This is a genomic window from Polaromonas sp. CT11-55 (genome assembly GCF_047303325.1).
Classification (GTDB): domain Bacteria; phylum Pseudomonadota; class Gammaproteobacteria; order Burkholderiales; family Burkholderiaceae_C; genus Polaromonas.
On sequence record NZ_JBKBEX010000013.1, the window covers coordinates 1 to 57,199 of the forward strand.

The following is a 57,199-nucleotide window of genomic DNA, read 5'->3' on the forward strand; positions in this document are numbered from 1 at the left end:
GGGGTGAGGGTGGGGGAGGGTGCAAGAGCCATGGCTCCATTTTGGCTGTATTCGGGAATCCCCGGATGCTGCCGGTCAGTTATGCTTCAAGTTCGTCGTTCCCGGGGGTGTCCCGGTGTGTTACCCCTCTTCCCGATGCCCTCTTCCTCTTCTTTCCCGCTGGCCCTGATCCGTCTCATGCGGCCGCACCAGTGGCTGAAAAACGTTTTTGTGTTCGCCGGCCTGGTGTTCAGCCAGAACTGGCAGGACATGGCGCTGGACTGGCGCGTTTTCCATGCCTTTGCCGCTTTTTGCTGCCTCTCCAGCATGGTCTACATCATCAACGACTGGCATGACCGCGCCAGCGACGCACTGCACCCCACCAAACGCCACCGGCCACTGGCCAGCGCCGCGGTGGCGGTGCCGGTGGCGCTGGTGCTGGCCGGCCTGCTGCTGGTGGCCGGCCTGCTGCTGGCGGCGGGCAACCGCACCTTGCTGGCTTTGCTGGCGGCCTATGTGCTGCTCAACCTGGCGTATTCGTGGCGGCTCAAGCAGGTGCCGGTGGTCGACGTCTCCATCATCGCCTCGGGTTTCATGCTGCGCCTCCTGGCCGGCACCGTGGCCGTCGGCATCCCGCCCTCGCGCTGGCTGCTGCTGACCGGCATTTTTGTGGCCCTGTTCCTCGGTTTTGCCAAGCGCAAGGCCGAAAGTTTCCATGAAGAGGCCAGCCAGCGCGCGGTGATGGCCCACTACCCCTCGGCCCTGCTGGACACCTTCATGGCCGTGACCATGACCGCCACGCTGACCACCTATAGCCTGTTTGCCACCAGCCCCGAGGCGCAGCTGCAGCACGGCGAGCGCCTGCTCTACACCGTGCCGGTGGTGATTTTCGGCATGCTGCGCTACACCTACCAGGTGCACCGCGGCCACGGCGAAGACGTGGCGCGCGACATGCTGCGCGACCCCTGGATACTGGGGGCCGGCGCGCTCTGGCTGGCCATTTTCCTGAGCCGCTGGCTGTGAAGCCCGCGCCCGCCTCATCCGCGCCGGTTGCGGCGGGCCTTCCCTTCAAGCGCCTGCTGCTGGTGCTGGGCGTGGTGGCCACGGCCTACGCGGCCGCGCTGCTAGTCTGGGGCGACAGCCCCAAAACCTCGCTGGCCCTGCTTTGGTCCTGGACGGGCGCGCAGGCCGCGGGGCTGTGCCTGCTCAACTACCTGCTGCGCGGCCTGCGCTGGCGGCTCTGGATGGCGCACTACGGGCGGCATTTCGGATGGGCGCAGGGGCTGCGCCTGTATCTGGCGGGCTATGCCTTCACCCCCACGCCCGGCAATGTCGGCGAGGCGGCGCGCGGCCTGATGCTGGCGCGCCAGCCCCTGGGCGCCGGGCAAAGCCTGGCCATCTTCGGCGCTGAGCGGCTGGCCGACCTGCTGTGCCTGCTGCTGCTGTGCCTGCCGGCCGCCGGCTGGGTGCTGCGGCATCCCGCAGTGCAGGCCGCATCCACGCTGCTGGGGGGCCTGCTGGTGGCGGCGGCGCTGCTGCTGCTGGCCGTACTGGGCCTGCTCTTCAAACACCGCGCCCGGCTGTTTGAGCGCCTGCCCTGGCTGCGGGAGGCCTGGCACTGCCTGGCGCTGCGTCCCTGGCTCTGGCTGGGGCTGACCCTGGCGGCCTGGGCGGCGCACGGTGTCGCGGTCTGGCTGGTCTGCCGCGGCATGGGTGTGGGGCTTGATGTGCTGACGGCCACGGGCTTTTATGCCGTCGCCATGGTGGCCGGTGCCCTGTCCGCGTTGCCCGCCGGCCTGGGCGGCACCGAGGCCGTGCTGACGGGCCTGCTGGTGGCGCATGGCGCGACGCCTGCGGCGGCGCTGGCCGTCACCGTGCTGGCGCGGCTGCTGACGCTGTGGCTGGCCGTGGCCCTAGGCGTGCTGGCCTTGCTTTATAGTGCGGCCATCCGCAAGGAAATCAGCTTTCGCTAGCCTCTCCAGCCTTGCCGCGGCCGCGTTGCCGCCGGCGCCGCTCTCCTTTTTGAGCCTTCATGTCCCAGAACCACGATTCCGCCGCCTCCGCCGCCTCTGCCGCATTTCCCGTCACGCTGAGCCGCTGGCTGCTCGCCGCCGGCCTGCTCTCGCTGCTGCTGCGCTTGTGGATTTCCGTGAGCTTCCCGGTCACCGGCGACGAGGCTTTTTTCTACTGGTGGGGTGTGTACCCCGACTGGGGCTATTCGGACCACCCGCCCATGGTGGGCTGGCTGATCGCGCTGATGCGCGCCACGCTGGGCGACAGCCTCTGGTCCATACGCCTGCCCATCGTGCTGCTGCCGCTGGCGCTGGGCGCGGCACTGTGGTGGGCGCTCAAAGGCGCGGACCGGGTGCGCGCCGCCTGGGCCGTGCTGTTTTTCTGGCTGGCGCCGCTGAACTGGCTCAACACCCTGATCACCACCGACACGCCGCTGATCTTCTGGTCGGTACTGTCGGTCGCCGCGCTGATGCGCGCCGAGCGCCGCGCCCTGATGGACCGCGCCGCCTGGGGTCTGTATGCGCTGTCCGGCGTTTTCCTGGGTTGCGCCTTTCTGTCCAAGTATTTCTCGGTGGTGCTGGGATTGAGCTATCTCGTCTACTTCGTGCTGTACCGCCGCGAGCGCCTCGCCGGTTTGGCCCTGCTGGTGCTGTGCGCCTTGCCCGGGCCGGCGATCAACATCGCCTACAACATGTCGCACGGCTGGTCCAACATCATGTTCAATGTGTACAACCGCAATGAAGATGCCAATTTTGAGTGGCGCAAGCCGCTGACCTATATCGGCATGATGGCCTACCTGGTCACGCCGGCCGCGCTGTGGATGGCGGTGCGCTACCGCCAGGTGCTACTGGCCGCGGCGCGCTCGCAGCGCCTGCTGGCCTGTCTGGTGGTGGTGCCGCTGCTGTTCTTTGCGCTGCTGTCGGCCAAGAAAATCATTGGCCTGCACTGGGTGCTGTCGTTTTACCCCTTTGGGTTTGCCTTTCTGGCCTTTGCGCTGCCGGCCGACAAGCTCAAGGCCTGCGCCAAAGGCCTGGCCGTGTTCGCCGGCCTGCATGTGCTGGTGGTGGCGGGGCTTTACATGACAACACTGGACACATGGCGCACGACAAAGCTTTACCCCCAGATCATCCGCAGCTACAAGACCGCCGAAATGCTCAAACAGGTCACGGCGCCCGGCGTGGTCCTCATGGGCGAGGCCTACACGCCGGCTTCGATCTTCGGTTTTGAACGCCGCCAGTACATGCCGGTCTTCGGCGTCGGCAAGTTCCATGCGCGCCAGGACGACATGCTGGTCGATTTTTCGCTTTACCAGGGCAAGACAATCCGCGTCATCCTCGCCGACAAGCCGCGCCTGGAGGAGTTTGAGCCTTATTTCGCCTCGGTGCGTGTGCTCAACTTCGAGCAAGACGGCGTGCCTTTTTACGCCCTTGAAGGCACGGGCTTTAACTACCAGGCGTATCGCGAAGGCGTGCTGGGCACGGTCTTCAAGCGCTACTTCAATATTCCCAAATGGCTGCCCATGACGGGCTGCCCTTTCTGCGAACGCTATTGCGGCCAGGTGCGATGCCCGAGCTAAGCGCCCAGGCCGGCCCGGTTGTCGCCGCCTTTGATTTCGACGGCACGCTGACCCGGCGCGACACCTTCACGGTCTTCCTGGCGCGCGGCCTGGGCTGGCCGCGCTTTGTTTGGGCCCTGCTGCGCTGCTCACCCTGGCTGGCCGGCTATGCGCTGCGCATCGTGCCCAACAACGTCGCCAAAGGCAAGCTGATGCAGGCCACGCTGACAGGCCGCAGCCTTGCCGAGATCGATGGCTGGACCGCGCAGTGGCTGGCAAAAGACTTCCCCGGCCAGTTGCGCGAGGATGCGATGGCACATCTGGCCCGGCACCGCGAGGCCGGCCACTGCTGCGTGATGGTGAGCGCCTCGCCCGACATCTACCTGAAGCAAGTAGCGCGGCAGCTGGGCTTTGACGCGCTGCTCTGCACCGAAATGGAAACGGCGGGCGAGGGTGAGGCCCGCCGCCTCACGGGGCGTATGCGGACGCCCAACTGCCATGGGGAGCAGAAGGTTGCCAGGCTCCGTGCCTGGGCGCTTGGGCGGTTTGGCGCCGCCGGGCTGGAGGGGGTGACTTTGTATGCCTATGGGGATACTTCCGGCGACAAGCCTATGCTTCGGTTGGCTCGGTATGCTTGGTACCGGGGGGAGCCTTGGACCGGGTGAGCGGTCCCGCGCAGGTTTGTGCTTTTTGCTGAGAGCTGCTGGCCGGGTCTCGCCCCGGCGGGCGAGGCACTTTTCTTTGCTTCGCCAAAGAAAAGTACCCAAAAGAAAGGCGACCCGCAGTCTGGGTCCCTGCGCTTCGCTACGGGCAACCTGCGGTGCTCGAGCCAAGCGGGGTCAAAAACAACTCGCTTCGCTCAAACAAGTTTTTGCCCTGATCCGCTTGTCTCTGCGCTCCTCGGCCCAGCCAGGACGGGGCAATCGGGAGCGGGGACAGGAGACAAATACCAAAGAACAAACCAAGACAAACAAGGACTCGCCTTGGCGAGTCCTTGTGGTTTTCGGCTGTTTGGTATTTCTGTCCCCACCCCTTGTGGATGCGCCGAGGAGCGCAGGGCCAGACTGATCAGGGATCGCGTTGTTTGAGCGAAGCGAGTTTAGCGAGACCCCGTCTGGACCGAGCACCGCAGGTTGCCCGCAGCGAAGCGGAGGGACGCAGCAACCAGGGGCGCCTTTCTTTTGCTTACTTTTCTTTGGCGAAGCAAAGAAAAGTGAGTTGCCGCCGGGCAACCCCGGCCAGCAAGCCTATGCAGAGGAAGCGGTCCAAGCCGGAGCAAGACCGGCTTAGTCTTCGAGCTCCGCCTTAGCCATCTCCACATCCAACCGTTCCGTCGCATCCAGCGGCTTGCTGGCCGCCGCCTGTTCATAAAGCCTGGTGGCTTCCTTCATCTTCTTGTCGCCTTCAAGCATGACCATGCCGTTGGCGTACTCGATCATGCCGATGGCCGAGCCGGGGTGCAGTTTCAGGGCGTCCTTGTAGAGCGACAGGCCCACGTCCTTCTTGGCGCCGTAGGTCATGCCGCCTATCAGCGAGCCGACCTTGTCGATGACCTCGGCGTGGAAGGCGGCCAGCGCGATGTGGGCGTCGGCATGTTTGGGCGAGAGCTTGATGGCCTGCTCCAGCGCGTTCTTCACCTTGGTGCCCAGGCCTTGCGCCAGGGCCTTGGCCACGCTGATGCCCTGGCTGTAGCGGCCCAGCGCATAAGCCTGCCAGTACCAGGCGTTGGCGTTTTTCGGGTCGTCCTTTTGCTGGGCCTCGGCGCGGGCGGCGACTTCCATGAAGAGATCCAGCTTGGCTTTTTCCTTGGTTTCCAGGTAGGTGGCATACATGCTGGCAGCCTTGTTGGCCACAGTGATGCCGTCGCCGCCGGCTTTCAGGCCGGCGTCAGACGCCTTCTGGAATTCACCGTTGTGGAACAGCACCCAGGCCTGCAGCACATCGGCGTCCTTGGGCAGGGGTTCGCAGTCGCCCAGGTGCAGGCGGGCCCAGCTCTTTTTCAGGCTGGCGGCATCGAATGCGTAGTCGCCGGCATGGGGAAAGGCAGTCCATTTGGCCATGTGTCTTGTCTCCTTGGTAAAAATTGTTGTGTTCTGGATGAGGGCGATTTGAGGGAACTCAAGCCGGGTTGCTATACGCGCCGACCAGGGCCTGCAGGTGCGCGCGCTGGCTTTGCTCGAGGTAGGGAATCAGCAAATTGAGCACGTGGTGCGCGCCGCGCAGCAGCGCGGCCTGGGCGTTGCCGGGCTCCAGCGCATTGCGCGGGTCGCGCACGTACTCGAAGCTGAGCCAGTAGGTGAGCACCACCACCATGCTGGTGGCCGTGGCCTCGACCTCGCGCGAATCGATGGTCATGGCGCCGGCGCGGCTCATGCCGTCGAGCAGGCCCTTGACGGCGCGTGTCTTGTTCTTGAGCACCCACTGAAAGTGGGTTTCCAGCCGGCGGTTCTTGCTGAGCAGGTCGTTGAGGTCGCGGTACAGGAAGCGGTACTGCCAGATCAGCTCGAACAGCGTGTGCATGAAGAACCAGGCGTCCTCCACGTCGCGCACGCCGTCGCTGGCGTTGAGCAGCTCGCTCAGGGATTTTTCGTAGCGGTCGAACAGCGAGTTGATGAGCTCGTCTTTGGCGGGGTAGTGGTAGTAGAGGTTGCCGGGGCTGATGTTGAGCTCGGCGGAGATCAGCGTGGTCGACACATTGGGCTCGCCAAAGCGGTTGAAGAGGTCCAGGGTGACCTCCAGGATCCGCTCTGCTGTACGGCGCGGCGCTTTTTTCGCCATAAGTTGTCTACCTCGTATTGTTCTTTAACTCTAACCCAGCGCCTGCCGGCGCGAAACTAGGGAAGTCCACAAAACCTTGGTCCGCTCATAGAGAACCTTTGGGTTACGTCGCCGGCGCCGTGCGGGAGGGCGATCGCAGCGCATGGCTTAAATCCTCCATCACCTCCTCCAGCGAGGCGATGGCACGGCCCACGCGGGTGGCGGCCGGCCTTGGGGCGACCAGGTGGCGCTTGGGGTCCTCCAGGATGTCCAGGTTCAGGCTCACGCCGTGCCGCCCAAGCTTGGCCGACAGCGTGGTCTTGCGCGAGCGCAGCATCTGCCGGGTCTTCTGGTAGGCGTGCTCGGCCAGTTCGCGGCGCTGCCGGTAGCTGAAGGTATTGGCCAGGAACATCTCGGCATCGCGGTGGTCGGGCTCCAGCAGCACGATGTCCGTGTCGGGGTAAGCGTGCTCGTAGTGCTTCATGCCCAGCTCCAGCCGCGAATGGATCATGGAACGGAAAGTTTGGCTCATGACCGCGGGCAGGCCGCCGCTGACGATGCGCGGGATGGCCTGTTTTTCGGGCGGCAGGCCGCGGCGCATGACGCGCTGGTCCATGGCCAGCCGGGGGGCGCGCGTGGAGTTGAAGGGCACCAGCGGGTTCAGGCAGAACATCAGGTCCACGCCCTCGTCCATGGCCACGCCGGCGTGCATGGTCTTCTTGAGGGCGCCGTCCACGTAGTAGTGGTTGTCGATCTCCACCGGCGGGAACAGGCCGGGCAGGGCCGAACTGGCCTGCACAGCCCTGGAAATCGGCACGTGGTCCCAGCCGGGGCGGCCAAAGGGTGCGGCATCGCCGCTGTCCAGATTGGTCGCCACCAGCGTCAGGCGGGTGCGGAGCTCGCGAAAGTCATTGGTGCGACCGGGCTTGGAAAACAGTTTTTCGAGCTGCGTGTCGACTTCGTCGTTGGCAAAAATGCCGGTGGGCAAGGCAGGCCCCAGCGCCTCCAGCGCATGGACAAAAGACTTGCGCCCGAAGGTGGCGCGCCATGCGGCTGACGCGGCCAGGCCGGGCAGCGTGATGCCGCGCCGCAGGAATTCGCCGTAGGCCGGCACCATCAGCCAGGCCGGGTCGAAGACCTCTGAGGCCTTGTCGTCGTTTTCGATGAAGGCCGCGCAGAGTTCGCGCGGCGTCATGCCGTTGGCCAGGCCCGCCGCGATAAAGCCACCGGCCGAGACGCCGACGTAGTGGTGCAGCTCGGTGAAGGAGATGCCCTGCAGGGATTCATCGAGAGCGCAGAGCGCGCCGATCTCGTAGATGGCTCCCAGGGGACCTCCACCGGCGAGGGCCAAGGCAATGCGTGGCTTATCGGATGAAGATTTGCTTCTTGAACGCTTGGCTGAAGTCATGAGAAGAAAGTGTAGACGGCGGCCCCAGGAATATTTGCTGCTTTGCAGCAAAGCGCGCAGGCGAAAAAAAAGGGACGGTGTGTCCCTTTTTGATGAAGCTCGCCGTGCTTATGCCGACTTGCGCGCGGCCGGGCGCTTGGCGGCCGGGGCTTTTTTCGCGGCAGGCTTTGCGGCGGTCTTGGCGGCAGGAGCCTTGCCGCTGAGTTTTTGCACATTGCGGTTGAGTTCGTCAATGCGCGCGATCAGTGCGTCCACATCCTTGGCCGAAGGCACGCCGAGCTTGTTCAGGGCCTTGGCGACGCGGTCTTCGAAAATGTTTTCCAGCTTGTCCCACTGGTGGCCGGCTTTGGATTGGATGTCGGTGGCCATGGTGGCCATCTTGTTGGTGGCTTCGGAGATCTTTTCTTCGGCGACGGCCTGGGTCTTGCGCTGGATGGACAGGCCTTCCTTGACCAGGGTCTCAAAGACCTTGCCGCCTTCTTCCTGCGCCTTGGAGAATGCGCCCAGGCCGGCTAGCCAGATTTGCTGTGCGGACTCTTTGACGGCGCCCGAAAGCTGGGGGCCGGATTTTTTGTCGGCGCTCATTTTTTGCAGTTTCTTGACCATGATGGACTCCAGACAGTGAGGGTTGTGGATTTGCGCGGACAGTATGCCGCATAGACTGGAAAATATAAGCCTTCCCCGCGGCGGTGTTTAGGTGCCCCGCTCTATGGAAAAGCAGGCTCCGCGCCGCTGAGCGCGGGTTTCTGCTGAATAGGGAGTCATGCGGTTTAAGCAAGAATCAGTTTTTTGATCGACAGTTCAGCGGAGAAAACACAACATGCATTATTTCGTCACGGGGGCCACAGGCTTCATCGGCAAACGCCTGGTCAAAAAACTTCTGGAACGAAAAGGCACGACCGTTCATTTCCTGATCCGCCAGGAAAGCGCCGGCAAGGTCGCGGCGCTGAGGGAGTACTGGGGCGTGAGCGCCGCGCGGGCTGTCGCCATCCACGGCGACCTGACGAGCAAGAAGCTGGGCGTCAGCAGCGAGGACATCAAAAAGCTCAAGGGCCAGGTCGGGCATTTTTACCACCTGGCCGCCGTCTATGACCTGGGCGCCGACGAGCAAAGCCAGATCGCCGTCAACATCGAAGGCACGCGCAGCGCGGTGGAGTTCGCCAAGGCCATAGACGCCGGTCATTTCCACCATGTGAGCTCCATCGCAGCAGCCGGCCTCTATGAAGGCGTGTTCCGCGAGGACATGTTCGAGGAGGCCGAGAACTACGACCATCCCTACTTCATGACCAAGCATGAGAGCGAAAAAATCGTGCGCAAGGAATGCAAAGTGCCCTGGACGGTGTTTCGCCCCGCCATGGTGGTCGGCGACAGCACCACCGGCGAGATGGACAAGATCGACGGCCCTTACTACTTCTTCAAGCTGATCCAGCGCATGCGCCAGCTGCTGCCGCCCTGGATGCCGGCCGTGGGGCTGGAAGGCGGGCGCATCAACATCGTGCCTGTCGATTTTGTCGTCGACGCGCTGGACCACATCAGCCACAAGACCGGCATCGCCAAGAAGTGCTTCCACCTGGTGGACCCGGTGGGCTACCGCGTCGGCGACGTGCTGGACATCTTCAGCCGCGCGGCCCATGCGCCCAAGATGAACCTGTTCATCAACGCCGCCCTGCTGGGTTTCATCCCGCGCGGCGTCAAGAAGAGCCTGATGGCGCTGGCGCCGGTGCGGCGCGTGCGCAACGCGGTCATGGCCGACCTGGGACTGCCCGAGGACATGCTGACTTTCGTCAACTACCCGACGCGCTTTGACTGCCGCGAAACCATGGCCGCGCTCAAGGGCGCCGGCATTGAATGCCCCAACCTCAAGGACTACGCCTGGCGCCTGTGGGACTACTGGGAGCGCCACCTGGACCCCGACCTGCACATAGACCGCTCGTTGCGCGGCACGGTGGGTGGCAAGGTGGTGTTGGTCACCGGCGGCTCCTCCGGCATAGGCCTGGCTGCGGCGCACAAGTTCGCCGAAGCCGGCGCGACCACCATCATCTGTGGGCGCGACCAGGACAAGCTCGACGAGGCCTGCAAGGAAGCAAAGGCCAAGGGCTATCAGTTCGTGGCCTACCCGGCCGACATCGCCGACATGGCCGACTGCGACCGTTTCCTCAAGCTGCTGGTCGCCGACCATGGCGGCGTTGATTTCCTGATCAACAACGCCGGCCGCTCCATACGCCGCGCGATCGAAGCCAGCTACGACCGCTTCCACGACTTCGAGCGCACCATGCAGCTCAATTACTTCGGTTGCCTGCGCGTGACCATGGGGTTGCTGCCCGGCATGGCGGCCAAACGCAAGGGCCATGTGGTCAACATCAGTTCCATCGGCGTGCTGACCAACGCGCCGCGCTTTTCGGCCTATGTGGCCTCGAAGGCCGCGCTGGATGCCTGGACGCGCTGCGCCTCCAGCGAATTCGCCGACGTCGGCATCAGCTTCACCACCATCAACATGCCGCTGGTGCGCACGCCCATGATCGCGCCGACCAACCTGTACAACAACGTGCCGACGCTGTCCCCCGAAGAAGCCGCCGACATGATTGCACAGGCCTGCATCTTCAAGCCGGTGCGCGTGGCCACGCGCCTGGGCATCACCGGCCAGCTGCTGCACGCGCTGGTGCCGCGCATCGCGCAGATCGCCATGAACACCAGCTTCCGCATGTTCCCCGACTCCTCGGCCGCCAAGGGCGAGAAGGGCGCCAAGCCGCAGTTGTCCGCCGAGGCCGTGGCCATGCAGCAGATGATGCGCGGCATCCATTTCTAGCCGGGGCCGCGGCGGCGGCGGCCCGCAGGGCAGGGGCATAATGTGTGCCGGTGCCGCACTGCAGCGGCGCATGGAAGGGCGAGTTCATGATTTTGGTTACAGGGGGAGCCGGGTTTATCGGCGCCAATTTTGTTCTTGACTGGCTGGCGGGCAGCGACGAGCCGGTCGTCAACCTGGACAAGCTCACCTACGCCGGCAATATGGAAACCCTGGCGTCCTTGAAGGGCGACCCGCGGCATATTTTTGTGCGAGGCGACATCGGCGACAGTGCCCTGGTCGCGGACCTGCTGGCCAGGCACAAGCCGCGCGCCGTCGTTCATTTCGCGGCCGAGTCGCACGTGGACCGGTCCATCTCGGACCCGGAAGCCTTCATACAGACCAACATCGTCGGCACTTTTCGCCTGCTGGAGGCCGCGCGCCGCTACTGGTCGGACCTGCCGGCCGGTGAGAAAGCCGCCTTTCGCTTTCTGCAGGTGTCCACGGACGAGGTGTACGGGTCGCTGCAGCCGGCGGACCCCGCCTTCAGCGAGACCAACCGCTATGAGCCGAACAGCCCCTATTCGGCCAGCAAGGCGGCGAGCGACCACCTGACCCGGGCCTACCACCACACCTACGGCTTGCCGGTGCTCACCACCAACTGCTCCAACAATTACGGCCCCTACCATTTCCCCGAAAAACTGATCCCGCTCATGATCGTCAACGCCCTGGCCGGCAAGCCCCTGCCGGTTTACGGCGACGGCCAGCAGGTGCGTGACTGGCTGTACGTCAAGGACCACTGCAGCGGCATACGCCGTGTGCTCGAAGCCGGCAAACCCGGCGAGACCTACAACATAGGCGGCAACAACGAGAAGCCGAATATCGACATCGTCCACGCGGTGTGCGCCCTGCTTGACGAGTTGCGCCCGCGCGCCGGCGGCAGCTACCGCGAACAGGTGGCCTTCATCAAGGACAGGCCCGGCCATGACCGCCGCTACGCGATCGATGCGAGCAAGATGATGCGGGAGCTGGGCTGGAAGCCCGCCGACACGTTTGAAACCGGCATTCGCAAGACCGTGCAGTGGTACCTGGACAACCCCGAGTGGGTCACGCATGTGCAAAGCGGCGCCTACCGCGACTGGGTTGAGGCCCAGTACGCGATGGCCGCGGCCTGAGCGTGCGCATGAAGGTACTGCTCTTCGGCAAGAACGGCCAGGTCGGCTGGGAATTACAGCGCAGCCTGGCGCCGCTCGGTGAACTGGTTGCGCTGGACCGCCACAGCACGGATTTCTGCGGCGACCTCGCCAATCTGGACGGCATTCGCGAGACGGTGCAAAAAGTCCGGCCCCAGGTCATCGTCAATGCCGCCGCCTACACTGCGGTCGACAAGGCTGAAAGCGATACCGCCACAGCGCATGCGGTCAATGCCGAAGCCCCGGGCGTGCTGGCCGAGGCCGCCAGCGCTGCCGGTGCATGGCTGCTGCACTACTCGACCGACTATGTGTTTGACGGCAGCGGCGATAAGCCCTGGGAGGAGACCGACCCGACCGGCCCGCTCAGCGTGTACGGCCGCACCAAGCTCGAAGGCGAGCAGCGCATCGCGGCCCGGTGTGCCCAACACATGATTCTGCGCACCAGCTGGGTCTATGCGGCGCGGGGCGGCAATTTCGCCAAAACCATGCTGCGCCTGGCCGCCGAGCGTGATCGCCTGACGGTCGTGAGCGACCAGTTCGGCGCGCCTACGGGGGCCGACCTGCTGGCCGACGTCACGGCCCACATGCTGCGCAGTGCGCTGGCGGGGTCCGCGGCAGGGTTTGCGGGCACCTACCACGTGGCGGCCGCGGGCGAAACTTCATGGCATGGTTATGCGCGCTTTGTCCTCGAATGCGCCGCGAAGGGCGGCAAGGCGCTCAGGGCGTCGCCGGACGCCGTGGACCCCGTCGCCACATCGGCTTTCCCGACGCCGGCCGTACGCCCGCATAATTCGCGTTTGAACACCAGCAAACTCCGCGGTGCCTTTGGCCTGCGGCTACCGGCATGGCAGCAGGGCGTGGCCCGCATGCTGGCGGAAATTACCTGATTACACCCACATGACTCAACGCAAAGGCATCATCCTGGCCGGCGGCTCCGGCACCCGCCTGCATCCGGCCACACTGGCCATCAGCAAGCAATTGCTGCCGGTATATGACAAGCCCATGGTGTATTACCCGCTCAGCACGCTCATGATCGCCGGCATCCGCGAGGTGCTGATCATCAGCACGCCACAGGACACGCCGCGCTTCGAGCAGCTTCTGGGGGATGGGTCGCAGTGGGGCATGAATCTTCAGTATGCCGTGCAGCCCAGTCCCGACGGGCTGGCCCAAGCCTTCATCATCGGCGAAAAATTCCTGAATGGCGCACCCAGTGCCCTGGTGCTGGGGGACAACATTTTTTACGGCCATGACCTGCACAAGCTGCTCAGTGAGGCGGATGCCGAGGCGTCAGGGGCGACGGTGTTCGCTTATCACGTGAAGGATCCCGAGCGCTACGGCGTGGTGGCGTTTGACGCCACCGGACGGGCCCGCAGCATTGAGGAAAAACCGACCGCGCCAAAAAGCAATTACGCCGTCACGGGCCTGTATTTTTATGATACCCAGGTCGTCGACATCGCCAAGACTATCAAGCCCAGTGCCCGCGGTGAGCTTGAAATCACAACGGTCAACCAGCGCTACCTGGAACAGGGCCAGCTGAAGGTGCAAATCATGCAGCGCGGCTATGCCTGGCTTGACACCGGCACCCACGACAGCCTGTTGGACGCCAGCCAGTTCATCGCGACCCTGGAGCATCGCCAGGGGCTCAAGATCGCCTGTCCCGAGGAAATTTCCTGGCGCAACGGTTTTATTGATGACGCCCAGCTGCAGAAACTCGCGGAGCCGCTCGCAAAAAGCGGCTACGGCCAGTACCTGCAGCATCTCCTGAAAGAGAACGGTCGTTCATGAAAGTCATACCCACGCCCATCGCCGATGTGCTGATCATCGAACCCAAGGTTTTCGGTGACCAGCGAGGTTTCTTCCTGGAAAGTTTTAATCAGCGTGCGTTCAATGCCGCGACCGGGACCGATTTCAAATTTGTCCAGGACAACCACAGCCGGTCGGCCAAAAACGTGTTGCGCGGCCTGCACTACCAGCTGGGGCAGCCGCAAGGCAAGCTGGTTCGTGTGGTGCGGGGTGCTGTTTTTGATGTGGCTGTCGATATACGCACGGCATCGCCGACTTTTGGCGAGTGGTTCGGCCTGGAGCTCAGCGAGGCGAATCACCGGCAACTCTGGGTGCCGCCCGGCCTTGCGCACGGCTTCCTGGTGTTGAGCGACAGCGCGGAATTCCTGTACAAAACGACCGACTACTATGCGCCGGAACAGGAGCGCTGCATCGTCTGGAATGACCCCACCCTGGGGATCACCTGGCCGCTGGAAGGGGGCGTACCTCTGCTCTCGGCTAAGGACGCCGCCGGCCTGGGCTTTAAAGCGGCGGTGTCCGCTGCCTAGAACGCAAACAGCCTCCTAGAGGCTGGCCAAGCCGACGAGGTCGCTGTCCTGTGCGTCGGGCGTGAACCCGCTGACGTGCTTGAGCAGCAATATCCGCAAGGCAGCGGTGTCGTTGGCTTTCACGGCTTGCTTGAGCAGCTCCAGGTCTCCCCGGAAATCCGCCCAGGGCACAAATTCTTCGTGCGCCTTCAGGATGCGTGGGTGAACTGTTGCGACGGGGTTGTCGCCGATCAGCAGTTCTTCATACAATTTTTCACCGGGACGCAAGCCGGTGACTTCGATGGCGATGTCGCCGTCGGGATGGTCTTCGTCGCGCACCGTGAAGCCAGAGAGCTTCACCATGCGGCGGGCCAGGTCGATGATGCGTACCGGCTCGCCCATGTCCAGCACATAGACCTCGCCGCCTTCGGCCATGGCGCCTGCCTGCAGCACGAGCTGGGCGGCCTCGGGAATGGTCATGAAATAGCGTGTCACCTCGGCGTGTGTCAGCGTGATCGGGCCGCCGGCCTCAATCTGACGCCGAAATAGCGGCACCACGCTGCCGCTGCTGCCCAGCACGTTGCCGAAGCGGACCATGGCGAAGCGTGTGAGGTTACTGACGGCGGGAGCTCCGGGGCCGAAACTCGGGGCCGGCGTCGCCGAGAGCGCTTGCAACACCATTTCGGCGAGGCGTTTGCTGGCGCCCATGACGTTGGTGGGCCGCACGGCTTTGTCGGTTGATACGAGGACGAAGTGGCCGACGCCGGTCTCCAATGCGGCGCGCGCCGTATTGAGCGTGCCGAGCACGTTGTTGGCAACCCCTTCGGCGGGATTGTGCTCGACAAGCGGCACATGCTTGTAGGCGGCCGCGTGGTAGACCGTATGCGGTTGATACGCCCGGAAGATTTCCAGCATGCGGCCGTAGTCGCGGACATTGGCCAGCAAAGGCGCCAGCTCCACGGCGACCCCCTCGCGGTCCGCAATGCGCAGGCACAGGTGCTGAAGCTCCTGGTGGATGCTGTAGAGCCCGAACTCGCTGTGCTCCACCAGAATCAGCCGCGCGGGCTTTTCCTGCAGGATCTGACGGCACAACTCGCTGCCGATGCTGCCCGCGGCGCCAGTGACAAGTACGACTTTCCCGAAAAGATTGCGAGCCAGCAAGGCGCGATCAGGCGGCACCGCATCCCGTCCCAACAAGTCTTCGACGTCAAGCTCCTTGATGTCTGCCAGTGCCACTCGGCCGTGAGCGAGGTCGCTCAGGCCTGGCATGGATCGAACATGGACCGGCAGGGGCTGCAGTTCATTGAGGATTTCATTGCGCCGGCTGCGGCTGATGGAGGGCAGCGCCAGAAGAACGTCCGTAACCGCGTATTTTTCCAGGAGGTCTGGAAGTTCCGAGGTGGCGTGAACATTCACGCCATTGATGGTCAGGCCCCGTAGCGCGGGGTTGTCGTCCACAAAACCAATCAACGAAAACTCGTGTGAACTCGCGATGGCGCTGGCCATCTGCACACCGGCCGCGCCCGCGCCGTAGATGATCAACCGGCTCACCGACAGCCCACGGCGCTGACTGTGAGAGAGGCTGCTTAGCCAGAGGCGCGCGGCAACACGGCTGCTGCCGACAAGCAGCAGCAGCAGGATCGGTTGCAGCAAGCCAATGGAGCGCGGCACTACGGGCCAGGTCATGACGACCAGCACGCCGAAGAAAAGCGCGGTATACACCAGCACCGCAACCCCCAGCGCACGCATGGCCGCCATGCCGCTGTATCTGAACACGGCGCGATACAGTCCGTTGCGCACAAAAATCGGTGCTGCCAGCGCTGGAGCGACCAGGTACGGCCACCACTGGGCGCCCTGCGGCCAATGCAGCGTGTCGAGCCGCAGCGAAAATGCGGCCCAGACAGCCGCCACGCCCATGAGGGCGTCTGCTATGAGTACAACGGCCTGTTTGACTCGTCGCGGCTGATTAATAAGTCTGGTTTTCAGCATGAAATCCACCACAACGGGCAGGAGAGTTTCGCGGCAATATGGACGGATCCGGAAAACGCATCAGTGCGCTACGCCGTCACGTCGCATGACCTTGAGGGCCGTGAGCCAGAGGATGCGGATGTCGAACCAGAGCGACTGTTTTTGCAGATACTCCGCGTCGAAGGCGACTTTGTCAGGAATTGGCAACTCATCGCGACCGTTGACCTGCGCCCATCCGGTGAGACCTGGCACGAGTTTATCGACGCCCAGCTTCGTGCGGAGTTCGATGAGATCATCCTGGTTGAACAGTGCCGGGCGAGGTCCCACAAAGCTCATGTCACCTGTGAGGATGCTCCATAGCTGGGGAAGCTCGTCAAGGCTGCTTTTGCGCAGAAACGGGCCTATGGGCGTCAAATGAGCGGAGGGATTCGCAAGCAGATGCGTGGCGACCGCGGGCGTTCCCACCCGCATGCTGCGGAACTTTGGCATACGGAAGATACGATTGTGGCGGCCCACCCGGTCGGACCAATACAGCGCTGGCCCGGGGGAGGTTGTCAGCACGAGCAGGGCAACTATGGCCAGAGGGACGGCAAGCACGAGCGTGCACGCAATGGCCAACACCAAGTCGAACAGGCGCTTCAAAACCTCAACCTCATATTTTGTCCCGGTATTTTGATTACGAAAATTCATTGTCGAGCGCATGCCGCGATGGTTTTATCGCATCAATTGGCAGGCGGGACAAAAGCACCGGGGTGAGCAGTTTCTCATCCCCCATTCCGGCTGGCGCTGATTTTAGCGCTTGCGCGCATCGCGGAAATGAGCCCCGTTACCGGGTTGACCGGATTTGCGCCGGTGGCGGCACCACTCGTGGTTCCGGGCGGATAGGGGCATTTCTGAACTATTATTCATCTTTAAGCTGTGTCCCACGCCCCCATGCATCACTATCCTGTAATTGCTGACCGGAAGATCCGGCTCGCCGTCGTTGGTTGCGGCCGAATCTCCAGCAACCATTTCGACGCTATCAAGATACATTCCGAGCGCGTCGAACTCGTGGATATTTGCGATACCAACCCCGAAGCCCTCGATAGGGCGGTGGCACGAACGGGAGCCAGAGGCCACCGAAGCCTGACCGCCCTTCTGGAGCAAACCACGGCGGACATGGTGGTTCTTGCGACTCCCAGCGGACTCCACCCCGAGCAGACCATCCAGGTCGCCCGGTCCGGCCGCCATGTGATGACCGAAAAGCCCATGGCAACGCGCTGGCACGACGGCCTGCACATGGTCAAGGCCTGCGACGAGGCCAATGTACGGCTTTTTGTGGTCAAGCAGAACCGGCTCAATGCCACGCTGCAACTGCTCAAGCGCGCCGTCGAGCAAAAGCGCTTCGGCCGTATTTACATGGTGAATATCAACGTATTCTGGACGCGTCCCCAGGAGTATTACGACAGCGCGGCATGGCGCGGTACCTGGGAGTATGACGGCGGTGCATTCATGAACCAGGCCAGCCACTATGTTGACCTGCTGGACTGGCTGATCGGCCCTATCGAGAGCGTCCAGGCCTATACCGCGACCCTGGAGCGCAATATCCAGGTGGAAGACTCGGGGGTGCTCAATGTGCGCTGGCGTTCGGGCGCCCTGGGTTCGATGAACGTCACCATGCTGACCTACCCGAAGAATCTGGAGGGCAGCATCACCATACTCGGCGAAAAGGGCACTGTCCGCGTGGGAGGGGTCGCGGTCAACGAAATCCAGCAGTGGCAGTTTGCCGAACCCCACGAGGACGACGAAAAAGTCAAGGCCGCAAGCTATGAGACGACCTCGGTTTACGGTTTCGGCCATCCCCTTTATTACAACAACGTCATCAATACGCTCCGCGGCGAGGCCGAGCCCCAAACCGACGGGCGCGAGGGCCTGAAAGCGCTCGAAGTCCTGATCGCCGTCTACCTGTCGGCCCGCGACGGCAAGCGCGTGCCGCTGCCGCTGGACTATTGACCGCCGCTGACATGGCCGCAACCGTTCATCCCAGCGCAATTGTCGACGCGGGCGCGCGGATAGGCGAGGGCAGCCGGGTCTGGCATTGGGTTCATATTTGCGGCGGTGCCCGGATTGGTACCGGCTGCTCGCTAGGCCAGAACGTATTTGTCGGCGACCGTGTACGGATTGGCAACAACGTCAAGATCCAGAATAACGTGTCGGTCTACGACGGCGTTGAGATCGAAGACGATGTGTTTTGCGGTCCGAGCATGGTTTTCACCAACGTCTACAACCCGAGATCGGCTGTCAGTCGCAAAGATCAATACCGCAATACGCTGGTGCGACGTGGGGCCACGCTTGGGGCAAATTGCACCATTGTTTGCGGCACGGTCGTGGGCGAGTACGCATTTGTCGCGGCGGGCGCGGTCGTTAACCGCGATGTGAAAGCCTTTGCGCTGATGGCCGGCGTGCCGGCGCGCCAGATCGGCTGGATGAGCCGTTTTGGCGAACGCCTTGATCTGCCGCTCGCCGGCAACGCCACTGCAACCTGCCCGCACACGGGCGACCTTTACCGACTTACCGATGGCCAATGCACATGTCTGACCCCATGATCCCCTTTGTCGATCTAAAAACCCAATACCAGGCACTCAAGCCGCAAATCCTCAAGCGCATCGACGACGTGCTGGAGCACGGGCAATACATCATGGGGCCCGAGGTTCGCCAGCTGGAAGAGCGCCTTGAAGCCTACTCCGGCGCCCGGCACTGCATCAGTTGCGCCAGTGGCACCGAAGCCTTGCTGATGAGCCTGATGGCTCTGGGTGTGGGCCCGGGGGATGAAGTGATCACGACCCCGTTCACGTTTGCGGCGACCGCCGAAATGATCGTCCTGATTGGCGCCAAGCCGGTTTTTGTCGATATTGAGCCCGACACCTGCAATATTGATGTCGCCCAGATCGAGGCCAAAATCACGTCCCGCACGCGTGCGATCATGCCGGTCAGCCTCTATGGCCAGGTGGCCGATATGGACGAAATCAATGCGATCGCAGCCCGTTATGGGAATATTCCCGTGATCGAGGATGCCGCCCAGAGTTTTGGGGCCGACTACAAGGGGCGAAAGAGCTGCAATCTGAGTACCTTCGGGTGCACCAGTTTTTTCCCCAGCAAGCCGCTTGGCTGCTATGGCGATGGAGGGGCGATTTTCACCAATGACGACGCCTTGGCGCAGGTGTGCCGCGAAATCCGGGTTCACGGGCAAAGCCGCCGCTATGTTCACACCCGGGTTGGCCTTGGCGGCCGGATGGACACCCTGCAATGCGCGATAGTGCTCGCCAAACTGGAACGTTTTGAGTGGGAAATCGGCCGGCGCCTTGAGATTGGGGCGCTTTACAACGCTACACTTGAAAGCTTTGGCATACCTTTCGTCCGCCAGCGGCTGGATCGAAACAGCGTGTTCGCCCAATACACCGTATTCGTCGACGACCGGGAGGCGGTGCAGGGGAGGCTGAAGTCCGAGGGGATTCCCTCGGCTGTGCACTACCCGATACCGCTCAACTTGCAGCCGGCCTATGCGCATCTGTGTCGTCCGGACGGCATGCCCAACGCGACTGAAGCCGCCAAGCGAGTGATGAGTCTGCCCATGCACGCGGATCTGCCGGCTGAGGAAGTCGGGCGCATTGCTTCCGCACTGAGCCGGGCAATCGCCGGCTGAAAGCGGGGCGGCGCGGGCGGTCTCCGCCGATCTGCAGGTACCGATGGGCTGTGACGGTGTAATTCTGTGGCAATGATTTTGAAGTGAGGTAACTGGATGGAGCTCAAAGGGAAAAAACTGGTTCTTGTGGGTGGCGCTGGCCTGATCGGCTCGCACACCGTGGACCACTTGATCAAGGAAGACGTCAGGGAAATTGTCATTTATGACAACTTCGTGCGAGGCCGGGTAGAAAACCTCCACCAGGCGCTGAAAGACCCACGCGTCAGGATATTCGATGCCGGCGGCGACGTGCTCCAGACGGACATCCTGGAAGCCGCCCTTGAGGGGGCCGACGGTGTGTTCCATCTTGCCGCGCTGTGGCTCCTGCAATGCCATGAGTACCCCAGAAGCGCCTTTGACGTTAACGTGCGCGGCACCTTCAATGTGATGGAAGCCTGCGTCAAGAAGGGCGTCAAGCGGCTCGTTTACTCCTCTTCAGCTTCGGTTTACGGCGATGCCGTTGAAGAACCGATGACGGAAGACCATCCGTTCAACAACCAGAACTTTTACGGCGCCACGAAAATCTGCGGCGAGGCGATGCTCCGCTCGTTTCATCACCGCTACGGCCTGAACTATGTCGGGCTGCGTTACATGAATGTTTACGGTCCGCGCCAGGACTATCACGGCGCCTACATTGCGGTCATCATGAAAATGCTGGACGCCATTGACCGCGGCGAGAGTCCCACCATCATGGGCGACGGGTCTGAAGCTTTTGACTTTGTGGCGGTGGAGGACTGCGGCCTCGCCAATGTATGCGCCATGAAGGCCGACACCAAGGATCGCTTCTACAACGTCGGTACCGGCAAGCGTACGTCGCTCAAGCAATTGGCCGAGATGCTGCTGGTGTTGACCGATTGCAAGAAGCCGATCAACTACGCGCCGCGGAGCCAGGCTACGCTGGTCAGAAACCGCATTGGCTCCGCCAAGCGCGCGCGCGATGAAATCGGCTTCGCCGCCGATATCGACCTGATGGACGGCTTGAAGCGTCTGATTGAATGGCGTGCTGGCCACAAGGCTGAAGTTGAGGACCGCCGCCGGTCGGTCGGGTTGCCGGTCTGATGGACACGCTGATGGACACGCAAATGAAACGATCAATCCAGATTTCACTGCCCTCGACCGGCGAAGAAGAGTGGCAGGCTTGCCGCGAACCGCTGATGAGCGGCTGGTTGACGCAAGGCCCTAAGGTCGCGGCCTTTGAAAAGGCTTTTGCCGAGCACCATCGCGTGAAGCACGCGCTTGCGACGAGCAATTGCACGACCGGCTTGCACCTGATCCTGGCCGCCATGGGCATCGGCCCAGGCGACGAGGTCATCGTCCCCGCGTTCACCTGGGTTGCCACCGCCAATGTGGTGCTTTACTGCGGAGCAACACCGGTGTTCGCTGATGTGGATCGTGCGACCAACAACATCGATCCGGCAGATCTTGCACGCAGGGTCACGCCCAGAACGCGAGCTGTAATCGTGGTCCATTTGTTCGGCCTGTGTGCCGATATGGATGCGATTCGCGCCGTGCTTCCATCTCACGTCAAGATCGTCGAAGATGCGGCCTGTGCTGCAGGCGCCAGCTACAAAGGGGCATTGGCAGGCGGACTGGGGGATGCGGCCGCTTTTTCATTCCACCCGCGCAAGTCGATCACCACCGGTGAAGGCGGAATGGTCACGACCAACGATGATGAAATCGCCGAGACGGCCAACATGTTGCGCAACCATGGTGCATCTGTTTCCGAAGAACAGCGCCACAAAGGGCCGCGGCCCTATCTCCTGCCGGAATTCAACCTTCTTGGTTTCAATTACCGAATGACGGATTTGCAGGGCGCGGTTGGGCTTGTGCAGATGGGCAAGCTTGAAAAATTCATCGCGGAGCGCCAGCAATGGGCCGATTACTTCCGGCGTGAATTGGCCGGAATCGATTGGCTGCGGATGCCGTCACAACCGGTGGGTGGGCAGCATGCGTGGCAGGCTTTTGTGACGTATGTCGACCCGGCGAAGGCGCCCATGCCGCGCAACGACATCATGGAGCGTTTGCAGGCGTCAGGGATCGCCACCCGTCCGGGGACGCACGCCGTTCACATGCTGGGCTATTACAAGGAAAAGTTCGGATTGGCCGCGACCGACTACCCGGGCGCGCAAGATTGCGACACGCACACCATGGCCATCCCCTTACACAACCGCATGAATGAAGAAGATTACGCACATGTCGTCAATTGCCTCAAACAAATCGCCGGCTGATTTGCAAGCCATGCCGCACTGGATGCAGCAAGTGCTGGGAGTGGCATCCCTGGCGGAAGGGCAATCGTTTGATCTGGGCGGCCAGGCCTTCGTGGTGAAAGACGACATCCCGCGCAGCAAGAAGCTCGTTTCCCAAGCCCAGGCACAAACCAGCGACACCTTCGGTTTCAAGTGGAAGAAGGTTGATACCTTCGATTCCCCGGCTTCGCTGGCGCGCATGCGTGAATGGCTCATAGAGCGTTACGGCGATCTTTCGAAGGCTTCGTGGCTGGGCGAGCACGGTGAGTCGCCGCTTCTGATCGATGCCGGTTGCGGTGCCGGCATGTCCGGCCTTGAATTGCTGGGCCCATTGGTTCCGCGTCTGCGCTATCTGGGCGTTGACGTGTCCGAGGCCGTCGATGTTGCGCGGACCAGATTTCAGGAGCGCGGCTTGCAAGCCGGGTTTTTGCAGGCCGATATCAGCGAGCTGCCCTTGCCCAAGGAATCGGTGGACCTGATCTTTTCCGAAGGGGTCTTGCACCACACCAACTCCACCGAAGGCGCCTTGAAGTCATTGGCGAGCCTTCTCAAGCCCGGCGGTCGATTTCTTTTCTACGTGTACAAGAAAAAGGGACCGTTGCGCGAATTCACCGATGACTATGTCCGCGACAAGCTTCAGCCGGTCTCTCCCGAGCAGGCCTGGAAGCTCATGGAGCCGTTGACGCAGCTCGGCATTTCGCTGGGAGAGCTCAATGCCGAAATCGACATTCCCCAGGCGATTGACCTGCTTGGCATCCCGGCCGGGCGTATCAACGTGCAGCGCCTGTTTTACTGGCATGTGGCGAAGACCTTTTACCGCCCGGATCTGACGTTTGACGAGATGAACCACATCAACTTCGACTGGTATGCGCCCGCAAATGCACAGCGACAGTCTATTGAGCAGGTGCGCGCCTGGTGCGCGGATGCCCAGCTGGAGATCGAGCGTGAAGTCATAGAGGATGCGGGAATAACCATCATCGCGCGTAAAGAAACTCGAGGTTGACAATTAATGTGCGGCATCGCTGGGTACCTGCAATTTGACGGCGACGGCGCTTCGCCCGTGTTGCTGCGACGCATGGGTGACGCAATAGCCCATCGTGGCCCGGACGGTGAAGGTGTTTTCGTTGATGGTCCGTTAGGACTTGCCCACCGCAGGCTGGCCATCATTGACACGTCGCCAGCCGGGCATCAGCCCATGGCAACGGAAGATGGCCGGTACATCATCTCCTACAACGGCGAGGTGTTCAATTTTCAGGAACTGCGAATTGAACTGGAAGCGCTCGGGTGGGGTTTTCGCTCCCGCACCGACACTGAAGTAGTCCTCAAGTCTTTCGCCCAATGGGGCACCGGTTGCTTCAAGCGCTTCAACGGCCAATTTGCCGTTGCCGTTTGGGATCGTGCCGAACGCACACTCGTTCTTGGGCGCGACAGGTACGGCATCAAACCTCTCTACATCAGGCGGAGTGGAAAAAGCTTTGTCTTTGGCTCCGAAATAAAGGCGATTCTTCGCCATCCCGAGGCCGGGGCGGTGCTGGACAAAGAGGGCTTGTTTGAATACTTTGCTTTCCAGAATTTCTTTACCGAGCGCACGCTTTTCAAGGGCGTCAGCATCTTGCCTGCAGGTTCCTGGATATCTGTCGCGGAAAACGGCGCCACGGCCGGCGATCAATATTGGGATTTTCATTTCACCGAGCCAGAAAGTGGCACGGCCATCAGCGACGCGGAGTACAAGGAGGAGCTTGACCGGCTGCTGCGCCAGGCGGTCAAGCGGCAACTTGTCGCCGATGTGGAGCTTGGAACCTATTTGAGCGGTGGCATGGATTCGGGCACGATCACGGCAATCGCGGCAAGCGAGCTGCCCAACATGAGGACGTTCACTTGCGGCTTTGATTTGCGCTCGGCGTCCGGCATGGAGCTGGGAATGGACGAGCGGGAAAAAGCCGAGCACATGTCCTACCTGTACGGTACCGAACACTATCAGATGGTACTGAAGGCGGGTGACATGGAGCGAGTGCTGCCGACGCTGGCTCTGCATCTCGAGGAGCCGCGGGTCGGCCAGAGCTATCCCAATTATTACGTCGCGCAACTGGCGAGCAAGTTCTGCAAGGTCGTGCTGGCCGGAGACGGCGGTGACGAATTGTTCGCGGGGTATCCGTGGCGCTACTACCGGGCGGTGGTCAACGACGATTTTGAGCACTACACCGACAAGTACTTCCAGCACTGGCAACGCCTGTTGCCCGCCGACCGCGTTTCTCAGATTTTCGCGCCGATCTGGTCAGACGTTTCACATGTCTCGACGCGGGACATCTTCCGCGGCGTCTTCCGCGAACACGCCCATCACCTGACGCGGCCCGAAGATTACATCAACCATTCGCTCTACTTCGAGGCGAAGACCTTTCTTCATGGCCTGCTGACGGTCGATGACAAGATCAGCATGGCGCACGGGCTGGAAGCGCGGGTTCCTTTTCTCGACAACGACCTTGTTGACTTTGCCATGAAGGTGCCTGTCCGGTTGAAGCTGGGCAATCTAGGCGACGTGGTGCGGCTGGACGAAAACGAGCCCGGTCCCAAAACCGCCAAATACTTCCAGCAAACCCGTGATGGCAAGCTGCTGCTGCGGCGGGTCATGGAAAAATACGTCCCGGCCGACATCGCCGACGGCGTGAAAAAAGGATTCTCAGCCCCCGACGCAAGCTGGTTCCGCGGTGACAGCATCGATTACGTGCGGCGCAGCTTGATGGGCCGCGACGCGCAAATTTTTGAATTTCTTGATCGGAGCGCCATTCAGGAACTGGTGGGCGACCATCTGGACGGGCGTGAAAACCGCCGCCTGCTGATATGGTCGCTGCTGAACCTTGAACAGTGGTTGAAGCATCTGGAGGCAGGAAATTGGACCAATCCATGACTCCGGAGCGGTTTGCGGAACTGCTGGCCGCTTGCTACAAGGCGAACGAAGAAAGGCTTTCGCGGGACTACCAGCGTAGCCTGTCCTTCCAGGACGGGATGTTCGACCGGTGGGAGCGTGCGCGCAGGCTGGGGTTCGGCGAACGGACCAGCATTTACAACAGTGCGGCGGTTTTTGGTGATGTTCGGATCGGCACCGACAGCTGGATAGGCCCCAATACCCTGCTGGATGGCAGCGGCGGCGGGTTGAGCATTGGATCGTTTTGTTCGATATCCAGTGGGGTACACATCTACACGCACGACACCGTTTTGTGGGCGCTGTCGGGTGGAGCGCTGGGCCGCGCCGAAGGTCCTGTCTCGATCGGGGATTGCGTGTATGTCGGCAGCCAGAGCATCATCGCCGCGGGCGTAAAAATAGGCAGCCGCTGCGTGATTGGTGCGAACAGTTTTGTCAATGATGACGTCGCGGACGGCACTGTCGTCGGCGGCTCACCCGCACGCAAGCTCGGCACGGTGGTCGGCGAGTCCGCGGCGGTGCGCATTGTTTTTGACTCGGCAAAATGAATAGATGTTTGGCATGAGTGACGATTTCACCACCACGCGTTATGGCGAAATTCTCGCGGCCGCAAAACTGAAATACCGTTTTGCGACCTTCGCCGATTGCGGCGGGGAAGGCTGCGTTGCCTTGTGGCGGCATGACATCGATTTTTCGCCTCACCGGGCGCTCGCGTTGGCCAGGATGGAGGCTGATGCGGGAGTGGTCGCTACCTACTTCGTCCAACCCTCTGCGCGCTTCTACAACGTTTTCGAACCGGAGATCGCCGCAATTATTCGCGAGATCGGGAGGCTGGGGCACGATATCGGCCTTCACTTTGAAACTGAAACCGTCGGTCATAGCCAGGAGCTTGACCATGAGCGCCGTTTGGTCTTTCAGGCCGGCGTGCTGGAACACCTGGCCGAAAAACCGGTCACTGCGTTCTCTCTGCACAACCCGACCACCATGGTCGGCATTTCCTTTGATGAACTTCAGCACGGCGGGCTGGTCAACGCCAGCCATCCGAAGTGGCGGGAAGAGTTTTCCTATTGCTCCGACAGCAACGGAATCTGGCGTTTTCGATCGCTGGATGCCATGGTGGCGGATTCGCAAATCACACGGCTCTACGCGCTGACGCATCCGGAGTGGTGGCAGGCGGAGCCAATGCCCCCGAGACAGCGCCTCCAGCGCTGCATTGACGGGCGAAAAGCGTGGTTGGAGAATTACTATGACGCTTTGTTGGCCACTAATGAACGCCCAAATATCGGGCGCAAGGAGCTGTGATGTCGGATGCCAAGGCTGAAATGGCAGCGATGCTGGAGGCTTTTCGGGCGGAGGTGCCGAGTCACTACTCCATTTGCTCGTTGCAAGCGCCCAAGAATGATTGCGTCACATTTCTTCGGAGTGAGAAATATATCGATCACCTTCACGCCATGGTCAATCAGGGTGTGGCAAACGTGACGGTGATTGTCCCGCCCAACCTGGTGCTTCCTGCGGTTAGCGGCGTGACGTACTACCGGACCGAACATGTGGATTTGCTTTTTACGCTGTTCAATAACCATGCCCGAAAAGGCTATGACCCCAGGCCGTTTGATCGCATCAGTTCTTCAGTGATTCTGGACCAGGGGGCAGTGATTGGTGCGGAAGGGGCCAGTATCGCGAAATACAAAGACGAACGCGTACTGTTTCGCCATTACGGTCGCGTTGTGCTGGAGGATAACGTCTATGTCGGTGCCAATGCCGTCATTCAGCGCGGGCGAATCGACGATACCGTGGTTGGCAAGGGTACGATGATCAGTTCTTTGTGTGTCGTCGGCGCCAACACTGTCATTGGGCAGAACTGCACGTTGACGATTCAGTCCGGAATTTCAGGTTCGGCCCGTATTGGCAACCGGGTCTGGCTTGGGATTGGGGCCAAGGTCCGCGATTACGTGAGCATCTGTGATGACGCCTTTGTGGGCATGGGCGCTGTTGTCACCAAGGATATTACGGAACCCGGCATTTATGCGGGGAATCCGTGCCGCTTTTTGCGCCCCCTTGAGAAGTAACCCGACGGAACTGACATGTACGACTATCGAACAATCTTTCCCCGTATGCCGCACCAGGTCACGATTGGTGATGTGACCATACGTGATGGATTTCAGAGTCAGGAGAAGCGGGTCTCGACAGAGGCCAAGATTTTCTATCTGTCAGAACTGGTCTTTGCCGGTTGCAAACACATTGAAGTCACCAATCTCGGCAATCCCCACCTGATGCCTCAGTTTGATGATGCCGAGGCGGTTATGAGCTACGCCCGCAGCGATCTCTTCAAGGATCGTTGCCAGCGCAGGGGGATCAAGTACGACGAGATCTGCTTTACCGCGGTGACGATTCGCGAATCGGCGGTAGACCAGGCCATCGAGCTTTGTGAAAAGGGCATCGGGCCGGATCGCCTTCTCATGATGATCTCGACAGAGGAAGAACATCACTTCGTAAACTCCGGGACAACCATCAAGGAATATTGGAAAGAGGCGGAGCGAAGCATCAAGAAGTGCAATGACGCCGGGATGGTCATGTGCGGCACGGTGAGCACGATATGGGGTAGCCCCGTCGGCGGCCCGACAGACATGAAGGACGCGGTAGAGTTTACGAAGCATTGGCTTGATATCGGCGCCCATGATATCGAGCACAGTGACCATGATGGAAGCGGTACCGCACCGGAAATATTCCGATATTTCTCCCAGGTGCTGGATGCTTTTCCCGATCCAAAACTCCACATAGCGCATTTCCATGAAACAAAGCGGATTGGATCCGCGTCAGTTCTTGCCGCGCTGCAAGCCGGTATTCATCGTTTTGAGGCTTCTCTTGGTGGAATTGCGGGGCAGCCGGCCAACTTCTTCGAAGATCGCCCTGTACCAGGAACAGGCAAGTACTATCACGTGAGTCCCGGAATTGTTCCGCTGGAAGATTTGCTCGTGCAGGTCGATGAAATGGGCATCAAGCACGGCTTTGACATTGACAGGATACTTTGGCTCGGGCAACAGATGGAGAGAACGCTGGGACGCCGCTTGAGGTCGGATGCAATACGGAACGGACGCACCCTCAAGGAGGGCGATATGAGCCTGGCGCGCCCCGGGCTTCAAGAGCGGAAACGCAAATTGGGCGAAGTGTAGCGACCAATGGCACGTGCGCTTTACGTCGATATCGACCTTATCCACCTCAATCCAACAGCAACCTATTTCCCGCAGTTGATTGAGGCCGCTGTCCCGGACGTCAGTTTTTACGGTCCTGGGTTCAGCTCGCCCGACCTTTTGGCGAAAGGCCTGTTGAGCTGGATCCGCGAGACGGGTCCGTATGAAGTGATCTTCATTGGTCCGAACTCACCTATATTGGTAGAGAACCTTGATGATGAGGTGATTCGCAGCACATTGGCGTATATGCGCGATTACACAGCGCACGGCCATCAGGACTCGCAAATTGTTGCTTTTTTCAAGGACCTGTTTGCCGTATTGCCTGAGGTCGACATCAAGCATCGCATCGCCACCTCGTTGAATTTCGATTATTACGGAGCGACCGATGTGCAGGTTCAGCGCCTGCAGGATTGGAACTTGACCCTGATCGGGCCCAATGAGCAATTTGTGCGGCCCCTTGCCGAGCTTCCTGATTTTGTCTCGCAGGAAAAACACTTTCAGCGGAAAAAAGCCCGCCTGTCGGACTGCTGGTTTGATTTTCTCCATGCCCACCCCGAGCGCGTCGTCACGGCGCTGCATTATGTTTTGCCTTCGGAGTTCTCCCACACGCCGATTCATTTAAGACGGCCCGTGGTGGCTGTGCCAGGGGTTGAATATCATTTGCGAAAAGAAGCGAATGTGGCCCTTCGCCGGGCGGGTATTCGTATCGCATCCAAATGGTATTTCCATCTGTTTCGGGCGGCAAACCGGCTTGGAGTGCCGGTCTATGGGCATCCTTTGGGGTTGCACATGTATAACCATTGCTTCCAGCGCACGCTCAAGACGTCGCGCTATGTCTACACCGCTCGCGGTGGGTTTGGACTCCCTATCCGAAAGTTTTTTGAGATCCCGGCGGCGGGTGCCTTGATGTTGTGCAGCCCTTGCACGGGCTACCAGGAACTCGGTTTTACGGATGGCGTTCATTATCATTCCGTCGAGCCTGATGCCCTGCCCGGGGTGTTGCAAGAGCTCAGCAGAACAGGTGCCGGGCATGATGTCGCTGTGGCTGGGCGTAAGGTCGCCGCAAACAATCATTCCCTCCAGGCTCGCGCCCAGCAGATCGCCCTCTGCCTGCAAGCCTTGACGAACGGGACGTATCGAGGCGCGCGCTGGCGCCAGGGCCAATTTTTCATCGAGGAACGATAGTGTGTGGAGTGATTGCCGCCTGGGATCCGGCCGGTCTGGCCGAGGCGCCGTTGACGGCGGCGCTGGGCGACCTGCACCATCGCGGCCCTGAAGCGCAGGCTGCACTGTGGCGCGACGACCGTCGCGTGCACCTGGCGCACGCCAGACTGAAGATCATCGACACCTCGGACAGCGCCAACCAGCCCTTTGTCTCGGCATGCGGGCGTTGGGCCCTGGTCTACAACGGTGAAATCTATAACTACCGTGAGTTGCGCGAGGAGATAGGTGATCGCTGGTCATGGCGAACTCGCAGCGATACGGAGGTGTTGCTGGCGGCATGGAGCTTGTGGGGCAGCGCCTGCCTGGACAAGCTGGTGGGCATGTTTGTGTTCGCGATGCACGACGCGCAGTTGCACACGCTGACCGTGGTGCGGGACCGCTTCGGGATCAAGCCGATTTATCGCGTCAAAAATGGATCGGCGCGCGTATTCGCGAGCGAAATACCACCGCTCTTGCGCTTTCTGCCGCGGGTCGAGGCCGACAAATCGACCATTCTGGCTTATCTCGAATCCGGCCTGTACGACCAAGGGCCGCAAACCTTCTTTTCCGGCATCGAGGCGCTTGAAGCCGGGACGCTGACGGAGATTGACCTGCGCACAGGTGGGGAACAGTGCCGGCGCTGGTATCGCCTTGCCGACCATGTCCCCGATCTTTCCGGCGCATCGGAAGGCGAGTTGCTGGAGCAGACGGAGCGGCTGGTCATGCAGGCGGTGCGCTCGCACCTGGTGGCGGATGTGGCTGTAGGGCTCAACGTATCCGGTGGCGTCGATTCCTCCATGCTGGTTCGGGCCACCTTGGCCGAACTGGGGCATGCGCACCTGTTCACCCAGGACTACGAGGGGTATAGCGAGCTCCCGTGGGTTCGCGAGATCGCACAGGGCGGAACCCTTCATGTTGCCAATCTTGACCTGGCCCAAATCGATGGCTATCTGCCGTCAACGGTACGCTCGCAAGCTGAGCCATTCGGCGGGGTGACGGTTTGCGGGTACAACGCCCTGTATCAATTGGCGCGCCAGCAGGACGTGACCGTTCTGCTGGATGGCAATGGCGTTGATGAAGTCTTTTTGGGCTACAAGCGATATCACCAGCTTTATGTGGCCGGCGCCCCGGGTGACGCGCAGCGTGAACGGGCGGCGCGTGATTTTGAGACGTTCTGGGGTGAGGCCCCCAGGACTGTTCGGGATGGGGCTTCGATTGACGGCACGGATGGACTGTGCCCGCAGGCGATTGCCGCGCAGCTGCGCGCGTGCGATGCCTATCCCAAGCCGGCCAATGCGGATTTCTCCAGCCCGGTTCGCCGGGCGGCGGCCGACGACCTGCTCCGCACCAAGATTCCTCGTGGCTTGCGTTTTAACGACCGGGTCTCGATGGCCCATTCCCGCGAGTTGCGCGTTCCGTTTCTGGACCATCGACTGGTCGAATTCGGCTTTGGTATTCCAGAAAACTTTCTGTTCGGCGCCCAGGGGAGCAAACTCCTGTTCCGCAAACTGCTTGCAAAGCGGGTTCCGGCATCGGTCGCATTTGCCGCCAAGCGGTCCGTGCAATCACCGCAAAGGGAATGGCTGGCCGAGGGGTGGCGAGGCCTGGTGGAGAATATTCTGGCGTCTGAAAGCTTCCGCTCTCGAGGCTGGGTGGATGCCGACAAGGCTCGTGACCTCTATCGGGCCTATCTTTCGGGCAAAAAGGAAAACTCCTTTTTTATATGGCAATGGCTCAATCTTGAGCTGTGGGCGCGTACGTTTCTGGATGGGCAGAACGCGCGTTGAATATTTTGAAAACTGACTGGCATGAACGATCAAAGCGCGCCTTTTGAAGCGAAAAAGGTCTATCAATGAAGACTGCATTTTTGTCCGCACTCGGGATGATGGGACGACGTCACCTCAAGGGGCTGGTCCGCGCGGGTTTTTCCGTAACGGCCTACGACGTGAACGACGGCCTGGAAGAGACGGTTCGCAAAGAGCTCCTTGCGGCGGGCCTTTCGGCAGACCAGGTGAGGTTTCCACGGGAAATCCCGTCCGGCGAATTTGACGTAGCCGTATTCGCGGAGACCACCATGAGCCGGTTGGCGAATTTCCGGCAATTTTTAAGCCGTGGAAAAGCCGCCCGCATTTTGGTGGAAAAGCCCATGTCGGCTGATCCCGAAGAGGTTCGGGCCTTCAAGGTCATCGCGCAAGAACATGGGGTGGCCGGCAACACTCAGGTCAATTTTGTCAGGCGGCACTGGCCGCATCTGCATAAGCTTGCCGAGCGCTGCTCACTGGAAGAAAAATTCACCGTCACGCTGAACGGTGGTGCGGTGGGTCTGGGCTGCATGGGTATTCATTACCTTGATACTTTTCTCGCGCTGTCCGGAGATGAGATGCCTGAGGTCAGCTGGTCCGAGCTCTCAAAGACGCTGGTCGCCAGCGGACGTGGCGCCAATTTCACCGATTTTGGCGGCGACTTTGTCTTGAGCGGCCGCAGGGCCCGCCTGTTGGCGAGCCTGGAGGCCGGCAGCAGCGCGAATGTCCTGATGAGTGTTCGCGGCGCGCATTTTCTGGCGCAGGTGGACTACACCGACATGCGCTGGAAGATCAGTTCGCGCAAACCGGGCAGCGTCCTGCCGAACTACCGCTATGGCGCCGACTATGAGGTGGTGGAGGAGGGGCCGGTCAGCGTTCCCGCAATGGATGCGATCACCCATGACTGGGCCTTAGGCCTGATTGAGTTGCCGGGCCTGGTGCAGGCCCTGAAGACGCACGATCTCCTTGACCGGATTTTGCAAGCCGGCGGCGCACGGCCACCGTATCAATACACATGAGGGCAGCGGGAATGGCGATTCATTGTCTGGTTATTGGCGTGGGCAAGATGGGGGCGGCCCACTTGCAGGCGCTCGCCGCGCTTTCGCCCGACTCGCTCACGGGCTGGGCGCCGGGTTCGCGGCCCCGTGCCGTCGAACGCGAGGTGGGGGGTGCCCCGGTCCGGCGTGACGAGCTGCAGGCCACCCTTGCCGCGGTGCGTCCTACGCATGTGATTGTTGCCTCGCCGGTCGAAACCCTGGCGCCTATCGCCATTGAGGTCATGAAAGCCGGCGTCAAGCACCTTTTGATAGAGAAGCCCGCGGCCATGGACCAGCGGGAATGCGCACAGCTGCTGTCTTGCGCCGCTGAAACGGGCGCTGAAATATACGTCGCGTACAACCGGCGGTTTTACGCCTCGGTGCGCGGTGCGCTGGCACATATGCGCGCCGCGGGCGAAAGCATTGAAAGCGTGCTATTTGAGTTCAACGAGGCCATGCCGGCGCAAGGGCCCAATGCCCCGCCCGAGGTCAGTGCCCGCTGGCTTCTGGCCAACAGCATGCATGTAATTGACACGGCGTTTCACCCCATCGGCCTGCCTGACATGCAGCACAGCCAGTTCCAGCGTTCCGGCGGGCTGCCATGGCACCCTGCGGGAAGCGTTTTTGTTGGGTCGGGCAACACCGTCACGGGCGTGCCGTTTGCGTTTCATGCCAATTGGGGTGCTCCCGGCCGCTGGGGTTTTGAATGGATGACGCCATCGACCCGCTATGTCTTCAGGCCGATGGAGAAGCTGTCGGTGATGCGTAAAGGGCGGTTTGACTTGGAGCCCATGGTGCTGGATGATGAGATGGACAGCCGCTTCAAGCCAGGGGTCTACCACCAGAACCGGGCGTTTTTGGCGGGTGATCGTGCGGCGGGTCTTGTCACTTTGGACGAGGCCGCGGCCCTCATACCTTTGGCTCAAAAAATCGCCGGCTATCCGGAGTCCTGACGCAATGAGCGCAACAGCATCTATTCCAGCGCGGCCGACAGGCCGCCTTCTGGCGCGCGCGCGGCGAGCTGTTTTTGACTTGGGAGCGACCTGATGCGCATACTGGGAATCGTGCCCGCCCGCGGGGGCTCCAAGGGAATTCCCCGCAAAAACCTGGCCGATGTGTGCGGCAAGCCCCTGATCGCCTATTCCATCGAAACCGGGCGGCAGCTTCTTGCCAGCGGTACTTTGGCAAGATGCATCGTCTCGACGGATGACCAGGAAATCGCCGACCGCGCCCGTGCGCTTGGGGCGGACGTGCCTTTCATGCGGCCCGCTGCCGCCGCCACCGACACGGCCAAGGCGCTGGCTTACGTGTTGCATGCGCTCGAAACGCTTGAACCGCAGGATGGCGCCTATGACGCGGTCATGCTGCTCCAGCCCACCAGCCCCATCCGCGACGCCGCGATCATTGCCGCCGCCGTTGCGCGCATGGAGTCCGGTAACTCGGACTCCCTGATTTCCTGTTATCGGGAGGAGTACATCAACGAACTGGTGATGTACGACCCGCAGCCCGATGGCACGCTGCTTCCGCGCAACCCCCTGCACAACAAGGGAGTACGGCGGCAAGAGCATGGTCCGGCCATGGTTCGCAACGGTGCGTTGTATGTCACCCGGACGCCCTACCTCAAGGCGACCGGTTCGCTGGTCTGTGATCGCCCGGTCCTGCTCGAGATGAGCAAGCTGGACTCCATTGATGTCGATGCGCCGGATGATCTTATTTTGCTGCGGGCGGTCATGTGCAAGTAGGCCTGCTCGAACCCGACCGGTTTGATCCCGCTGCCATTGCCCAGCTGCGGGCAATGGGACATATCGTGGTTTCTTTTGACGGCCGCGATTTGCAGGAGTTTCTCAAGCCGGTGGAGGTTCTCTTTGTGCGGCTGGCCCACCAGATCGATGCCGCATTTTTGGCCCAGGCGCCCGCTTTGCGCTACCTGTGCAGTCCGACTACCGGGCACGCCCACATGGATGAGCATGAATTGGCCGCGCGCGGGATCCGGATTGTCAGCCTGAGAGGCGAGCAGTCATTCCTGGAGACCATACGCGCAACGCCGGAGCATACCTTTGGCTTGGTCCTGGCACTGTTGCGCCGCTACCGCGGCGCGTTTGCCCATGTGGACGGCGGCGGCTGGGACCGGGACCTGTTTCGCGGCGAAGAACTGTATGGCCAGAGCGTTGGCATCCTCGGCCTGGGTCGGGTCGGCTTTCGTGTCGCCAGCTATTGCGAGGCTTTCGGCGCGCAGATCAGCTATGTCGATACCAAAGAGGTCAAGGCCGCCCCAAGTTGGCAGCGCTTGCCCAGCGTGCGGCAACTGGTTGAAGCGAATCGGATCATCATCCTGTGCGCTTCGTACGCCAATGGGACGGCTCCTATCCTGGGAAGGGCTGAAATAGCCGCGATGCGCGGGCGCTACCTGGTCAACACAGCGCGTGGCGAACTGGTGGACGAGCAAGCCTTGCTGGAGGCCGTTGAGGCTGATGCGCTGGAAGGCGTTGCCACCGATGTATTGAGCCATGAGACCGGCGCGCATCAGCTCTCGCGGTGGAACGCCGCGGCTATCGGGCGAAATATTATTGTGACGCCTCATATAGGCGGCGCCACCTTTACGGCAATGGCCAGAACAGAAAATTTCATCGTGGGCAAGCTCGCACAGATTCTGGACGGTACGGAGAAACAACATGAAGCTGGCTGAATACGAGTCCCTTGGGCGTACCTTCATCATTGCGGAGATTGCCCAGGCACATGACGGAAGCCTGGGCATACTGCACTCGATGGTGGATGCTGCCGCGAGTGCCGGCGTGGATGCCGTCAAGTTCCAGGTGCATATCGCCGAGGCGGAGAGCAGCGCGCTCGAACCGTTTCGCGTACGCTTCTCCCCGGTGGACGCTACCCGCTTTGATTATTGGAAGCGCATGGAACTGTCGCTTGATCAGTGGGCCGACCTGAAGCGCCGCTGCGAGGCGGCGGGGGTGGAATTTTTAGCCACCCCGTTTTCCAATGCCGCGGTCGATCTGCTTGAAAGTATCGGGGTGCGGCGCTACAAGGTCGGCTCCGGGGATCTTGCCAATCCCGTGCTCCTGGAGCGGCTGGCGCGTACCGGCAAAGAGGTCATTTTGTCGACGGGCTTGGGCGCACTGGGGGAAATTGATGCGGCGGTGGCTTTTATGCGTGAGCGCAAAGTGCCCGTAGCCGTGTTGCAGTGCACCACGAAGTACCCGACGGCACCCGCCGATATAGGCTTGTCATGGCTTTCCCGCCTGCGTGAACGTTATGGCTGCCCGGTCGGCTTGTCGGACCATTCGGGAACCATCTATGCCCCGCTGGGGGCGGCCGCGCTTGGGGCCGTGGTACTGGAGAGCCACATCACGTTCGACAGGCGCATGTTTGGGCCCGATGCCAAGGCGTCGCTGACGGTTGACGAATTTGCGGAACTGGTCAAAGGCACGCGATTTCTGGAAGCGGCCCGCGGTAGCGGACCAGACAAGGTGATCGACGAAAGCAAGGGCGAGTTGCGCCGTATGTTCGGCAAGGCCCTGGCGGTCAACCGTGACATGCAAGCCGGGGAGGTCTTGCGCTTCGAGGATCTCGAAGGCAAAAAGCCGACGGATGGGGGCTTACCGGTCGCTAAAATGGCTGAAATCATCGGCGGCAGGCTTGCCAGGGCCAAAAAGCGCTGGGATTTCCTCACGCCGGATGACCTTGCCTAGGTTTGGCCGGGGCTGCCGCGGCGATCCGTTATTGCTGCGACCGGCGCCCAGAAGGCTCAAACGCCGCTTTTGCCGCGGATTTACAAAGAACGAGATACCCGATGAAGAAAATATGCGTGGTGGTAGCGAGCCGAGCCAATTATGGGCGGGTCAAATACCTCATGAAGGCCATACAGGCACACCCGGAGCTGGAACTGCAGCTTGTCGTGGGCGCCTCGACGCTTCTTGAGCGCTTCGGCAAAGCGATCAACGTCATCAAGAAAGACGGCTTTACGCCGGTGCGATCAATTCACTACGTCATTGAGGGTGAAACACTCGTTACCCAGGCCAAGTCGACTGGACTGGGCATTGTGGAGCTTTCCACCGCTTTTGAAGATCTTGCGCCGGACATGGTGGTCACGGTGGCTGACCGGTTTGAGACGATGGCCACGGCGATTGCCGCCACCTACCTGAACATCCCCCTGGTTCACCTGCAAGGCGGCGAAGTCAGCGGAAATATCGATGACCGGGTTCGCCACGCGATCACCAAGCTGGCCGATATTCACTTTGTGTCTTCCGAAGATTCGAAGACTCGCGTCATCGAGATGGGTGAAGACCCGCGCTACGTCTACAACTACGGATGCCCGGCCATGGATGTCCTCGTCCATGAGGATCTGTCCATCAACAATGAGGCCATGGTGCGCTACCTGGGAGTGGGCAAACCCACCGACTGGTCCAAACCCTATGTGCTGATGGTGCAGCATCCGGTCACGACCAGCTACGGGCATGGCTTTGAGCAGGTCAGCGAGACCCTTCATGCCTTGAAGGCGATTGGAGACATCCAGAAAGTTGTCATGTGGCCCAATGTCGATGCCGGAAGTGATGATGTTTCCAAGGGCATCCGCCATTTCCGCGAGCTGAACATGCAGGAGCCCATTTACTACTACAAGAATTTTTCCCCTGAAGACTATGCACGGGTGATCAACAACGCCGTCTGCTGCGTTGGAAACTCCTCATCCTTCATCCGGGAATGCTCGTTTCTCGGGGTTCCCGCGGTGATTGTCGGTGATCGCCAGCAGGGCCGGGAGCACGGCAACAACGCCGTGTTTGCCGGTTATGACGCCAAGGATATTGCCGAGAAAGTGCGCAATCAAATCGGGCATGGGCGCTATCCGGCGGACTCCCGCTATGGCAAGGGCGATGCGGGCGCGCGCATTGCGCAGGAGCTGGCCGCGCTTGACTACAGGCACAGTGCGTGAGCCGGCATGGCCTGCCTGGGGCGGCGGAGATGTCGGAGCGACCATGAAGATAGCGTTTATCGGGAATCAGGGCGGCAAGGCTGTTCTTGATTTCTATACCGCCATGGCGGGTGGGCTTCGCGATCAGCGCTTTGAGGCTGAATGCCTATTCGTACCCTGGCTCAATTCAGAGCGAAGCCTTCTTGTCGCTGAAGGATGGCCCGAGGCGTCCGTCTTCACCTTTGAAGACTGGGTGCGCCAGGGCCCGCGGCCCGGCGGCGAGGTGGACAGGTTGCGCGATGAGTATCGCGAGGTCAATTGGTCCGCGGTGCTTGCAAGCGAACGGGTGTTTACCGATTATTCTCTGTTGCTGGGGGGCGCGGGGCAGCGCGGTGAAACGCACGACTATGTGATGCGGCTCCTCGTCAATATGGTGACTTTTTTTGAGCACCTCATCAAGGTACAGGGCGCGCAAGCTGTGGTCTGCCAGACGGCGGACACGCTGTTCTCCCATGTGGTTTTCAAGGTGGCACAGCATCTCGGCGTCAAGGTCTTCGCCATTACGCCGGCCTGGCTGCTGGAGCGCGGGTCGGAAGGCGGTTACTTCTCGAACAACGAGTTCATGGAGTCGGAAAAGATGATTGCGGAATATCGCCGGACTCTGGAGCGGGACCTCTCCGAGGCCGAGGTCTCGCGGGTGAGCGCGTTCGCCGAATCCGTGAAGGCCTTCCAGAACAAGACCCCCTTCACTCAGAAGAACAGGGAGCGCAATGCCGGTTTCAGCGCACTGTCCCCGAACATGCGCGGCCTGTTCTCCTATCTCGCGAAGAATTCGCGGCGGGACCCGGACGTGGAGTACATCAAGATTGCCCCGGTGCAAAAGGCGAAGGCCAACCTGCTCCGTGTCTGCAGGAAATTTCTCGGGCGAAACATGTTCGGGCCGCGCGATGCGCAAGGCATACCTGCCCGAAGCATTTTTTTCGCGTTCCAATACCAACCGGAGCAGTCAACGCTCAGCCAAGGTATCTTTTATGCCAACCAGATCGCATTGGTCGAGAACATCTCCAAGTCCCTTCCCTTGGGCTATACGCTGATTGTGAAAGAGCATCCCTGGGGCCGCGGAGCCCGGCCCGTCTGGCAGTACCGGCACCTGTCCGGCCTGTACAACGTGCGCTTCTGCGACGCGCCATCAAAAGAGATCATCAGCCGCGTCGAGGCGGTCATCGCCATCAGCGGTACTGTCGGCTTCGAAGGGGTCGCGCTCGACAAGCCAACGGTCATTCTTGGGCGGTCGTTTTTTACCCACTGCGACCTTTTCTATCGAGTGGGTTCGGTGCAGGAGTTGCCCGCGGTTCTGCGGAAAATCCTCGTGGACCGTGACTTCGATAAAATTCCCGATCGCCAGGGTCATCTGAACCGCTTCCTGCTGTCCTACCTCAATTCGCTGGTGCCCCACTTTCCGATGGTTGAAAATGGCAAGCACTACGGAGCCGCCTTGGCCGCCCAGCTCGGCCTGCCCCTCAAAAAATGAATTCCACAAAATAGGAAAAAACCGATGAAAGCAGTCATTCTTGCGGGTGGACTGGGAACGCGCCTGAGCGAAGAAACCGTCCTGAAGCCAAAGCCCATGGTGGAGATCGGCGGGATGCCCATCCTCTGGCACATCATGAAGACCTACTCCACCTACGGCGTCAATGATTTCGTCGTCTGCCTGGGGTACAAGGGCTACCTGATCAAAGAGTATTTCGCGAACTACTTCCTGCATATGTCGGACGTCACGTTTGACATGGCCAACAACAAGATGGAAGTCCACCAGGCCAGCGCCGAGCCCTGGAAGGTGACGCTGGTCGACACCGGGCAAGACACCATGACCGGGGGCCGCATGAAGCGCGTCGCCGCCTATCTGGGAGATGAGGACTTTTGCTTCACGTACGGTGATGGTGTCGCCAATGTGGACATCGGCAAGCTCATCAAGTTTCACAAGTCGCAGGGAACGCTGGCGACGGTGACGTCGGTACAGCCGCCGGGCCGCTTCGGGGCGCTTGATATCGAGAACGGCAAGATCACCGGGTTCCAGGAAAAACCGCAAGGAGACGGTGCATCCATCAATGGCGGTTATTTTGTGCTGTCGCCCAAGGTGCTCGATTACATCGCCGACAGCACCACAACCTGGGAGCGGGAGCCGCTTGAGCGGCTTGCCAGGGAAGGGCAGCTGTCAGCCTACAAGCACGAAGGCTTCTGGCAGCCTATGGACACTCTGCGCGACAAGACGCTTCTTGAGGAGCTCTGGAGCAGCGGCTCCGCCCCCTGGAAGATCTGGAAATAGGCCGCGGCCGGCCAAGGATTCGCCATGACGATTCTCATCGACCCGAGTGCCCGCGTATCCCATCTTGCGGATATCGAAGACTCTGTTCGTGGGTCGTTGATAAGTGTGGGTGCGAATTCGATCCTGGACAGTTTTGTCAAGATCAAGCCCGCGGGCGGCACGGGCAACGTCGCCATTGGGCGCAACTCGGTTGTCAATTCGGGATGTGTCTTCTACAGCGGCAACGGTGTCAGCATCGGGGACTCCGTGGCGATCGCCGCCAACTGTGTGTTTGCCCCGGTCAACCATGAGTTCGGCAAGCGCGAGCTTCTTATCCGTGACCAGGGTTTTCGTGCGAGCAAGGGCGGCATCATTGTTGAGGATGATGTATGGATTGGCGCCGGCTGCGTGTTGCTGGACGGCGCCATCCTGCGCAGAGGGTGTGTCATCGGTGCCATGAGCCTGGTGCGCGGCGAGGTGGCCGCTTACAGCATTCAGGCAGGCAACCCCCTCAAACTCATCGGATGGCGGGAGTGAAGTTCACAGTCCTTGGCGGTGGGGGCTTTGTCGGGACTCACCTGGTAAGGTATCTGCGCGGCCAAGGCCATGTCGTCGATGTGCCGGCCAGAAGCCTGGACGGTGTTTTGGGCGCCGACTTGGGTCATGTCATTTATGCCATAGGCTTGACGGGAGACTTTCGCAAGCGACCCTTCGATACCGTTGAAGCGCATGTTTGCCTGCTGGCCCAGATGCTGCAGAAGTGCCGCTTTGATTCCTGGCTTTACCTCTCCAGCACCCGTGTGTACGCCAGCCTTGACCGCGACGCGCCTGCCAACGAAAGCGCTACCATCCCCGTAGCACCGGGCTCGGACAGTCTTTACAATCTGAGCAAGCTTATGGGGGAGTCCTTGTGCCTGGCTTGTCCCAATCCGGCGGTACGCGTGGCGCGGCTGTCGAATGTCTATGGTGCCGGCATAAGTACGGATACCTTTTTGGGCTCCGTGATGGACGACCTGCGCCGGCATTCCCGCGTGACCGTGAACGAATCGCCGGATTCGGGCAAGGACTATGTTGCAATAGACGAAGTCGTGCCCTTGCTTGAGGCAATCAGCCTTCGCGGGCTGGAGCGTCTTTATAATGTCGCCAGCGGACGCATGGTCACCCATGGAGAATTGTTCGAGAAAATCCGCGGATTGACGGGGTTTTCCGCGGATTATTCGGACGGTGGTTTGACACGAACTTTCCCTGTGGTGGACATTTCCCGGGCTCAAGCAGAGTTCGGGTTTCGACCCAATAATTTACTCGACACTCTCGGCGGATTCCTCACAGCGTGCGGTGTCCGCTACAACGCTGGAGATGATTTGTGAGCATCAAGAAGTCTGTTGACCCCATTGCCGAGTTTGAGGCGATGAGGCTCTCGAATATTGACTCCTATGCGCAGGACAAAGAGTGGCATCGCCTCTCCAAGGAGTTCCATACCAAGTCCTTCCTCCAGTACTACATGTACAACTTCTCGATCCTCGGCCGTCCGATCATTCAGATGCCCATGGATATCATCGCGACGCAGGAGTTGATCTGGAAGGTCAAGCCGGATCTCATCATCGAGACCGGGATCGCCCACGGCGGCTCACTCGTCATGAGCGCCTCGATGCTTGCGCAGATTGACTACTGCGAGGCCGTTGAGGCCGGTACGACCCTGGATCCCCGGGCATCGCGGCGCCGGGTTTTGGGCATAGACATCGACATACGAGCCCACAACCGCGCTCTGATCGAAGCCCACCCGATGTCTCATCTCATTGAAATGATCGAAGGTCCCTCCACCTCCGCCGAAGTCGTCGCGCAGGTGCGGGAATTCGCCAAGGGGTACAAAAGAGTCATGATTTGCCTGGATTCCAACCATGCGCATGACCATGTGCTGGCGGAACTGGAGGCGTATGCTCCCCTGACGAGCGTTGGGAGCTATTGCTGTGTCTTCGACACCGTGGTCGAAGACCTGCCTCCCGAAATCAGTGCCGGCAAACCCTGGGCCAAGGGCAATAGCCCCAAAACCGCGGTCTGGGAATACATGCGCCGCTTGAAAGACGGCAGCAGCAAGGACTTGCACGGTCAGGCGATGGTCTTTGCTGTCGACAAGCAAGTCGAGAACAAATTGATCATGACCAACGCGCCCGACGGGTATCTGCAGCGCGTCGCTTGATGCGATTTTGGGCGCGGCGTTTGACCGGCCGCCCGTTTCCGAAAGCTGAACGCACTGGACCGATGCATGAATAGCGCGCTGCCATCGCAAGACCCCGGGAATGCATCGAAGATCCCTCGGGTGAGCATCGGGATGCCTGTTTACAACGGGGCCGCGTTTGTTCGCGAAGCGTTGCGGTCGCTTCTGAGCCAGACGGAGACGGACTTCGAACTGATCGTTTCCGACAACGGTTCGTCGGACGGGTCCACGGAGATACTGCTGGCCGCAGCGGCGAGTGACCCCCGGGTGCGCTACTTCCGCCATGAAAAGAGCCTGCGTGCGTACGACAATTTCCACTACGTGCTGGCCCAGGCGAGAGGTGAGTATTTCATGTGGGCGGCCTGCGACGACAACTGGGACCCCGACTTCATCGAAAAGCTCGCAAAGGCGCTGCAGTCACAGCCGGAGGCCATCATGGCTTTTGGGGACGTCAACACAGTCACTCCGACGGACAAGGTGGGGGCGGTCGTGCCCTTTGATTTTCAGACGGCCGGCCTGGAAACCATGGCCAGGCTGCGCAAATTGGCGCCCTTGCAGTGTTATTACTTCTACGGCTTGTGGCGAACGGATGCCATCAAGCGGGCGCCTTATTCATATTGCGCCTGGTGGCCGGATCTGCCCCTGATGCTGGCCGCGTCCATGTTGGGTCCTTTCATTCATGTTCCCGGCGTGCGTTTCTACTACTACGAGGTTCCGAAAAGCAATCTCAGGCGCGTTAAAGAACAGGACTATGTTGACCGGTTTAACCTACTGCTCGGAGTGGGCGGCCTGATTGCCGCGGTGTACCGGGCATGTGCCGCTGTCGGAGGGCCTTTGATGGGTGTATTCGCCGCGGCGCTTGTCGTCTGGAAACAAATCAGGACGGTTCCCGGATACCTCCGCCGGCGATTGGTCGGCCGCCGTTGACCGTTGTCGCCTGTTTGTGCAATAAATTCCGAGGCTTCAGGACAGGATGAAAACCGACAACACCGCAACGCCGGTCACGCTGGCCAGTGCATGGCGTGAGCGCACGACGTGGGTGCTGTTTGTGGCGGCGTTTCTCGGCACCTGTGCCGTCGCGTGGATGGTGCAGCTGGTTCTGTTGCCGCATTTTCTGCCGCAACTGCACGCTGGTCACGGCATGCTTGTTGGCGGCGATTCAGCCGGGATGAACCTCACGGCCATCGACCTGGCTGCGCGCATTCAAAAGGAGGGCTGGTCCGTCTGGGAGCTTCGCCCGGCAGGCAACGCGCCAACCGGCATCGCTGCGGCTTTGTATGTGTTCGTGACGCCCGAGCCTTATATGCTTGTGCCCATGAATGCCCTGGTGCACGCGGCCGGGGGCATGACGATTTACCTGATTGCTTATCTTGTTTCGGCAAACAGGCTGGCTTCGGTTGCAGCGGCCCTTCCTTTCCTGCTGTTTCCATCTGCGGCGAGCTGGTACGCCCAGCTCCACAAGGATGGCATTTTTGCCCTGGGCATGCTGCTGTGCGCGCTCGGCTGGATGCAGGCCTTCCGCCCGGGTTTCTGGGCGTCCGCAAGGCCGGCGTCGTATGCCGCGCTGGTTCTACCGTCGGCGCTGGGCTTGTTTCTCGTATGGCTGGTGCGGCCGCACATCATGATCATGATGCAGGCGGTCGCTATTGTCGTCAGCGTGTCGGGGCTGTTGCTCGCGGCATTCTGGTGGCGCCTGGCTGTACTGCAGGGCAGGCGCATTGTTCTTGCCGCTTTTGTATTTGTGCTGATTCCCCTGTTGGTGGTGCTCGTGAAACCCTCGGACTACAGGGTCGAGAGCTGGAAGGGCGACGTGGTTGCGCGCGAAACCGTCATGCCCTATATGCCGGGACATTGCGTGCTGGAGCGGGGTGCGAATGCGACTGCAGACAAGCTCTCGAGCACTGTTGCCGCCATGCGCGACTTCTCTATTTCCGGCAATAGCTATAAAAACGCCAGGAGCAATATGGACACCGATTTTGTGCCCGGTACCGTCTGCAACCTCCTTGGGTATTTGCCGCGGGCATTGCAAATCGGCTTTCTGGCGCCCTTTCCTGCTCAATGGCTGGCGGACGGCAGCATTGCTGCCAATACCATGATGCGCAGGGTGGTCAGCGCGGAAATGCTGGCTGTTTACGCATGCCTGCCGCTATTGTCCGTGGCCATGTGGGCTTTCCGCAGGAAGCCGGAGTTCTGGTTTGTGCTGGGCTTTCTCACTCTGTTGATGGTCATTCACGTGTACCTGGTCCCGAACTTGGGGACACTGCACAGGATGCGCTACGGTTTCCTGACCGCTGTGGTGGGTTTGGCCCTGGCGGGCGCGGTGGACCGGATTTCGGCGCGCAGGGCCGTTCGGCTGGGATGAAGGCCGTGAGGGGGCCCCGCGGCGGATACAATCCTGGGTCGCCATCGCCACGGCGCCACTTCTCAATCCTGCCCGTTTGGCGTTTGTCGCCGGACTTTTCAATGCCAAGTCTTGAGCGCTTTCCTGACCCCTGTTTCGCTGAAACTTTCGGTGTGTGGCCATATGCCGCCTGCATCGATGGCGCCGCGCCATTTCGCCAGGGGTTTTGGGGCGCTACATCTTGCTAGCCGGGCCGATTGATGATTGATGTTCTGGCTTTTCGCCGCCTGTTTTCCGACATCTGGTCGGTGGTCGGCACCCGGTACGCGCTGTACCTGTGCCTGCTGGCGCTAACGGGCCTGCTGGAAGGGATGACGCTTGCGAGCGTGGTTCCGCTGCTTGCCGCCATCGGTATCGGCGAAGGCGGTAGCGGTGTCGGCGGCGTGGTAAGCCGGACGGTGCTTGGGGTGCTGGGCTGGCTGGGTATTGGCGTGTCGGTGCCGGCGATTGCCGCGTTGATACTGGTCTGCCTTTTCTTCAGCACGGTGGTTTTCCTGGCCCAGGCCTATATGGGAATTTCCCTGCAAACCAGCTATGTGAGCCGATGGCAAAAGCGCCTGCTCAACGGCATTTTTCGGGCAAAGTGGGGCCTGTTTCTCAAGACGCGAAACGGTGATTTGATCAACTCGGTGGTCACCGAAACCCAGAGGCTGGGCGGCGCTTTCTACCAGACCGGCCTGCTTCTCACGGGCCTGCTGCACAGCGCGATATACATGGCCCTGGCCGCCATGTTGTCTGGCTTGACGACCCTGGGGGTTATCGCCGGCGGGGCATTTTTATTTCTGATCACGCGACCGCTGATCCAGCGCGCTTACCGCATCGGGGCCGGCATCAGCCATGAAAATGCCGAGTTGCAGGTCAAGACCGGCGAGTTTGTCGGCAGCGCGAAACTGCTCAAGGCAACCGCTACCGAAAACGAGGCCTTGCGCGTCCTGGGCGGGATCATCAAGCGTTTGCGCAAGCACACACTGGCAAACGGGTTTGACGCGCAGATCGTCAAAGGCATTTTCGATTTTGGCGCGGCGGCGATGGTCGCCAGCATCCTGGTCATCAGCCGCAGCGTTCTCAATATCGACGCCGCCGTGATACTGGTCATCCTCGCGATTTTTGTCCGCCTCATACCCAAGCTGACCGGCTTGCAGCAAAGCCTGCAGTCTCTCACCAGCAGCTTGCCCGCGGTCGCCAACCTGAACGAGATCGCGGACGCGATAGAAGCGGAGGCCGAAATTTCCAGCGAAGGGCCTTTGCCGGACGCCCTGGCCAGCGGGCCTCTGGCCTTGTCACTGCAGAACATTGCCGTCAGCCATGGCGATCACCAGGTCATATCGAACCTCTCACTGGCGATACCCGCGGGCGCCTGCATCGCGCTGGTAGGACGTTCAGGGGCGGGGAAATCGACGCTCGTCGACGCGATGCTCGGGCTGGTTCCCATATCGACGGGGTCAATTCATGTCAGCGGCACTGATCTTCATCAACTGCCCTTGCATGGCTTGCGCCGGCGTATCGGCTATATGGGCCAGGAAACCATGCTGTACAACAGCACCGTTCGCGGCAACATCCTGTGGAGCCAGCCGCATCATTCTGACGAGGCCGTCATGGCCGCGGCCGCCTTGGCCGCCGCGGATGGTTTTATTTCCCAGTTGCCGCAGGGGCTTGACACCATGGTCGGCGATCGGGGAGGTCGATTGTCCGGCGGCGAACGCCAACGCCTGGGATTGGCCAGGGCCTTGCTGGGCAATCCCGGCCTGCTGGTGCTCGACGAGGCCGCCAGCGCGCTGGACGCCGAAACCGATGCGGCCGTTACCCGCGCACTAGAATTGCTCAAAGGCAAGGTGACCATGATCGTGATCTCGCACCGCCTGTCTTCAGTGCGCATGGCCGATTACATCTATGTGCTTGATAAGGGCGAAATCGTCGAGTCGGGGACATGGGCTCATCTCGAGGGCAGCAATGGGCAATTCAGCCGTTTGCTGTAAATGCGGGGGGTACGGGTTCTTGCCACTGGCGTTGTTGAGCAGATAAGCTCGACGTCATCATTGCCCGACTTTCCCCTTTAACTGGTAAGTCCAGACCTGCCTGCAGGTTGTTGATTGTTCCCCAATTGAAAATACTGCACATCATTACCTCTCTGGACCAAGGCGGCGCTGAAGCGGTGCTGTGCCGCCTGGTTGCTGACAGGAAGGAGGGGGTGGAGTATTCGGTCATCTCACTCAAAGGCGAGGGCTTTTACGGAAATACGCTCAGGGCTAACGGCCTGGTGCCGTACTCCTTCGCGTTCAAGCGGTTTTTTCAGTTGGCGAGTTTTTTTGAGTTCGTTCGCCTGGTTCGCCTCATTGCGAGCCTGTCGCCCGACGTCGTGCAGACCTGGCTCTACCATGCTGACTTGATCGGGGGTCTCGCAGCCCGGCTCGCGGGCTGCCGGCGCATTGTCTGGGGTATACGGACGTCCAACCTGAGCCCTGCCTTGAACAGCCGTTTCACCCTGATGATCGCCTGGTGCTGTGCCCGACTCTCGGGCATCCTTCCTGTGGCTATCGCTACCTGCTCGGTTGAAGCGGCCAAGGAGCATAAAAGAATGGGCTATGACTCAACCAAATTCCAGGTGATCCCGAACGGATTCGATTTGGGGGTATATGTACCGGACATGGAGAAGCGCCAGCGGATCCGGGCGGAATGGGGTGTCGCACAGGGGGAGGTGTTGTTTGGTTGTGTCGCTCGCTGGGACCCCTACAAGGACCATCCCAATTTGTTGCAGGCGCTCTCGGCAGTGGCCGCCAAGGGCGTACCGGTCCGTTGTGTGCTGGTCGGCGGTGGTTTGACCACTAAGAATCGGGTTTTGTCCGATTTGCTGTCTAAGTACAATCTGAACGATTCCGTGGTCCTAGCCGGCTCCCGTAGCGACATACCGGCGGTGATGAATGCCCTGGATTTCCATATCCTGCCGAGTGCAAGCGAGGCCTTTCCAAACGTGGTGGCCGAGGCGATGGCGTGCGGAACGCCCTGTATCGTGACCGACGTCGGGGATGCCGCGATGATTGTGGCCGATACCGGGTGGGTGGTTCCACCAAAAGCCCCCGCTTTGTTGGCGTCCGCCATCGAGGAGGCCAGGGACGGCTTTGGAGGCGAAAATGACGCAAAGCGCCGTATCGACGCCCGTCAGCGGATCGAGGGTAACTTCAGCCTTGAGAAAATGACCCGGGCTTATCGCGAGCTCTGGGAATCGGTGGCGCTGAAATGACTTTAAAAGCGAGCAATCAAGTGCATGTGCTTCTCGAAAATCTGAATCAATCCTGGGCCGACCTGTCAAGCCACGCCCTCCGGAGTGCCCAGGCATGACGGCCTTCGGCGGTGTTTTCAAGGCGCGCAGAGTGCTGTTGACCGGCCATACCGGTTTCAAAGGCAGCTGGCTGGCGCTATGGCTCCAGCAACTGGGTGCCGAGGTAGTGGGCCTGGCCTTGCCGCCCAATACGCAACCCAGCCACTGGGATTTGCTGAAGCTGGGTATTGAGGAGCATCAATTCGATATCCGTGACTATGGCGCCGTTCAGGCGCTGGTCGCCAAGGTCCAGCCCGAGATGGTGTTTCATCTGGCTGCGCAGCCGCTGGTGCGCCGCTCTTATGCCGATCCCCTGGGTACCTGGGCAACCAATGTGCAAGGGACTGCCCATGTGCTGGAGGCGTGCCGCCATACGGCAAGCGTCAAGGCGATCGTGGCGGTGACGACTGACAAGTGCTATGAGAACCAGGAATGGCTTTGGGGCTATCGGGAAAATGATCGCCTTGGTGGACATGATCCGTATTCCGCGTCGAAGGCAGGTGCCGAACTTGTGGCGGCCAGCTATCGGAAATCCTATTTCAGTTCGCAGGGTTCCCCTGCGCTGGCGACCGCCCGCGCGGGCAATGTGATCGGCGGCGGTGATTGGTCGGAAGATCGTCTGATTCCGGACCTGGTGCGTGCCAGCGCGCGCGGCGAATCGGTCGAGATCCGCTCGCCGCACGCTACCCGCCCCTGGCAGCATGTTCTGGAGTCGCTGTCGGGCTATCTGCTCCTGGGCCAGCGTTTGCTCGAAGGCCGGCCCGGTTTCGCCGAGGCATGGAACTTCGGGCCTGATGAATCAGGCAATCAAACGGTCTCGGCCGTTCTCTCCCGGCTGACACAAAGCTGGGGTGAGCTGCGCTGGCATGTGACGGATGCTCCCCAGCCGCACGAGGCCGGGCTGCTTCAACTGGACAGCACCAAAGCGCGCACCCTGCTGCCATGGGCACCGGTCTGGGGCCTGGACGAGGGCCTCAAGCAAACGGCGCATTGGTACCGTGCATACCAGGAAAAAGGCGAAGTGCTCAGCCGGCAGCAGCTGGCCGCCTATATTGCAGCAGCGACGTCAAGGAATATCGGCTGGACGGGGGCGGCGTGAAATTGCTTCCAACAGCCATTGCGGGTGTTTTTGTTGCGGAGACAAAGGCATTCCAGGATAGCCGGGGCGCTTTCGCCAGGCTTTTTTGCGAAAGTGAGCTGGCGCAGGCTGTCGAGGCGCGCCGGATTGAGCAGATCAACCATTCGCGCACGGCCGCCGTGGGCGCCATACGAGGCCTGCATTTCCAGCAGGCGCCGCATGCGGAAATGAAGATGGTGCGTTGCCTGAGGGGTCGTGTCTGGGATGTCGCACTGGACCTTCGAAAGGGTTCGCCGACCTTTCTACAATGGCATGCCCAGGAGTTGTCGGCTGCCAACGCGCTGATGCTGGTCATTCCTGAAGGTTGCGCGCACGGTTTTCAGGTGATTGAACCGGACTCGGAGTTGCTGTACCTGCACACCGCAAGCTATACACCCTCGGCAGAGGGTGGGGTGCGGTTTGATGATCCCGTATTGAACCTGCCGTGGCCCTTGCCGGTAACCGACGTGTCAGAGCGCGACAAAAAACATCCACTCCTCCATCAAAATTTTCAGGGTATTGCCGTATGAATTGCCGCCATTGCAGCGCTCCGCTCGAACATGTATTTCTGGACCTTGGTTTCGCGCCGCCTTCCAATGCCTACTTGAGCGCGGCCGACCTTCAGGCCCCGGAAAAGTACTTTCCGCTGAAATTGTTTGTCTGCGGGAAATGCTGGCTGGTGCAGACCGAAGACTATTCGCGTTCTGACGAGCTTTTCACCAAGGACTACGCCTATTTCTCTTCGGTATCGACCACCTGGCTCGCGCATGCCCGCTCATATGTGGAAATGATCACCGCGCGGCTGGGCCTTGGCTCCGACAGCTTTGTCATCGAAGTGGCATCGAATGACGGTTACCTCCTCAAGAACTTCGTCGCCAATGGCGTGCCTTGCCTGGGTGTCGAACCGACGGACAGCACTGCGGCGGCGGCCGAAGCGGCCGGTGTTCCCGTCGCCCGCGAATTCTTTGGCCAGGATTTTGCGGAAAAACTCGTGAAATCGGGCAAACAAGCCGACCTGATCATCGGCAACAACGTCTATGCGCACGTACCCGATATCAACGATTTCACCGCGGGCATGAAAACAGCGTTGAAGCCGGGCGGGACCATCACGCTTGAATTTCCGCACCTGATGAGCCTGATGCGCCTGAACCAGTTCGATACCGTCTACCACGAGCACTATTCCTACTTGTCCCTGCAGTCGGTCAAGGCGGTGTTTGCAAAGGCCGGGTTGCGGGTGTGCGATGTCGAGCAGATACCGACTCACGGGGGCAGCCTTCGTGTTTATGGCTGCCATGCCGGCGACGCGCGCGCCGATGGTGTCGCGGTGGCGCGTGTGCTTGCCGAGGAAATATCCAGCGGCCTGCAGGATCTTGCGGTTTACCAACGCTTTCAGCGCGAGGCCGACAAGGTAAAGAACAATCTGCTGGCATTTCTGGTGGAGGCTAACAAGGCGGGCAAGACGGTGGCGGCCTACGGCGCCGCCGCCAAAGGCAACACGCTCATGAACTATGCGGGCGTCAAACCCGACCTGGTGTCGTTTGTCTGTGACGCCGCCGCGTCCAAACAGGGCAAGTTCATGCCGGGCAGCCATATCCCGATTCTGGCGCCCAAGGAACTGCGCGAGCGCCGGCCCGACTACGTCGTCATCCTGCCCTGGAACATCGCCGATGAGGTGGTCAAGTCCAACGAGTTTGTCCGGGAATGGGGCGGCCAGTTTGTTGTCGCGGTCCCGGCGTTGCGGATATTTTGATGAAAGTTCTTGTTACCGGTGGGAGCGGATTTATCGGGCAGTATTGCCTGGCGCAACTGAATGCCAAGGGCTACGAAGTACATGCTGTTTCATCGGTGCCTCGTCCAAGCACCTCTGCGGTGCAGTGGCATCACGCCAGCCTTCTTGACGCAGCCCAGACGAAGGCACTGGTACGCGGGGTCAAACCTTCCCATTTGCTCCATCTTGCCTGGTACACCAAGCATGGCCGGTACTGGACGGCGCCGGAGAATTTGAACTGGGTGCAAGGTAGCCTGGGTTTGGTCAGGGAGTTCACGGAAGCAGGCGGGGAGCGCCTCGTGACTGCGGGGACCTGCGCGGAATACGAATGGAGCCATGGTATTTGCCGGGAGGACGCCACGCCGCTCTTCCCCGCGACCCTTTACGGTACTTACAAGCATGCTCTTCAGCTGATGCTGCATTCATGGTGCAAGCAAGTGGGGCTGCCCGGTGCATGGGGCCGCGTATTCTCTCTTTATGGTCCGGGAGAAAATCCTCAGCGCCTTGTAGCTTACGTCATAAACGCTTTGCTCAGGCGTGAGGTTGCCACCTGCGGAAACGCCGGCCTGATTCGCGACTATTCGCATGCGGAAGACGTCGCCTCCGCATTTGTTTCACTCCTTGAGAGCAAACTCGAAGGTCCAGTGAACATCGGGTCCGGAGAGTCGGCCACGCTGCACGATATTGTTGAAAAGATAGCCGGAAAGCTGGACGGCTCGGAGCTCGTCAAATTCCGCGTGCCCTCTTCGAACACCGAGCCGGAGTTGCTCTTGCCCGACATTACGCGTCTTGTTTCGACCGGTTGGAAGAGGAAGTTTGATCTCGATAGCGGGCTTGACGACACGATCAACTGGTGGAGAGAGCAGGCCGGCTTGCCGCGGGTGTGACGGCGGCGCTGACAACCGTGGCTAAGCTCAAGTCCAACATCATCTTCAATTTCCTGGGCAGCGCCTGGCTCGGGATACTGACGCTTGCCGTCACGCCGGTGCAGGTGCATTTCCTAGGTGTCGAGGCCTTCGGCTTTGTCGGGCTCATCACGATCCTTCAGGTGCTGCTGGGTTCTCTGGATCTCGGCATTTCGGCCACGGTGACCAAGGTGGTGTCGTCCGATCACAGCCCTGAGCGTAGTGCAAGCGCCAATGCCGTGAATACGGCTTCAACGGTTTACTGGGGCATTGCGCTCATGATTGCCGTGCTGTTGTGGCTTAACTCGGAAAAAGTGGCTGGGTTCTGGTTGAGCCGGACCAAGCTGGAGCCGGCAACGGTCACGCTTGGCATTGAGATCATTGCCGTCTACCTGGGGCTGCGTTGGCCGGTTGCTTTTTACACCGGTGTCATCAGCGGTTTGCAGCGCATGGACGTATTGAACCTGGTCAAGGCGAGCGTGCAGACACTGCGCCTCGTGGGTGGAGTGGTCGTACTTTTCTTCGTACCCGACCTGGTGGCCTTTCTCGTCTGGTTTGCGATAAGTTCCGCGGTGGAACTGGTGGTGTACGCCGTCACAACGTACCGGTTGCTTCCAACCTTGCGAATCTGGCCCCGTTTTTCATTGGCTTCGTTCAAGGATATCTGGAAATACTCCGCAGCCATGAACCTCATCGCGCTTACGGCATTGGTGTTGAGCCAGTCCGACCGCCTGGCCGTCACCAAACTGCTGAGCCTCGAGGCTTTGGGGTACTACTCGATCGCCTATAACGCGTCCATCGCCATCTCGCTCGTGCAGAGCGCGATCAACGGCGCCTCTTTTCCGGCTTTTTCGCATTCCTTCAGTAGCGGCCGGCATGCGGACCTGCTGTCTCGCTACAGCAAGGCCAGCCAGTTGATGGGCCTTGTCGTGGCATTGCCTTGCTTCGCGCTGGTTTTCTTTGGTCACGAGATCCTGCGTCTGTGGATTAACGCTACGGTCGCCGACGAGGCCTCGCTGACGATGGCCTGGCTGGCCGTCGGGTTCTTTTTCAACGCGGTGGTCTCCAATGCGTATATGGCAGCCGTGGCTTGCGGCCAGCCCAACTTGCCGCTCAAAGTCAATTTGCTGGCCCTGGTGCTGTATCTACCGGCGCTTTACTGGTTGGTTCACCGATACGGGATCAGCGGAGCCGCCGCCGCTTACGCGGGTCTGAATATCTATTACCTGTTCACCCTGTTGCCCCTGGTCCAGGCGGGGGTGATGCGGCAAGGCTTCGGGGTGTGGTTGCGCGCCAACCTGCTGCCTTTCCTGCTGGCCGGAATAGTCGCGTTCGGAAGTGCGAAAATTCTCGCCTTGGCCGTTCAGCCCGGCTGGGGAACCGTCGCCGTGCTGGCGTTGGGTGTGCTGCTGTATGCGGCCATCGCCTGGCTATTGCTGTCGCAGGCCCTGCGCGCCGACTTTAGCCATGTGTTTAAACGATTGACACGCCGATGACATCCATCATTCGCCTACTGTTCGAAAAAGCGCGCTTTGAGTCGCTGCTGGCAATCCCCTATGGGTGGATCTACCGGCAGGTATTGCGGAGCATGGGCTCCGCGACGTTTGTCAGCCCATTCATCCAGGCCTTAGGCCTTGATTGTGTAAGTTTGGGAAGTCGCTCCCGCATCAGCAGGAATACCCGTCTGCTGGCGCTCAAAAACTACGCCGGCCAGACCTTTACGCCCCATATCAGCATTGGCGACAATGTCAGCATAGGCTTCGGTTGTACCCTGTCGTGCGTGCGCCGTATCCAGATTGGGGACGATGTAACAATCGGGGACAATGTCTACATTGCTGATTCCCACCACGACTACGCCAACCCGACTCTGAGCATTCTTGACCAGCCTTTATTGCCCGGCCAGATAAGTATTGGTCAAGGCGCCTGGGTTGGATATGGTGCATTTGTCGCCGGGGACGTTTCCCTGGGTGAGCATTCGGTTGTCGGAGCCAACAGCGTGGTGACGCGTTCGGTGCCCGCTTATACGGTCGTCGCCGGTGTTCCCGCCAGGCCGGTCAAGCGGTTCGATCATGAAACAGGAAAATGGATCCGGATAAGCGCCGGTTCTCAATAAGTTTGGAAAGTTGAAATAAAAATGAAATTCTCGGTGCTGCTTCCTACCCGCAACGGTGGGCCTTACCTCGAAAACTGCATCAATTCCATTCTTGGGCAGGGCTACGACGATCTGGAGTTGATCATTTCGGACAATGCCAATACGGATAAAACCCCGGAAATCATTGCCCAGTACGCAAGCGATCCACGCGTAAAGATATTGCGGCTTGAAGAGCCGATCTCGGTTACCGACAACTGGAACAACGCCCTTTTTTCGGCCACGGGCGACTACATGATGATGATGGGTGATGACGACCTCCTCCTCCCCGGATACTTCGCCAGAATGGCCCAGATCATCGAAAAGTACGAGCAGCCAGACTGTGTTTTGCACAACGGCTATTCCTATGTCGCGCCGAACTCGATCGGCCAGAACGAGCATGGCTTTTACAGCCGTGCCCACTTCAATTTCGGACCTGACCTGACGCAAGAGGGGGTCATGCCGCTTGATCAGCGGTTTTCCATCGTGCACGACATGTTCCGCTTCAAGGTGCGGATTCCGTTGAATATGCAAACCACGCTGGTGCGGCGCGACAAGCTTCCGCGGTTCCATCCTCCGTTTCCTGACCATTACGCGCTCAATTCGCTGTTGCTGACGGCGGATAAATGGGTTTTCAGTCCCGAAAAACTGCTTGTGGTGGGCGTTTCCCCCAAGTCGTTTGGGCATTATTTCTACAGCAGCAAGCACAAGAGCGGCCTGGCTTACCTAGGCATCGACCCGGAATTTCCCGGAATGCTCCCTGGAAGCGATCTGACCAACGGCATGCACATGTGGCTCAACCTGCTGAAAAAGAACCTGGGCGCCAAGCTGACCGGGATCGAAGTTGATCGCGGCGGCTATGTCCGGCGCCAGGTTTTTGCGTGGTACATGCAGAAAAAGCTGGGCGTTTTGAGCCTGGCCGACTTCCTGGTCAACCTGCGCTTGCTGTCCCTGCGCGACTGGGGTGGACTGCTGCTTTCTTTCTTTGACAAGGCCAGCTGGAGTCGTTTTACGAAGATCGTTTTCTCCTCCAGGAAGAGCCGGGCGGAAATTCAGTGGAGCAGCCTTCAGCCGCTGCCGGGAATTGTGAATATTGCCCAGTTTTCAGATTGGATCACCCACCATGCCACGCCCGATCAAAAGGGCTGAACCGGCGACTCTCCGGACGACTGGTACTGAGGAATGATGAAGAATTGGATCCCGACACCCCGCAAAATTGTTCAACTCCTGAACGGTTTCCTGCTGTCTACCGTCAATGCAAAGATAGTGCGGGCGTTTCCCGAGACGTTCAGCTATCGCAAGAATGGCGCACGCGAGGGCATGGACAGGCTGACGGTTGCCAACAACCTGAACGACTGCAAGTCAGATATCGTCCTGCGTTCCGCGACTTCTGATTGGTTCACGTTCGACCAGATATTCATCCATGAGGACTACAACCTCAAGGCGCTCAAGCGTTATCCTGAATTTGAGGCGCTCTACAAGAAATACGCCAGTGAGGGGACTCCCCTGATTCTGGATCTCGGCGCGAATATCGGATTGTCCGGCCTCTATTTCCGGCATATCTGGCCGGGCTCCAAAATTGTTGCAGTTGAACCCAGCGAGGATAACTTCAGCGTGCTGCGCCAAAACTTCGGCAGCGACGCCGCGTTTGACGCCGTGCTGGCCGGAGTTGCCAGCCGGCCCTCGAAACTGGTGTTGACCGATCCCAGCGTGGAAAAAAATGCGTTCACCACGACGATGGCTGAGCCCGATGGTGAGGGCGGCGTGCAAGGCGTCACTGTGCCGGAAATCCTGGCGCGCTATCCGCGCTCCAAAGGGTATTTCCCGTTCATCGTCAAAATCGACATTGAAGGCTTTGAGTCGGAACTGTTTTCCGACAATACGGATTGGGTCGACGAGTTTCCAGTGCTGATCATCGAGATGCACGATTGGCTGTTTCCCGGCCAGCGAACGTCCTCCAATTTCCTCAAAACCGTTTCGCGACTTGATCGGGATTTTGTCTATCTCGGCGAAAACGTCTTCTCGATCAGAAACGACCGTCCTGTTGCGGCCGTGCAGAACCCATGAACCCGAATCCCCGAGTCCTCATTCTTTGCCCTTATCCGCTCGGGATCAGCCCGGGCCAAAGATTCCGGTTTGAGCAGTACCTGGATGTCCTGCGGGAGCGGGGCGTTCACATCGATGTCCGCCCGTTTCTCGACATGGACACCATGCGTATCTTGTACAAGCCGGGTCACATGTTCCAAAAAGGAATCGGTGTCATCTCCGGTTTTGCCCGTCGATTGCTGACATTGCCTCGTGTGTTCGCTTACGACTACATTTTTGTGCATCGCGAAGCCACGCCCATAGGACCGCCGTTCGTCGAGGCCATTCTTTTCATGCTCGGGCGCAGGGTGATATTCGATTTTGACGACGCGATCTTCATCAGCAAGACGTCCAAGGTCAACCGCATCGTGGCATTTGCGAAATGGTCCTCCAAAATTCGTTTCATCACGCGGCACAGCATGAAGGTGGCCGTGTGCAACAACTATCTTGTCAACTGGGTGAAACAGTACAATGAAAATGCTGTGCTGTTACCCACGACGATAGACTTGGACTATCATCGGCCCATCGCAAAGCCGCCGCTTTCCACGCGACGCCCCGTCATTGGCTGGACTGGAACGCAGTCCACCATGGTCTACCTCGAGTTGGTCCGTGAAGCACTCAGCGAACTTCAGGCGCGCTACGATTTTGAGTTCAGGGTTATCTGCGATGTGGATCCCAAATTTCCTGAGCTGAAGAATTACCGCTTCATAAAATGGGCGTTGGCGTCCGAGATCGAAGATCTGGCGGGCATGGATGTCGGCATCATGCCAGTGCCTCAGGGCGAGTGGGAGCAAGGCAAGGTCGGTTTCAAGGCGATCCAGTATTCCGGAGTTGCCGCTGCACCCGTGGTTTCGTCCACCGGATCGGGCCACGAAGTGGTGCTGCATGGAAAGACCGGTTTTGTCGTGGACAATGACAAGGCGTCATGGGTCAACGCGCTTTCGTCGTTGCTCAACAATCCCGGCCAACTGGAGGCCATGGGGCAGGCGGCTCGTGAATATATTGATACACGCTATTCCGTGCGTTCGCAGGTGCCGACCTATCTGGCGCTCTTTGGCAAATAGTGCGAATTGGCAAGACTCCAACATTGATGAAAAAGGTGAGGCGATTGAAGATCGAGAATGGAACCCGTGTTTACGTGGCTGGTTGTGGCGGCATGCTGGGCGACGCGATGTATGCGCGCCTCAAGGGCGCCGGCGCAATCATCAAGGCAACCGACATTAACTGCATCGAGAGCTGGCTCGAATACGGTGACGTACGCGACCTGGCCTCCATACGCAAAAGCATTGTCGATTTCAACCCTGAGCTGATCATTAACCTGGCGGCATTGACCGATCTCGAGTTCTGCGAAAAAGAGCAAGAGAACTCATGGCTGACCAACGGGCTGGGTGCCGAAAACCTGGGGCTGATAGCCAATGAACTCGACGTGCCCTACGTCTACATCTCCACGGCCGGAATTTTTGGTGGAGAACGCGACCTGTACCACGATTTCCACGTGCCCAATCCCTTGTCGGTTTATGCCCAGTCAAAGTATTACGGCGAGCAGTACGTCCGAAATAGCGTGAGAAAGCACTATGTCCTGCGAGCCGGCTGGATGATGGGCGGCGGACCCGGCAAGGACAAGAAGTTCATTAACAAAATCTACAAGCAGATTTGTTCGGGCGCCAAAGAGCTTTTCGTGGTTGACGACAAACTCGGCACGCCGACCTATACGGTGGATTTCGCCAATGGCCTGTGCGGTATTGTGGAAAGTGAACAGTACGGTTTGTACAACCAGGTCTGCAACGGAGCCGCGAGCCGGTTTGTAGTGGCGCAGGAATTTGTGAGGCTCATGGGACTGGCCGACAAGGTCAAAGTCACGGTGGTGCCCTCCGACCACTTCAAGGAGCAGTATTTTGCGCCGCGCCCTGCCAGCGAAAAACTGGTCAATCTCAAGCTCAACCAGCGCGGTTTGAACTTG

53 protein-coding genes (1 of these 53 cut by a window edge) are annotated in these 57,199 nt (G+C 60.2%); 47 read left to right on the forward strand and 6 right to left on the reverse strand.

The window, feature by feature from the left end; translation table 11 throughout:
* The first annotated feature begins 135 nt into the window (after positions 1-135).
* Genes ACEN8I_RS13470 through ACEN8I_RS13485 form a run of 4 tightly spaced genes read left to right on the forward strand, consistent with a single transcriptional unit; the run spans position 136 to position 4,212 of the window.
* Positions 136-1,002 carry a decaprenyl-phosphate phosphoribosyltransferase gene (locus ACEN8I_RS13470; protein ID WP_413328983.1) on the forward strand — a complete coding sequence of 289 codons (867 nt, stop codon included), beginning with the start codon at positions 136-138 and terminating at the stop codon, positions 1,000-1,002.
* The gene (locus ACEN8I_RS13475; protein WP_413328984.1) at positions 999-1,952 is read left to right on the forward strand and encodes a lysylphosphatidylglycerol synthase transmembrane domain-containing protein; all 954 of its coding nucleotides are present in this window, start codon (positions 999-1,001) and stop codon (positions 1,950-1,952) included. The genes ACEN8I_RS13470 and ACEN8I_RS13475 overlap by 4 nt, the downstream gene beginning before the upstream one ends.
* Positions 1,953-2,011: 59 nt before the next feature.
* Complete coding sequence (locus ACEN8I_RS13480; protein WP_413328985.1) at positions 2,012-3,568, forward strand: ArnT family glycosyltransferase; 1,557 nt, start codon at positions 2,012-2,014, stop codon at positions 3,566-3,568.
* The gene (locus tag ACEN8I_RS13485; RefSeq protein ID WP_413328986.1) at positions 3,556-4,212 is read left to right on the forward strand and encodes an HAD-IB family hydrolase; all 657 of its coding nucleotides are present in this window, start codon (positions 3,556-3,558) and stop codon (positions 4,210-4,212) included. The genes ACEN8I_RS13480 and ACEN8I_RS13485 overlap by 13 nt, the downstream gene beginning before the upstream one ends.
* Positions 4,213-4,833: 621 nt before the next feature.
* On the opposite strand, the gene ACEN8I_RS13490 is transcribed toward ACEN8I_RS13485, so the two are convergent.
* From ACEN8I_RS13490 to ACEN8I_RS13505, 4 genes are all read right to left on the reverse strand, one after another.
* Complete coding sequence (locus tag ACEN8I_RS13490) at positions 4,834-5,607, reverse strand: hypothetical protein (protein ID WP_413328987.1); 774 nt, start codon at positions 5,605-5,607, stop codon at positions 4,834-4,836.
* A gap of 58 nt (positions 5,608-5,665) precedes the next feature.
* Positions 5,666-6,325, reverse strand: a complete 660-nt coding sequence (locus ACEN8I_RS13495) for a TetR/AcrR family transcriptional regulator (RefSeq protein WP_007873932.1) — start codon at positions 6,323-6,325, stop codon at positions 5,666-5,668.
* A gap of 103 nt (positions 6,326-6,428) precedes the next feature.
* Entirely contained in the window at positions 6,429-7,712 is a 1,284-nt protein-coding gene (locus tag ACEN8I_RS13500; RefSeq protein ID WP_413328988.1) for a patatin-like phospholipase family protein, read from the reverse strand.
* A gap of 108 nt (positions 7,713-7,820) precedes the next feature.
* Positions 7,821-8,318 carry a phasin family protein gene (locus ACEN8I_RS13505; RefSeq protein WP_413328989.1) on the reverse strand — a complete coding sequence of 166 codons (498 nt, stop codon included), beginning with the start codon at positions 8,316-8,318 and terminating at the stop codon, positions 7,821-7,823.
* 214 nt (positions 8,319-8,532) lie between these two features.
* Here ACEN8I_RS13505 and ACEN8I_RS13510 point away from each other — a divergent pair, with 214 nt between their 5' ends.
* The 5 genes from ACEN8I_RS13510 (at position 8,533) to rfbC (ending at position 14,017) form a co-directional block, all read left to right on the forward strand.
* Positions 8,533-10,518, forward strand: coding sequence for an SDR family oxidoreductase (locus ACEN8I_RS13510; protein ID WP_413328990.1), 1,986 nt, complete (start codon positions 8,533-8,535; stop codon positions 10,516-10,518).
* Between the two features lie 86 nt (positions 10,519-10,604).
* Positions 10,605-11,669, forward strand: a complete 1,065-nt coding sequence (rfbB, locus tag ACEN8I_RS13515; protein WP_413328991.1) for a dTDP-glucose 4,6-dehydratase — start codon at positions 10,605-10,607, stop codon at positions 11,667-11,669.
* A gap of 8 nt (positions 11,670-11,677) precedes the next feature.
* Entirely contained in the window at positions 11,678-12,574 is an 897-nt protein-coding gene (gene rfbD / locus ACEN8I_RS13520; RefSeq protein WP_413328992.1) for a dTDP-4-dehydrorhamnose reductase, read from the forward strand.
* A gap of 10 nt (positions 12,575-12,584) precedes the next feature.
* Positions 12,585-13,472, forward strand: a complete 888-nt coding sequence (gene rfbA, locus ACEN8I_RS13525) for a glucose-1-phosphate thymidylyltransferase RfbA (RefSeq protein ID WP_413328993.1) — start codon at positions 12,585-12,587, stop codon at positions 13,470-13,472.
* Entirely contained in the window at positions 13,469-14,017 is a 549-nt protein-coding gene (rfbC, locus tag ACEN8I_RS13530; RefSeq protein ID WP_413328994.1) for a dTDP-4-dehydrorhamnose 3,5-epimerase, read from the forward strand. Before rfbA ends, rfbC begins: the two co-directional genes overlap by 4 nt.
* 15 nt (positions 14,018-14,032) lie before the next feature.
* On the opposite strand, the gene ACEN8I_RS13535 is transcribed toward rfbC, so the two are convergent.
* Both ACEN8I_RS13535 and ACEN8I_RS13540 read right to left on the reverse strand, forming a co-directional pair.
* A complete protein-coding gene (locus tag ACEN8I_RS13535; protein WP_413328996.1) occupies positions 14,033-15,985 on the reverse strand; it encodes a polysaccharide biosynthesis protein in 1,953 nt (650 codons plus the stop codon).
* Between the two features lie 60 nt (positions 15,986-16,045).
* Positions 16,046-16,606 carry a sugar transferase gene (locus ACEN8I_RS13540; protein WP_413329105.1) on the reverse strand — a complete coding sequence of 187 codons (561 nt, stop codon included), beginning with the start codon at positions 16,604-16,606 and terminating at the stop codon, positions 16,046-16,048.
* A gap of 291 nt (positions 16,607-16,897) precedes the next feature.
* On the opposite strand from ACEN8I_RS13540, the gene ACEN8I_RS13545 reads away from it, so the two are divergent.
* The 38 genes from ACEN8I_RS13545 to ACEN8I_RS13730 form a co-directional block, all read left to right on the forward strand.
* A complete protein-coding gene (locus ACEN8I_RS13545; RefSeq protein ID WP_413328997.1) occupies positions 16,898-17,956 on the forward strand; it encodes a Gfo/Idh/MocA family protein in 1,059 nt (352 codons plus the stop codon).
* Between the two features lie 11 nt (positions 17,957-17,967).
* Positions 17,968-18,549 (forward strand): acyltransferase, encoded by a 582-nt coding sequence (locus ACEN8I_RS13550; RefSeq protein ID WP_413328998.1) that lies wholly within the window; start codon positions 17,968-17,970, stop codon positions 18,547-18,549.
* Positions 18,549-19,646 (forward strand): DegT/DnrJ/EryC1/StrS family aminotransferase, encoded by a 1,098-nt coding sequence (locus ACEN8I_RS13555; RefSeq protein WP_413329106.1) that lies wholly within the window; start codon positions 18,549-18,551, stop codon positions 19,644-19,646. The genes ACEN8I_RS13550 and ACEN8I_RS13555 overlap by 1 nt, the downstream gene beginning before the upstream one ends.
* 96 nt (positions 19,647-19,742) lie before the next feature.
* Positions 19,743-20,744 (forward strand): NAD-dependent epimerase/dehydratase family protein, encoded by a 1,002-nt coding sequence (locus ACEN8I_RS13560; RefSeq protein WP_413328999.1) that lies wholly within the window; start codon positions 19,743-19,745, stop codon positions 20,742-20,744.
* Complete coding sequence (locus tag ACEN8I_RS13565; protein ID WP_413329001.1) at positions 20,744-21,913, forward strand: DegT/DnrJ/EryC1/StrS family aminotransferase; 1,170 nt, start codon at positions 20,744-20,746, stop codon at positions 21,911-21,913. The genes ACEN8I_RS13560 and ACEN8I_RS13565 overlap by 1 nt, the downstream gene beginning before the upstream one ends.
* Positions 21,879-22,934: a class I SAM-dependent methyltransferase gene (locus ACEN8I_RS13570; protein WP_413329003.1), complete on the forward strand. Its 1,056-nt coding sequence runs from the start codon at positions 21,879-21,881 to the stop codon at positions 22,932-22,934. Before ACEN8I_RS13565 ends, ACEN8I_RS13570 begins: the two co-directional genes overlap by 35 nt.
* A 6-nt stretch (positions 22,935-22,940) precedes the next feature.
* Complete coding sequence (gene asnB / locus ACEN8I_RS13575; protein WP_413329005.1) at positions 22,941-24,836, forward strand: asparagine synthase (glutamine-hydrolyzing); 1,896 nt, start codon at positions 22,941-22,943, stop codon at positions 24,834-24,836.
* Positions 24,821-25,399, forward strand: coding sequence for an acyltransferase (locus ACEN8I_RS13580; protein WP_413329006.1), 579 nt, complete (start codon positions 24,821-24,823; stop codon positions 25,397-25,399). Before asnB (ACEN8I_RS13575) ends, ACEN8I_RS13580 begins: the two co-directional genes overlap by 16 nt.
* Positions 25,400-25,412: 13 nt before the next feature.
* The gene (locus ACEN8I_RS13585; RefSeq protein ID WP_413329007.1) at positions 25,413-26,153 is read left to right on the forward strand and encodes a hypothetical protein; all 741 of its coding nucleotides are present in this window, start codon (positions 25,413-25,415) and stop codon (positions 26,151-26,153) included.
* Positions 26,153-26,917 (forward strand): DapH/DapD/GlmU-related protein, encoded by a 765-nt coding sequence (locus tag ACEN8I_RS13590; protein WP_413329008.1) that lies wholly within the window; start codon positions 26,153-26,155, stop codon positions 26,915-26,917. The genes ACEN8I_RS13585 and ACEN8I_RS13590 overlap by 1 nt, the downstream gene beginning before the upstream one ends.
* A gap of 15 nt (positions 26,918-26,932) precedes the next feature.
* A complete protein-coding gene (locus ACEN8I_RS13595; protein WP_413329009.1) occupies positions 26,933-28,021 on the forward strand; it encodes a hypothetical protein in 1,089 nt (362 codons plus the stop codon).
* 6 nt (positions 28,022-28,027) lie between these two features.
* Positions 28,028-29,224 carry a glycosyltransferase gene (locus tag ACEN8I_RS13600; RefSeq protein ID WP_413329010.1) on the forward strand — a complete coding sequence of 399 codons (1,197 nt, stop codon included), beginning with the start codon at positions 28,028-28,030 and terminating at the stop codon, positions 29,222-29,224.
* Positions 29,225-29,232: 8 nt separating this feature from the next.
* Positions 29,233-31,029 carry an asparagine synthase (glutamine-hydrolyzing) gene (asnB, locus tag ACEN8I_RS13605; protein WP_413329011.1) on the forward strand — a complete coding sequence of 599 codons (1,797 nt, stop codon included), beginning with the start codon at positions 29,233-29,235 and terminating at the stop codon, positions 31,027-31,029.
* A 65-nt stretch (positions 31,030-31,094) separates the two neighbouring features.
* On the forward strand, positions 31,095-32,063 hold the full coding sequence (locus tag ACEN8I_RS13610; protein WP_413329012.1) for a hypothetical protein: 969 nt from the start codon (positions 31,095-31,097) through the stop codon (positions 32,061-32,063).
* An 11-nt stretch (positions 32,064-32,074) separates the two neighbouring features.
* On the forward strand, positions 32,075-33,034 hold the full coding sequence (locus tag ACEN8I_RS13615; RefSeq protein WP_413329013.1) for a Gfo/Idh/MocA family oxidoreductase: 960 nt from the start codon (positions 32,075-32,077) through the stop codon (positions 33,032-33,034).
* A gap of 93 nt (positions 33,035-33,127) precedes the next feature.
* The gene (locus ACEN8I_RS13620) at positions 33,128-33,823 is read left to right on the forward strand and encodes a cytidylyltransferase domain-containing protein (protein WP_413329014.1); all 696 of its coding nucleotides are present in this window, start codon (positions 33,128-33,130) and stop codon (positions 33,821-33,823) included.
* Positions 33,814-34,767: an NAD(P)-dependent oxidoreductase gene (locus ACEN8I_RS13625; protein WP_413329015.1), complete on the forward strand. Its 954-nt coding sequence runs from the start codon at positions 33,814-33,816 to the stop codon at positions 34,765-34,767. Before ACEN8I_RS13620 ends, ACEN8I_RS13625 begins: the two co-directional genes overlap by 10 nt.
* Positions 34,754-35,782 carry an N-acetylneuraminate synthase family protein gene (locus ACEN8I_RS13630; protein ID WP_413329016.1) on the forward strand — a complete coding sequence of 343 codons (1,029 nt, stop codon included), beginning with the start codon at positions 34,754-34,756 and terminating at the stop codon, positions 35,780-35,782. The genes ACEN8I_RS13625 and ACEN8I_RS13630 overlap by 14 nt, the downstream gene beginning before the upstream one ends.
* Positions 35,783-35,883: 101 nt before the next feature.
* A complete protein-coding gene (gene neuC, locus ACEN8I_RS13635) occupies positions 35,884-37,020 on the forward strand; it encodes a UDP-N-acetylglucosamine 2-epimerase (protein WP_413329017.1) in 1,137 nt (378 codons plus the stop codon).
* 43 nt (positions 37,021-37,063) lie between these two features.
* Positions 37,064-38,530, forward strand: coding sequence for a hypothetical protein (locus tag ACEN8I_RS13640; RefSeq protein WP_413329018.1), 1,467 nt, complete (start codon positions 37,064-37,066; stop codon positions 38,528-38,530).
* Between the two features lie 24 nt (positions 38,531-38,554).
* Positions 38,555-39,325 carry a glucose-1-phosphate cytidylyltransferase gene (rfbF, locus tag ACEN8I_RS13645; RefSeq protein WP_413329019.1) on the forward strand — a complete coding sequence of 257 codons (771 nt, stop codon included), beginning with the start codon at positions 38,555-38,557 and terminating at the stop codon, positions 39,323-39,325.
* A gap of 24 nt (positions 39,326-39,349) precedes the next feature.
* On the forward strand, positions 39,350-39,841 hold the full coding sequence (locus tag ACEN8I_RS13650; protein WP_413329020.1) for an acyltransferase: 492 nt from the start codon (positions 39,350-39,352) through the stop codon (positions 39,839-39,841).
* Positions 39,838-40,671: an NAD-dependent epimerase/dehydratase family protein gene (locus tag ACEN8I_RS13655; protein ID WP_413329021.1), complete on the forward strand. Its 834-nt coding sequence runs from the start codon at positions 39,838-39,840 to the stop codon at positions 40,669-40,671. Before ACEN8I_RS13650 ends, ACEN8I_RS13655 begins: the two co-directional genes overlap by 4 nt.
* Complete coding sequence (locus ACEN8I_RS13660; RefSeq protein WP_413329022.1) at positions 40,668-41,501, forward strand: cephalosporin hydroxylase family protein; 834 nt, start codon at positions 40,668-40,670, stop codon at positions 41,499-41,501. Before ACEN8I_RS13655 ends, ACEN8I_RS13660 begins: the two co-directional genes overlap by 4 nt.
* A 66-nt stretch (positions 41,502-41,567) precedes the next feature.
* On the forward strand, positions 41,568-42,446 hold the full coding sequence (locus tag ACEN8I_RS13665; protein WP_413329023.1) for a glycosyltransferase family 2 protein: 879 nt from the start codon (positions 41,568-41,570) through the stop codon (positions 42,444-42,446).
* A gap of 46 nt (positions 42,447-42,492) precedes the next feature.
* Entirely contained in the window at positions 42,493-43,881 is a 1,389-nt protein-coding gene (locus tag ACEN8I_RS13670) for a hypothetical protein (RefSeq protein ID WP_413329024.1), read from the forward strand.
* Between the two features lie 239 nt (positions 43,882-44,120).
* Positions 44,121-45,896, forward strand: coding sequence for an ABC transporter ATP-binding protein (locus ACEN8I_RS13675; RefSeq protein WP_413329025.1), 1,776 nt, complete (start codon positions 44,121-44,123; stop codon positions 45,894-45,896).
* Between the two features lie 110 nt (positions 45,897-46,006).
* The gene (locus ACEN8I_RS13680; RefSeq protein WP_413329026.1) at positions 46,007-47,158 is read left to right on the forward strand and encodes a glycosyltransferase family 4 protein; all 1,152 of its coding nucleotides are present in this window, start codon (positions 46,007-46,009) and stop codon (positions 47,156-47,158) included.
* Between the two features lie 94 nt (positions 47,159-47,252).
* Positions 47,253-48,335, forward strand: a complete 1,083-nt coding sequence (rfbG, locus tag ACEN8I_RS13685) for a CDP-glucose 4,6-dehydratase (protein WP_413329027.1) — start codon at positions 47,253-47,255, stop codon at positions 48,333-48,335.
* The gene (locus tag ACEN8I_RS13690) at positions 48,332-48,883 is read left to right on the forward strand and encodes a dTDP-4-dehydrorhamnose 3,5-epimerase family protein (RefSeq protein ID WP_413329028.1); all 552 of its coding nucleotides are present in this window, start codon (positions 48,332-48,334) and stop codon (positions 48,881-48,883) included. The genes rfbG and ACEN8I_RS13690 overlap by 4 nt, the downstream gene beginning before the upstream one ends.
* A complete protein-coding gene (locus ACEN8I_RS13695; RefSeq protein ID WP_413329029.1) occupies positions 48,880-50,103 on the forward strand; it encodes a class I SAM-dependent methyltransferase in 1,224 nt (407 codons plus the stop codon). The genes ACEN8I_RS13690 and ACEN8I_RS13695 overlap by 4 nt, the downstream gene beginning before the upstream one ends.
* The gene (locus ACEN8I_RS13700; protein ID WP_413329030.1) at positions 50,103-51,008 is read left to right on the forward strand and encodes an NAD-dependent epimerase/dehydratase family protein; all 906 of its coding nucleotides are present in this window, start codon (positions 50,103-50,105) and stop codon (positions 51,006-51,008) included. The genes ACEN8I_RS13695 and ACEN8I_RS13700 overlap by 1 nt, the downstream gene beginning before the upstream one ends.
* Positions 51,009-51,025: 17 nt before the next feature.
* Complete coding sequence (locus ACEN8I_RS13705) at positions 51,026-52,522, forward strand: oligosaccharide flippase family protein (protein WP_413329031.1); 1,497 nt, start codon at positions 51,026-51,028, stop codon at positions 52,520-52,522.
* Entirely contained in the window at positions 52,519-53,139 is a 621-nt protein-coding gene (locus ACEN8I_RS13710; protein ID WP_413329032.1) for an acyltransferase, read from the forward strand. The genes ACEN8I_RS13705 and ACEN8I_RS13710 overlap by 4 nt, the downstream gene beginning before the upstream one ends.
* A 21-nt stretch (positions 53,140-53,160) precedes the next feature.
* Positions 53,161-54,303, forward strand: coding sequence for a glycosyltransferase family 2 protein (locus ACEN8I_RS13715; RefSeq protein WP_413329033.1), 1,143 nt, complete (start codon positions 53,161-53,163; stop codon positions 54,301-54,303).
* 36 nt (positions 54,304-54,339) lie between these two features.
* A complete protein-coding gene (locus tag ACEN8I_RS13720; protein WP_413329034.1) occupies positions 54,340-55,221 on the forward strand; it encodes an FkbM family methyltransferase in 882 nt (293 codons plus the stop codon).
* On the forward strand, positions 55,218-56,303 hold the full coding sequence (locus ACEN8I_RS13725; RefSeq protein WP_413329035.1) for a glycosyltransferase family 4 protein: 1,086 nt from the start codon (positions 55,218-55,220) through the stop codon (positions 56,301-56,303). Before ACEN8I_RS13720 ends, ACEN8I_RS13725 begins: the two co-directional genes overlap by 4 nt.
* A gap of 44 nt (positions 56,304-56,347) precedes the next feature.
* Positions 56,348-57,199: the 5' portion of an SDR family oxidoreductase gene (locus ACEN8I_RS13730; RefSeq protein WP_413329036.1), read on the forward strand. The gene runs 69 nt beyond the window's last position; only the first 852 of its 921 coding nucleotides appear in the window; its start codon is at positions 56,348-56,350; its stop codon lies beyond the right edge, outside the window.

Excerpts from the sequence above, each read along its gene's own strand:
- ACEN8I_RS13470 (WP_413328983.1), top strand. The coding sequence starts at position 136 with ATGCCCTCTTCCTCTTCTTTCCCGCTGGCCCTGATCCGTCTCATGCGG.
- ACEN8I_RS13480 (WP_413328985.1), top strand. The coding sequence starts at position 2,012 with ATGTCCCAGAACCACGATTCCGCCGCCTCCGCCGCCTCTGCCGCATTT.
- ACEN8I_RS13485 (WP_413328986.1), top strand. The coding sequence starts at position 3,556 with ATGCCCGAGCTAAGCGCCCAGGCCGGCCCGGTTGTCGCCGCCTTTGAT.
- ACEN8I_RS13490 (WP_413328987.1), bottom strand. The coding sequence starts at position 5,607 with ATGGCCAAATGGACTGCCTTTCCCCATGCCGGCGACTACGCATTCGAT.
- ACEN8I_RS13495 (WP_007873932.1), bottom strand. The coding sequence starts at position 6,325 with ATGGCGAAAAAAGCGCCGCGCCGTACAGCAGAGCGGATCCTGGAGGTC.
- ACEN8I_RS13500 (WP_413328988.1), bottom strand. The coding sequence starts at position 7,712 with ATGACTTCAGCCAAGCGTTCAAGAAGCAAATCTTCATCCGATAAGCCA.
- ACEN8I_RS13505 (WP_413328989.1), bottom strand. The coding sequence starts at position 8,318 with ATGGTCAAGAAACTGCAAAAAATGAGCGCCGACAAAAAATCCGGCCCC.
- ACEN8I_RS13510 (WP_413328990.1), top strand. The coding sequence starts at position 8,533 with ATGCATTATTTCGTCACGGGGGCCACAGGCTTCATCGGCAAACGCCTG.
- rfbB (WP_413328991.1), top strand. The coding sequence starts at position 10,605 with ATGATTTTGGTTACAGGGGGAGCCGGGTTTATCGGCGCCAATTTTGTT.
- rfbD (WP_413328992.1), top strand. The coding sequence starts at position 11,678 with ATGAAGGTACTGCTCTTCGGCAAGAACGGCCAGGTCGGCTGGGAATTA.
- rfbA (WP_413328993.1), top strand. The coding sequence starts at position 12,585 with ATGACTCAACGCAAAGGCATCATCCTGGCCGGCGGCTCCGGCACCCGC.
- rfbC (WP_413328994.1), top strand. The coding sequence starts at position 13,469 with ATGAAAGTCATACCCACGCCCATCGCCGATGTGCTGATCATCGAACCC.
- ACEN8I_RS13535 (WP_413328996.1), bottom strand. The coding sequence starts at position 15,985 with ATGCTGAAAACCAGACTTATTAATCAGCCGCGACGAGTCAAACAGGCC.
- ACEN8I_RS13545 (WP_413328997.1), top strand. The coding sequence starts at position 16,898 with ATGCATCACTATCCTGTAATTGCTGACCGGAAGATCCGGCTCGCCGTC.
- ACEN8I_RS13550 (WP_413328998.1), top strand. The coding sequence starts at position 17,968 with ATGGCCGCAACCGTTCATCCCAGCGCAATTGTCGACGCGGGCGCGCGG.
- ACEN8I_RS13560 (WP_413328999.1), top strand. The coding sequence starts at position 19,743 with ATGGAGCTCAAAGGGAAAAAACTGGTTCTTGTGGGTGGCGCTGGCCTG.
- ACEN8I_RS13565 (WP_413329001.1), top strand. The coding sequence starts at position 20,744 with ATGGACACGCTGATGGACACGCAAATGAAACGATCAATCCAGATTTCA.
- ACEN8I_RS13570 (WP_413329003.1), top strand. The coding sequence starts at position 21,879 with ATGTCGTCAATTGCCTCAAACAAATCGCCGGCTGATTTGCAAGCCATG.
- asnB (WP_413329005.1), top strand. The coding sequence starts at position 22,941 with ATGTGCGGCATCGCTGGGTACCTGCAATTTGACGGCGACGGCGCTTCG.
- ACEN8I_RS13585 (WP_413329007.1), top strand. The coding sequence starts at position 25,413 with ATGAGTGACGATTTCACCACCACGCGTTATGGCGAAATTCTCGCGGCC.
- ACEN8I_RS13590 (WP_413329008.1), top strand. The coding sequence starts at position 26,153 with ATGTCGGATGCCAAGGCTGAAATGGCAGCGATGCTGGAGGCTTTTCGG.
- ACEN8I_RS13595 (WP_413329009.1), top strand. The coding sequence starts at position 26,933 with ATGTACGACTATCGAACAATCTTTCCCCGTATGCCGCACCAGGTCACG.
- ACEN8I_RS13600 (WP_413329010.1), top strand. The coding sequence starts at position 28,028 with ATGGCACGTGCGCTTTACGTCGATATCGACCTTATCCACCTCAATCCA.
- ACEN8I_RS13610 (WP_413329012.1), top strand. The coding sequence starts at position 31,095 with ATGAAGACTGCATTTTTGTCCGCACTCGGGATGATGGGACGACGTCAC.
- ACEN8I_RS13615 (WP_413329013.1), top strand. The coding sequence starts at position 32,075 with ATGGCGATTCATTGTCTGGTTATTGGCGTGGGCAAGATGGGGGCGGCC.
- ACEN8I_RS13620 (WP_413329014.1), top strand. The coding sequence starts at position 33,128 with ATGCGCATACTGGGAATCGTGCCCGCCCGCGGGGGCTCCAAGGGAATT.
- ACEN8I_RS13630 (WP_413329016.1), top strand. The coding sequence starts at position 34,754 with ATGAAGCTGGCTGAATACGAGTCCCTTGGGCGTACCTTCATCATTGCG.
- neuC (WP_413329017.1), top strand. The coding sequence starts at position 35,884 with ATGAAGAAAATATGCGTGGTGGTAGCGAGCCGAGCCAATTATGGGCGG.
- ACEN8I_RS13640 (WP_413329018.1), top strand. The coding sequence starts at position 37,064 with ATGAAGATAGCGTTTATCGGGAATCAGGGCGGCAAGGCTGTTCTTGAT.
- rfbF (WP_413329019.1), top strand. The coding sequence starts at position 38,555 with ATGAAAGCAGTCATTCTTGCGGGTGGACTGGGAACGCGCCTGAGCGAA.
- ACEN8I_RS13650 (WP_413329020.1), top strand. The coding sequence starts at position 39,350 with ATGACGATTCTCATCGACCCGAGTGCCCGCGTATCCCATCTTGCGGAT.
- ACEN8I_RS13665 (WP_413329023.1), top strand. The coding sequence starts at position 41,568 with ATGAATAGCGCGCTGCCATCGCAAGACCCCGGGAATGCATCGAAGATC.
- ACEN8I_RS13670 (WP_413329024.1), top strand. The coding sequence starts at position 42,493 with ATGAAAACCGACAACACCGCAACGCCGGTCACGCTGGCCAGTGCATGG.
- ACEN8I_RS13675 (WP_413329025.1), top strand. The coding sequence starts at position 44,121 with ATGATTGATGTTCTGGCTTTTCGCCGCCTGTTTTCCGACATCTGGTCG.
- rfbG (WP_413329027.1), top strand. The coding sequence starts at position 47,253 with ATGACGGCCTTCGGCGGTGTTTTCAAGGCGCGCAGAGTGCTGTTGACC.
- ACEN8I_RS13695 (WP_413329029.1), top strand. The coding sequence starts at position 48,880 with ATGAATTGCCGCCATTGCAGCGCTCCGCTCGAACATGTATTTCTGGAC.
- ACEN8I_RS13700 (WP_413329030.1), top strand. The coding sequence starts at position 50,103 with ATGAAAGTTCTTGTTACCGGTGGGAGCGGATTTATCGGGCAGTATTGC.
- ACEN8I_RS13710 (WP_413329032.1), top strand. The coding sequence starts at position 52,519 with ATGACATCCATCATTCGCCTACTGTTCGAAAAAGCGCGCTTTGAGTCG.
- ACEN8I_RS13715 (WP_413329033.1), top strand. The coding sequence starts at position 53,161 with ATGAAATTCTCGGTGCTGCTTCCTACCCGCAACGGTGGGCCTTACCTC.
- ACEN8I_RS13720 (WP_413329034.1), top strand. The coding sequence starts at position 54,340 with ATGAAGAATTGGATCCCGACACCCCGCAAAATTGTTCAACTCCTGAAC.
- ACEN8I_RS13725 (WP_413329035.1), top strand. The coding sequence starts at position 55,218 with ATGAACCCGAATCCCCGAGTCCTCATTCTTTGCCCTTATCCGCTCGGG.